The organism is Lactiplantibacillus herbarum (genome assembly GCF_001039045.1).
Classification (GTDB): domain Bacteria; phylum Bacillota; class Bacilli; order Lactobacillales; family Lactobacillaceae; genus Lactiplantibacillus; species Lactiplantibacillus herbarum.
On record NZ_LFEE01000038.1, the window covers coordinates 1 to 57671 of the forward strand.

51 protein-coding genes and 1 pseudogene (1 of these 52 running past the window's edge) are annotated in these 57671 nt (G+C 43.4%); 19 read left to right on the forward strand and 33 right to left on the reverse strand.

Annotated features, from left to right (window positions below; translation table 11 throughout):
* Positions 1 to 144: 144 nt before the first annotated feature.
* The 4 genes and pseudogenes from ACG95_RS14925 to yjeM form a co-directional block, all read right to left on the reverse strand.
* The gene (locus ACG95_RS14925; protein ID WP_272946178.1) at positions 145 to 279 is read right to left on the reverse strand and encodes a hypothetical protein; all 135 of its coding nucleotides are present in this window, start codon (positions 277 to 279) and stop codon (positions 145 to 147) included.
* Positions 276 to 689: a hypothetical protein gene (locus ACG95_RS11670; RefSeq protein ID WP_048000691.1), complete on the reverse strand. Its 414-nt coding sequence runs from the start codon at positions 687 to 689 to the stop codon at positions 276 to 278. Before ACG95_RS11670 ends, ACG95_RS14925 begins: the two co-directional genes overlap by 4 nt.
* Before the next feature lie 177 nt (positions 690 to 866).
* A complete protein-coding gene (locus ACG95_RS11675; protein WP_048000692.1) occupies positions 867 to 1688 on the reverse strand; it encodes a helix-turn-helix domain-containing protein in 822 nt (273 codons plus the stop codon).
* 110 nt (positions 1689 to 1798) lie between these two features.
* Positions 1799 to 3287, reverse strand: a pseudogene (yjeM, locus tag ACG95_RS11680) (glutamate/gamma-aminobutyrate family transporter YjeM).
* 294 nt (positions 3288 to 3581) lie between these two features.
* Here yjeM and ACG95_RS11685 point away from each other — a divergent pair.
* On the forward strand, positions 3582 to 3980 hold the full coding sequence (locus tag ACG95_RS11685; protein WP_048000693.1) for an aggregation-promoting factor C-terminal-like domain-containing protein: 399 nt from the start codon (positions 3582 to 3584) through the stop codon (positions 3978 to 3980).
* Positions 3981 to 4126: 146 nt separating this feature from the next.
* Here ACG95_RS11685 and ACG95_RS11690 read toward each other — a convergent pair whose 3' ends face one another.
* The 6 genes from ACG95_RS11690 to ACG95_RS11715 form a co-directional block, all read right to left on the reverse strand.
* Positions 4127 to 4342, reverse strand: a complete 216-nt coding sequence (locus ACG95_RS11690; protein ID WP_048000694.1) for a hypothetical protein — start codon at positions 4340 to 4342, stop codon at positions 4127 to 4129.
* 85 nt (positions 4343 to 4427) lie between these two features.
* Positions 4428 to 6230, reverse strand: a complete 1803-nt coding sequence (locus ACG95_RS11695; protein WP_048000695.1) for a hypothetical protein — start codon at positions 6228 to 6230, stop codon at positions 4428 to 4430.
* A gap of 184 nt (positions 6231 to 6414) precedes the next feature.
* Entirely contained in the window at positions 6415 to 7536 is a 1122-nt protein-coding gene (locus ACG95_RS11700; RefSeq protein WP_048000696.1) for an NAD(P)-dependent alcohol dehydrogenase, read from the reverse strand.
* A gap of 322 nt (positions 7537 to 7858) precedes the next feature.
* The gene (locus ACG95_RS11705) at positions 7859 to 9187 is read right to left on the reverse strand and encodes a sensor histidine kinase (protein WP_237756511.1); all 1329 of its coding nucleotides are present in this window, start codon (positions 9185 to 9187) and stop codon (positions 7859 to 7861) included.
* A 230-nt stretch (positions 9188 to 9417) separates the two neighbouring features.
* Positions 9418 to 10038, reverse strand: a complete 621-nt coding sequence (locus ACG95_RS11710; RefSeq protein WP_048000697.1) for a GyrI-like domain-containing protein — start codon at positions 10036 to 10038, stop codon at positions 9418 to 9420.
* Positions 10039 to 10191: 153 nt separating this feature from the next.
* Positions 10192 to 10554: a winged helix-turn-helix transcriptional regulator gene (locus ACG95_RS11715; RefSeq protein ID WP_048000698.1), complete on the reverse strand. Its 363-nt coding sequence runs from the start codon at positions 10552 to 10554 to the stop codon at positions 10192 to 10194.
* Between the two features lie 126 nt (positions 10555 to 10680).
* Here ACG95_RS11715 and ACG95_RS11720 point away from each other — a divergent pair, with 126 nt between their 5' ends.
* Positions 10681 to 11886: an MFS transporter gene (locus ACG95_RS11720; protein ID WP_048000699.1), complete on the forward strand. Its 1206-nt coding sequence runs from the start codon at positions 10681 to 10683 to the stop codon at positions 11884 to 11886.
* A gap of 80 nt (positions 11887 to 11966) precedes the next feature.
* Here the strand turns inward: ACG95_RS11720 and ACG95_RS11725 are convergent, their stop codons facing one another.
* From ACG95_RS11725 to ACG95_RS11740, 4 genes are all read right to left on the reverse strand, one after another.
* Positions 11967 to 12482 carry an MFS transporter gene (locus ACG95_RS11725; RefSeq protein WP_237756512.1) on the reverse strand — a complete coding sequence of 172 codons (516 nt, stop codon included), beginning with the start codon at positions 12480 to 12482 and terminating at the stop codon, positions 11967 to 11969.
* A gap of 50 nt (positions 12483 to 12532) precedes the next feature.
* Positions 12533 to 13477 (reverse strand): LacI family DNA-binding transcriptional regulator, encoded by a 945-nt coding sequence (locus tag ACG95_RS11730; RefSeq protein ID WP_048000701.1) that lies wholly within the window; start codon positions 13475 to 13477, stop codon positions 12533 to 12535.
* Positions 13478 to 13487: 10 nt separating this feature from the next.
* Positions 13488 to 14291 (reverse strand): HAD family hydrolase, encoded by an 804-nt coding sequence (locus tag ACG95_RS11735; protein WP_237756513.1) that lies wholly within the window; start codon positions 14289 to 14291, stop codon positions 13488 to 13490.
* A gap of 121 nt (positions 14292 to 14412) precedes the next feature.
* A complete protein-coding gene (locus tag ACG95_RS11740; protein ID WP_048000792.1) occupies positions 14413 to 14721 on the reverse strand; it encodes a winged helix-turn-helix transcriptional regulator in 309 nt (102 codons plus the stop codon).
* Between the two features lie 211 nt (positions 14722 to 14932).
* On the opposite strand from ACG95_RS11740, the gene ACG95_RS11745 reads away from it, so the two are divergent.
* Positions 14933 to 15661, forward strand: coding sequence for an SDR family oxidoreductase (locus tag ACG95_RS11745; RefSeq protein ID WP_048000703.1), 729 nt, complete (start codon positions 14933 to 14935; stop codon positions 15659 to 15661).
* Positions 15662 to 15747: 86 nt separating this feature from the next.
* Here the strand turns inward: ACG95_RS11745 and ACG95_RS11750 are convergent, their stop codons facing one another.
* Positions 15748 to 16311 carry a TetR/AcrR family transcriptional regulator gene (locus tag ACG95_RS11750; RefSeq protein ID WP_048000704.1) on the reverse strand — a complete coding sequence of 188 codons (564 nt, stop codon included), beginning with the start codon at positions 16309 to 16311 and terminating at the stop codon, positions 15748 to 15750.
* A 130-nt stretch (positions 16312 to 16441) separates the two neighbouring features.
* Between ACG95_RS11750 and ACG95_RS11755 the strand changes: the two genes are divergently transcribed.
* Positions 16442 to 17497: an SDR family oxidoreductase gene (locus ACG95_RS11755; RefSeq protein ID WP_048000705.1), complete on the forward strand. Its 1056-nt coding sequence runs from the start codon at positions 16442 to 16444 to the stop codon at positions 17495 to 17497.
* A 121-nt stretch (positions 17498 to 17618) separates the two neighbouring features.
* Here ACG95_RS11755 and ACG95_RS11760 read toward each other — a convergent pair whose 3' ends face one another.
* Both ACG95_RS11760 and ACG95_RS11765 read right to left on the reverse strand, forming a co-directional pair.
* Positions 17619 to 18572: an aldo/keto reductase gene (locus tag ACG95_RS11760; RefSeq protein ID WP_048000706.1), complete on the reverse strand. Its 954-nt coding sequence runs from the start codon at positions 18570 to 18572 to the stop codon at positions 17619 to 17621.
* A gap of 298 nt (positions 18573 to 18870) precedes the next feature.
* On the reverse strand, positions 18871 to 20346 hold the full coding sequence (locus ACG95_RS11765; RefSeq protein ID WP_048000707.1) for an MDR family MFS transporter: 1476 nt from the start codon (positions 20344 to 20346) through the stop codon (positions 18871 to 18873).
* Between the two features lie 121 nt (positions 20347 to 20467).
* Between ACG95_RS11765 and ACG95_RS11770 the strand changes: the two genes are divergently transcribed.
* A complete protein-coding gene (locus ACG95_RS11770) occupies positions 20468 to 21076 on the forward strand; it encodes a TetR/AcrR family transcriptional regulator (RefSeq protein WP_048000708.1) in 609 nt (202 codons plus the stop codon).
* A 132-nt stretch (positions 21077 to 21208) separates the two neighbouring features.
* Here the strand turns inward: ACG95_RS11770 and ACG95_RS11775 are convergent, their stop codons facing one another.
* Positions 21209 to 22102 carry an ABC transporter substrate-binding protein gene (locus ACG95_RS11775; protein WP_082137367.1) on the reverse strand — a complete coding sequence of 298 codons (894 nt, stop codon included), beginning with the start codon at positions 22100 to 22102 and terminating at the stop codon, positions 21209 to 21211.
* 151 nt (positions 22103 to 22253) lie between these two features.
* Here ACG95_RS11775 and ACG95_RS11780 point away from each other — a divergent pair, with 151 nt between their 5' ends.
* From ACG95_RS11780 to ACG95_RS11795, 4 genes are all read left to right on the forward strand, one after another.
* Positions 22254 to 23048, forward strand: coding sequence for an ABC transporter ATP-binding protein (locus ACG95_RS11780; RefSeq protein ID WP_048000710.1), 795 nt, complete (start codon positions 22254 to 22256; stop codon positions 23046 to 23048).
* Complete coding sequence (locus ACG95_RS11785) at positions 23045 to 24043, forward strand: FecCD family ABC transporter permease (protein WP_048000711.1); 999 nt, start codon at positions 23045 to 23047, stop codon at positions 24041 to 24043. Before ACG95_RS11780 ends, ACG95_RS11785 begins: the two co-directional genes overlap by 4 nt.
* Entirely contained in the window at positions 24040 to 25041 is a 1002-nt protein-coding gene (locus ACG95_RS11790) for a FecCD family ABC transporter permease (protein WP_048000712.1), read from the forward strand. Before ACG95_RS11785 ends, ACG95_RS11790 begins: the two co-directional genes overlap by 4 nt.
* A 234-nt stretch (positions 25042 to 25275) precedes the next feature.
* Positions 25276 to 25527 (forward strand): hypothetical protein, encoded by a 252-nt coding sequence (locus ACG95_RS11795; protein ID WP_048000713.1) that lies wholly within the window; start codon positions 25276 to 25278, stop codon positions 25525 to 25527.
* Positions 25528 to 25706: 179 nt separating this feature from the next.
* Here the strand turns inward: ACG95_RS11795 and ACG95_RS11800 are convergent, their stop codons facing one another.
* The 3 genes from ACG95_RS11800 to ACG95_RS11810 all read right to left on the reverse strand — a co-directional run bounded on the left by ACG95_RS11800 (position 25707) and on the right by ACG95_RS11810 (position 27905).
* Positions 25707 to 26453 (reverse strand): SDR family oxidoreductase, encoded by a 747-nt coding sequence (locus ACG95_RS11800; protein WP_048000714.1) that lies wholly within the window; start codon positions 26451 to 26453, stop codon positions 25707 to 25709.
* A 20-nt stretch (positions 26454 to 26473) separates the two neighbouring features.
* Positions 26474 to 26965, reverse strand: a complete 492-nt coding sequence (locus ACG95_RS11805) for a DapH/DapD/GlmU-related protein (RefSeq protein ID WP_048000793.1) — start codon at positions 26963 to 26965, stop codon at positions 26474 to 26476.
* A gap of 274 nt (positions 26966 to 27239) precedes the next feature.
* Positions 27240 to 27905, reverse strand: a complete 666-nt coding sequence (locus ACG95_RS11810; RefSeq protein ID WP_048000715.1) for an MmcQ/YjbR family DNA-binding protein — start codon at positions 27903 to 27905, stop codon at positions 27240 to 27242.
* Positions 27906 to 28096: 191 nt separating this feature from the next.
* Here ACG95_RS11810 and ACG95_RS14270 point away from each other — a divergent pair, with 191 nt between their 5' ends.
* The 3 genes from ACG95_RS14270 (at position 28097) to ACG95_RS11825 (ending at position 31982) form a co-directional block, all read left to right on the forward strand.
* Positions 28097 to 29332: a L,D-transpeptidase family protein gene (locus ACG95_RS14270; RefSeq protein ID WP_237756514.1), complete on the forward strand. Its 1236-nt coding sequence runs from the start codon at positions 28097 to 28099 to the stop codon at positions 29330 to 29332.
* Positions 29333 to 29505: 173 nt separating this feature from the next.
* The gene (locus tag ACG95_RS11820; protein WP_048000716.1) at positions 29506 to 30060 is read left to right on the forward strand and encodes a TetR/AcrR family transcriptional regulator; all 555 of its coding nucleotides are present in this window, start codon (positions 29506 to 29508) and stop codon (positions 30058 to 30060) included.
* 122 nt (positions 30061 to 30182) lie between these two features.
* Positions 30183 to 31982 carry an oleate hydratase gene (locus ACG95_RS11825; protein ID WP_048000717.1) on the forward strand — a complete coding sequence of 600 codons (1800 nt, stop codon included), beginning with the start codon at positions 30183 to 30185 and terminating at the stop codon, positions 31980 to 31982.
* Between the two features lie 178 nt (positions 31983 to 32160).
* Here ACG95_RS11825 and ACG95_RS11830 read toward each other — a convergent pair whose 3' ends face one another.
* Positions 32161 to 37497, reverse strand: a complete 5337-nt coding sequence (locus tag ACG95_RS11830; protein ID WP_048000718.1) for an MBG domain-containing protein — start codon at positions 37495 to 37497, stop codon at positions 32161 to 32163.
* Positions 37498 to 37859: 362 nt separating this feature from the next.
* On the opposite strand from ACG95_RS11830, the gene ACG95_RS11835 reads away from it, so the two are divergent.
* Positions 37860 to 38405, forward strand: a complete 546-nt coding sequence (locus tag ACG95_RS11835) for a MarR family winged helix-turn-helix transcriptional regulator (protein WP_048000719.1) — start codon at positions 37860 to 37862, stop codon at positions 38403 to 38405.
* Positions 38392 to 38754, forward strand: coding sequence for a rhodanese-like domain-containing protein (locus tag ACG95_RS11840; RefSeq protein WP_048000720.1), 363 nt, complete (start codon positions 38392 to 38394; stop codon positions 38752 to 38754). The genes ACG95_RS11835 and ACG95_RS11840 overlap by 14 nt, the downstream gene beginning before the upstream one ends.
* Before the next feature lie 141 nt (positions 38755 to 38895).
* On the opposite strand, the gene ACG95_RS11845 is transcribed toward ACG95_RS11840, so the two are convergent.
* From ACG95_RS11845 to ACG95_RS11865, 5 genes are all read right to left on the reverse strand, one after another.
* Positions 38896 to 39618, reverse strand: coding sequence for a class I SAM-dependent methyltransferase (locus ACG95_RS11845; protein WP_048000721.1), 723 nt, complete (start codon positions 39616 to 39618; stop codon positions 38896 to 38898).
* A 91-nt stretch (positions 39619 to 39709) separates the two neighbouring features.
* On the reverse strand, positions 39710 to 40378 hold the full coding sequence (locus ACG95_RS11850) for a TetR/AcrR family transcriptional regulator (protein ID WP_420324103.1): 669 nt from the start codon (positions 40376 to 40378) through the stop codon (positions 39710 to 39712).
* Positions 40379 to 40597: 219 nt separating this feature from the next.
* A complete protein-coding gene (locus tag ACG95_RS14070; RefSeq protein ID WP_053072807.1) occupies positions 40598 to 45541 on the reverse strand; it encodes a BspA family leucine-rich repeat surface protein in 4944 nt (1647 codons plus the stop codon).
* A 661-nt stretch (positions 45542 to 46202) separates the two neighbouring features.
* Positions 46203 to 46808: a TMEM175 family protein gene (locus tag ACG95_RS11860; protein WP_048000723.1), complete on the reverse strand. Its 606-nt coding sequence runs from the start codon at positions 46806 to 46808 to the stop codon at positions 46203 to 46205.
* A gap of 57 nt (positions 46809 to 46865) precedes the next feature.
* On the reverse strand, positions 46866 to 47735 hold the full coding sequence (locus tag ACG95_RS11865) for a TMEM175 family protein (RefSeq protein WP_237756515.1): 870 nt from the start codon (positions 47733 to 47735) through the stop codon (positions 46866 to 46868).
* Between the two features lie 236 nt (positions 47736 to 47971).
* Between ACG95_RS11865 and ACG95_RS11870 the strand changes: the two genes are divergently transcribed.
* On the forward strand, positions 47972 to 49621 hold the full coding sequence (locus tag ACG95_RS11870; protein ID WP_152668341.1) for a cation-translocating P-type ATPase: 1650 nt from the start codon (positions 47972 to 47974) through the stop codon (positions 49619 to 49621).
* A gap of 103 nt (positions 49622 to 49724) precedes the next feature.
* Here ACG95_RS11870 and nudC read toward each other — a convergent pair whose 3' ends face one another.
* The gene (nudC, locus tag ACG95_RS11875; RefSeq protein ID WP_048000725.1) at positions 49725 to 50549 is read right to left on the reverse strand and encodes an NAD(+) diphosphatase; all 825 of its coding nucleotides are present in this window, start codon (positions 50547 to 50549) and stop codon (positions 49725 to 49727) included.
* Positions 50550 to 50755: 206 nt separating this feature from the next.
* Here nudC and ACG95_RS11880 point away from each other — a divergent pair, with 206 nt between their 5' ends.
* A complete protein-coding gene (locus ACG95_RS11880; protein ID WP_048000726.1) occupies positions 50756 to 51325 on the forward strand; it encodes a GNAT family N-acetyltransferase in 570 nt (189 codons plus the stop codon).
* Between the two features lie 62 nt (positions 51326 to 51387).
* Here ACG95_RS11880 and ACG95_RS11885 read toward each other — a convergent pair whose 3' ends face one another.
* Entirely contained in the window at positions 51388 to 52659 is a 1272-nt protein-coding gene (locus ACG95_RS11885) for a hypothetical protein (protein WP_048000727.1), read from the reverse strand.
* A gap of 176 nt (positions 52660 to 52835) precedes the next feature.
* Positions 52836 to 53930 carry a lipocalin-like domain-containing protein gene (locus ACG95_RS11890; protein WP_048000728.1) on the reverse strand — a complete coding sequence of 365 codons (1095 nt, stop codon included), beginning with the start codon at positions 53928 to 53930 and terminating at the stop codon, positions 52836 to 52838.
* A 152-nt stretch (positions 53931 to 54082) separates the two neighbouring features.
* Here ACG95_RS11890 and ACG95_RS14075 point away from each other — a divergent pair, with 152 nt between their 5' ends.
* Together ACG95_RS14075 and ACG95_RS11900 are read left to right on the forward strand one after the other, a co-directional pair.
* A complete protein-coding gene (locus tag ACG95_RS14075) occupies positions 54083 to 54652 on the forward strand; it encodes a TetR/AcrR family transcriptional regulator (protein WP_053072808.1) in 570 nt (189 codons plus the stop codon).
* 117 nt (positions 54653 to 54769) lie between these two features.
* Positions 54770 to 55324 carry a TMEM175 family protein gene (locus ACG95_RS11900; RefSeq protein ID WP_048000798.1) on the forward strand — a complete coding sequence of 185 codons (555 nt, stop codon included), beginning with the start codon at positions 54770 to 54772 and terminating at the stop codon, positions 55322 to 55324.
* A gap of 90 nt (positions 55325 to 55414) precedes the next feature.
* Here the strand turns inward: ACG95_RS11900 and arsC are convergent, their stop codons facing one another.
* On the reverse strand, positions 55415 to 55816 hold the full coding sequence (arsC, locus tag ACG95_RS11905) for an arsenate reductase (thioredoxin) (protein WP_048000729.1): 402 nt from the start codon (positions 55814 to 55816) through the stop codon (positions 55415 to 55417).
* 76 nt (positions 55817 to 55892) lie between these two features.
* A complete protein-coding gene (locus tag ACG95_RS11910) occupies positions 55893 to 56243 on the reverse strand; it encodes an ArsR/SmtB family transcription factor (RefSeq protein ID WP_048000799.1) in 351 nt (116 codons plus the stop codon).
* Between the two features lie 66 nt (positions 56244 to 56309).
* Here ACG95_RS11910 and ACG95_RS11915 point away from each other — a divergent pair, with 66 nt between their 5' ends.
* Positions 56310 to 56918, forward strand: a complete 609-nt coding sequence (locus ACG95_RS11915; RefSeq protein ID WP_048000730.1) for a cadmium resistance transporter — start codon at positions 56310 to 56312, stop codon at positions 56916 to 56918.
* A gap of 110 nt (positions 56919 to 57028) precedes the next feature.
* On the opposite strand, the gene ACG95_RS11920 is transcribed toward ACG95_RS11915, so the two are convergent.
* A protein-coding gene (locus tag ACG95_RS11920; RefSeq protein WP_048000731.1) for a MucBP domain-containing protein crosses the window boundary here: on the reverse strand, positions 57029 to 57671 show its end. It continues 2555 nt past the right edge of the window; only the last 643 of its 3198 coding nucleotides appear in the window; its start codon lies off the right edge, out of view; the stop codon is at positions 57029 to 57031.

Here is a 57671-nt window from a genome sequence, read left to right on the forward strand (position 1 = left end):
AGCTAGTGCTGACCACCGGAGGCGAAAGTTAGAACTTATTTTATTGCAAATTAGTTATCGCTATTCAAGGCCCAACGAATACTTAGATGAATCAATAAAAAAACACCTCCAAATGATTTACAACAATCACTTGGAGGCCCCTATTCACCGTCGTTCTTTTTTGACAATGCGATACCCAATCAAACCAATCACTAACACTAATCCCGCCCTCAATAACCAGCCGATACTCCACCAAGTTACTAATAACTTGAGCAATACTTCCCAATTAGCCATTGTCATTGTGGCTGTTCCGCTAATACGGCTAGGTGCGCCAGTTCTTGATGGAATGCGTGCTTCGCGATTGGCGCTAATAGCGGTACCGGTAACCAGCTAGGTGATGTCGTTAGGTAAAATGCTTCTTGAATAAGTGTCTGCCCCTCCTGCGTTTTCAGCGTAAACACCACACGATAGTCGACCCGACCATCATAACTCTGATACGTAACCTGGTCATCAGTTGTAGATACGTGCAATCGTTCCTGCGAATTTAGTGCTGCATCCGTCCGTTCTACCAAATAATCATCCGCCACGGCCGTAACTCTTGTGACCTCCGTAGCCCACAATGGTAACTTGGTTGGCGCTAATAGTACCTTGCGCACTGCTGCTTGGTCCGCTTGCGTGACGACCTCGTTAGTAAATAATGCTGCTGTCATCTTGTAACCTCCCTAACACGTTCCACAGACGCTACCGTCAAACTCAGTGACCAACCACACTTTATAGTTTATTTGACAGTTAACTTTTACGTTAGCAGATACGTTCTCTAGTTGATGGTTACAATGTACACGTTCAGCACGCCTAACAATAATCAGAATACTGATCGCTGCTGATTACTATAGTTGCTCATTGATCTGCTCGTGAAAGAGGTCTGTGAGCATTTTTTGTCGTTGACTGGCATCGGCGGCTGCCTCTGATTGGCCCGCGTCCTGTGCAAGTTGTGCCATTAACCGGTAATAATTCGCCAACATGTAATGCGAATCGTGAGCCGTCACAAACGCCATCCCAGTTGTTAAGCGCTGAAACGCCACTGTTGAATCTCCCTGCCGATACGCCACCAGTCCGGCCAGATAAAAGATAATATTAAGATTAGACTCGTAATTAGCCGTCTCAATGTCAGCCAATGACTGGCTCACCAGTGTTGCAACGCTAGCTAGATGTCGTAATTTCACTTTAATCAATGCTAAGGAGATCAAAGCTAAGCGCGTCAAGGTACTTGGCGCTGTCTGTGGCATTGCCAAATCTACGGCCAGTTGCATGTGTCGCTGAGCCTCATCGACACTCAAATCAACATTCAGTTCAGCCACACCCAGATAATAATAGTAAGCCTGCGTCTGTTCATCCGTCTCAACACTTGCTAACGTTTCATCCATCAACAGGAAATCTTTCAATGCTTGATACTGATGTGCATTGCACAGTTGTTGGATTCGCTGATTGAAGTGATTGTCCGTGCTAATATCAAAATTATCTGCCAAACTCAGCGTACTAACCGCAATCCCCAAGCGTTGACAGAGCGCTAGTAACAACCGTGCATTCGGAACATAGCGCTCGTTTTCGATAGCTGATAGCATCGACTGCGCGCAGATTCCAGTGGCAACTTGCCGCTGACTGAGATGCTGTTCAAGCCTAGTTTGTTTTAATGTCTGTCCAAGTGCCATGTGCTCATCCCCTTAGTTATTAATGAGTGTACCAAGCCTAATGACGATAGCAACCAAAAAACACCGCCTTACTCAGTTACTAACTGAATAAGACGGTGTCTATAATTTAATTAATTAACATTTTTTTCGCGTACTTGGTACCAGATGATTCCGGCAGCCCCAAAGACGATTGGGCCGACTAACATCCAGACCGTATTTTGAATCTGGCCGGTTTCCAAGATTGGTTGGATCAACGTAAAGACGTTGGCACCCAACACGACAATGAAAACAACCCAGCTGATAATTCTAGTCCAAGTCAATGACTTGTAAACTTCAAACGGTTTAATAATATTCTTGTTTGCTTTGAATTTAGGGAAAGCATAGAGCAAGAACAAGTATGGTAACGTCATTGAAACGTTGGCCATCAACGTTAAAACGTTATAGAAAGCAGAAGCGTTAGCGGTAGCGAATGACGCTACCAAGATAATCACGATGACGATCACACATTGAATCATCATGGCATAACTAGGCATTCCTGCCTTATTAAGCTTCGTGAACTTCTTTGGCCACAATTCCTTAGGCGTTCCCAAGATCAACGTCTTCAATGGTGAATACGTCAACGTGAAGAAGGCCCCACTATAAGCTAAGAACATCCCTAGACCAGTGTAACGTGCAAACCAGAGACCCATTGTTGTAGCGGCCGCTGTGCTCAATCCCATCGACTGACCTAAAACGTAACCTAAGTTCTGCATCATAACGTAGCTGATGTTCCCCATGTTGGTCGTAGGGTTCGATAAGACTGCCTGCCAGTTCGTGCTAATGCCCCAGCAGAAAATTCCTAAAGCATAGCCAATCGTAATCACAACGGCTGAAATCATAATGGCGCGTGGGAAAGTCTTTTCAGGATTCTTCGTCTTATCGACCATCCCACCAAGTACTTCCAGACCACCGTAAGCAAAGATTGCAAACACCGCGAAACCTAATAGTCCGACTGGATGTTGATAACTAGGATTTGGTGAAGACATCACGTGGTTGTAATGGCTGTGCAAATTGGCCGTGGTTCAAGGCCAGAATGACACCAGAAACAACTAAAAGAATGGCCGTTAAACTCGTTACAGCTATCCCACCAAGACTCGTGATCCGTACGATACTCTTCATCCCTTTGATTGAGACAAAGGTCACTAAGACCATCCATAGGCATGAGAGAATCCCGATAACTTGAGTCGCGTTCAATCCAAACATCGCAAATTTTTGCGTTTGGTCACTCCCAAAGAACATCGTGGTGAATGGAATCCAAACTTTGGCTGACGTTGAAACTAACCAAATAATATAAGATGCAAACCACATAAAGGTACCGACAAACGCAAACTTTGCGTTGACACTGACCTCTAACCATTTGTACATCCCACTACTATCCGACGACTTAATTGCGGCCCCGTATTCCGCCATCATTAACGCAAACGGGATAAAGAATAGTACTGCGGCGGCTAAATAAAACAGGATTGAACTGTATCCCATCAAGTAGTAGGCGACCGTACTATTGGCAAAACCGAAAACCGTGGTGAAAATCATCATGACTAGAGCTACTAGCGTGATTTTCGCATTATCATTTTCTGGCATGATTGCACTCCCTTACTCCTATTTTTGATAAAAATTATGGTTAAACTTTTTCCAATTCTAAGATTACCGTAAGATTGCAATAAACCGCTTTAGTTTTCCTAACAATATTATGATTTTTCTATGTGACGATTGCTCGTTTTATTCATTTAATTAATTATTCAAACATTCTCCAGTAACGTCATTAAAAATCTACTTAATCTCAAAGTAACCTCGCGTTAACATTATTGCAACATTACACGTGTATGCTACAGCAATAGGGTTATGAATTTAAACAAATCGGGGTTATACATAATTATGAAGAATTTTAAGTTAAAATCAGTCTTATTACTGATGCTCTTTGGTTGTGCCATTGGCTTATTCACCAATATTGCTACTAACTTAGTCTCACTCAACACGAACACTGTTGAAGCTGCCACTAGACGCTTATCGCAAGCTCAACAAATCGCTCAAGTTAACGCTAAACTATCCAGCAGCAATAAGAATGCTAAGAACTGGATTGCCTACCGTGAATCTGGCTATAGCTATACAGCACGCAACGGTAAATGTTACGGTCGTTACCAGTTATTGAAGTCATACTTACACGGCGATCTATCACCAGTCAATCAAGAAAAGCGTGCTAACACGTATGTTTCTAGCCGTTACGGCTCATGGGTTAAAGCCAAACAGTTCTGGCAACGGCACCACTGGTATTAAAATTACATCAGCAACGTATTAATAAAAGAAACCACCTCAGAAAATTGATTCTGAGGTGATTTCTTTTGTTCTAGATTATGATCTGATTTTTAAAAACAATTAACTCAAATATAGTCAGTATTTATAGTTAAAGCGTTCCCCGTAGCTTAGCTGAATACCCCGATAGCAATTGCCAAACCACCAAACAAGAACAAAACGCCTAAGACAAAACTACTCCACACGGCTAATAACGCAAAACTAGAAGTTTCCGCATTTCCATGTGTCTGCAACTGATGCAAGTATCTCCGACTTGCCCACAGTTGGTAGCCTCCTAATCCAGCGACAACCATTCCAATCACGATTTGCCAAATAATAGTATTCATTAGCAATCCGCCCCCTTATTATGTCTCACATTATACGCCTAAAATTAAAACTATAAGTGTTTTCTACTGGGCAGAAAATTAATCATTAATTCGTATCAAAATCGTTCTTATTAATACTCAAATTGCGCTTCATGTGCCTTAAACCTTGATATGCAGTAATCAGCAATACCACTATCCAACCAATAACTGAAATCACAATACCCAGTTTGGTCACTAGTCTAGGCTGATAGCTCAATTGAATTTGATTTTTTCCGGCTTTAACGGGTACGATCAACGTCCCCAATCTGGTCTTTTTAATACTATTAGTCGCTACCTTACGACCATTTATTCTAATTTTGGTACTTCCATAAGCAAATACTGGTACTTCTTTCTTTTTCTGATTGGTCCGATTATTCCATGTTACCTGGAGAATACCATTAGGCTTGACGGTGTGTTGATAATTAAATTTATTTTTAATAATTAATTCATTGTATAAGTCGTAGTACGAGACCTTAGTTGAATAATTTGAAACCGGAATATAATCTGGTGTAGTTCGATCGACACTCCGAATCAGATCGCCTAAATGTCTAGTATGAAAAGTCGGTTGAAGATCTGTAAAGCTTTTCAATTGCTTACCCTGGTACGTTTTAGGATGGACATTGGCAGGACTGGTATTCAATCCATTAGCAACCGTCGTTTTGGGATTGTTATCGAATTGAACCTTACCAGTCAAAGATATAGCTAATGACATAACGGCTGCTACGGCCATCATAGCACTTGCAAAACCAATCACTTTGGTAGAAATACCACTATCAGTTTTTCTCAGTGCAATATCAGTAAGTACCAGCAGACAACCCAAAGTTAAGAAGACCATTCCAGAAATTGTAAAACGAAATGGTAGTTGCAAATAATATTGCAAAATCGGGAAATGATTTTCTATAACTTGCCAAGGAATTAAATTAGTACCCAAGATAATATAAACTAAGGCTGAAATATAAAGAACCTTCGCAAAGGTAGAAATGTTTTTCCAAAACCACAATAATCCTGCTAATCCTAGATAGAAAATAATTGAAATAACCGGAACACTTAATGACTCACCGTGGCCGACAAATGGGACAACCACGTTAGCAACACCCGCAACCAAATGTAACGGAACTGGTGGCACCATATAGCTATTCGCATTAATATCCAAATACGGCAAAACTATGTTTAAACTAAGGAGTAATGCTACTATAATTGCTACTATCAAATACCCCAAGCTTCGCCATTTATAACTAGATTTAATCAGTCCATACACAAAAAATGGAATTAATATTGGTAACGATAGCGCCACCGTCAGGATTTGCACTTGAGCAATCAGTCCCACGATTACGCCTAACGATAGCATTGATTTGAGTGACCAATCACCTTCATAAAAGTCGATCATCGGACCAACCAACAACGGTATCAAAGCTGCAGCCATTGACCGCCAGTTGGTACTATAAATAAACCCAACAATGGAGAATGATGTCATATAAATGATTCCAGCAGATACCGATATTTTAAAGTTTAATTTCAAGCGCTGTGCAGCGTGATAAGTCGTCACTCCCGCAACAAGCATTACCAACACACACGAAACAATCTGGAATCTCATCCAGTTGCCCGCAAGTAATAAAACACCACCAAAAAGATAAGCTAACAAAGGACTATACACTTGGTTAACAATTCTTCCTGTTTGCTGAAATGAATATAAATTTAAAAAGCTAAAATTATGATGTCTAAGCTGCATTGCAGCTTCATAGATCCGGTTGTACTGAAAATAACCATCGACCCCTAAGATAGCCGTTCTATTTAAAAGTAATGGTGAAACCACAATCAATGTTGCGAGTAATATGATCCCCCATGCTCGCACCGTTCTGTTAACTTTCATAAAGCTGATCCCCTCTTATTTTCTTCCAGTTGATAAACTGACTTCTCCAAGAACAACTTATCTATTATACAAAATTTTCAAGCTTTCTTCATTAACTTCATGGCGTAATTTAACCCCACGAACTGAACTAACTTCTTTTCCATCAAAAAAGTCTGACTTTTAAGCCAGACTTTTACTATTATTCTTATTTACCTGGTTGATAATCTTCATCGATAATCAGGACAGGTTTGATCGTCTTACCACTACCAGAATCGGCGTTGGCTTCATTAATTTCATCAAACTTGTAGAATTTTTCGGTCTTTTCAAATGGGAACATGCCATGTTGATAGAAGTCGATTAAACGAGGAATATCAACACCTGGAATTGAATCACCCATGTTGACCCCGATGACCCGTTTGTCATCAACACAGAGGTCGTTCCACGAACTGATGGTGATGTTCTTAGACGTTACGGCAATCAAAGCGGCCGTCCCACCTTGAGCTAAGGCGTTAATTGCAGAGATCATTACGGGTTCAACACCGGTAGTATCAACGGTGAAGTCAACCCCATAACCATGTGTTAAACGTTTGATAGCTTCAACAGGATCTTCTTCCTTACTGTTGATTGCGTGGGTTGCGCCTAATTCCTTAGCCAATTCCAAACGAGAATCAACAATATCCACGGCGATAACTTCAGTACAGCCAGAAATCTTACCAGCCATCATTGCAGCCAAACCAACTGCACCAGTACCGAAGACAGCAATCGTTTGGCCTGGACGTGGTTGTAAGCTGTTCAAGACAGTCCCACTACCAGTCACATAACCACAGCCTAGTGGTCCTAAGCGACGCAAGTCAAGGTCTTTAGGGACCTTAACGGCGTTGCGTTGGTCAACAACGGTATGGGTTGTGAATGATGATTGGTCAAACATGTCACTGATATGTTGACCATTTTCTTGGAAATGATCAGAGCCGTCTGGACGAGTCCCACTTAAGTTGTAATCGCCGTAATTCCGGCACTTAGTTGGCATCCCCTTCAAACAGTTGTCACAAGTCCCATCCGCATAGAATGACAAGATAACGTGATCGCCAACTTCAAAGTTAGTTACTTCTGAGCCAACTTCTTCAACGATCCCAGAACCTTCATGACCTAAGATAACTGGGTAACCAAGTGATGCGTCACCTTTTCGAATAGCTTCATCAGAGTGACAGATTCCACTTGCAACCATCTTAATCTGTAAGTCGGTTGGTGTCATTGCTGCCAATTCAATATCATCTTTAATGACAAATGGATCGTTAACCTTATCTACAACTGCTGCTTTAATTTTCATCATGAATGCCTCGCTTTATCAAGTATGTAAAACGCTTACATTTCATATTGTTACATACTACACAAATTGCTTCAAGCTAACTAAAAAACACCTTCATACGCTTATAAACACTTACATACCAACGATAATACGTTTTTAACCTGTGAATGTGATACTAAAGTCCTGTAAATATGTTTGATAAATCAGCGTTTTTTTCATTAACTTGTGACTTTTACACTAGCAGTAGCACATTATCGACTAGTAATATCCTCATTTTAAGTTGTGAGCACCTACAAAAAAAGCAAACCGGCCCACGCCATCGGTTTGCTTACTTCTGATCTTATTAATGCTTCACAACTAATTCAGCAATGAAGCGTCCCTCTTCAATCTGATAGTTAACCTGCAATTGTGTCGTCGTTAACTGTTCGATACTGCTCAATCCATAACCAAGATGCCCCGGCTTAGTTGTAAAGCGACTTTTTTTGATTGCTGCTAGATCAATCGTTTCTTGAGCTGGCACTTGATTCACGATAGTAAAAACCGCTGTTTGCACGTCATAATTGCTGATTGTTACTGCCACTCGTTGATCAGAACGAGCCGCTGCATCAATCGCATTGTCCAATAGATTCCCTAAAATACGTACGACCTTGATCTGCGGAATGTCCGTCAACCGGACAGCTTCTAAGATGGTGACACTCAACTGAACATGTTGCTGCTTTGCCGCTTCGTATTTTGCATAGATCATCCCGCTCACTGTCGGCATATCTAGGCGACTGAGTCCAATTAGTTCAGTCTGTCGATTCAACTGCTCGCTTGCCGGTAGGACTTCATCTTCAAAGTATTGTTTAAGACCAGGCATATCGCTATTTTGAATAAAAGCTGCCATGCTAAGTAGGACGTTTTGATAGTCATGTTTGAATAGATGTAAGTCCTGATTATGCTGACTTAACAGTTCATTATAGTTAGACACTTCTAATAATAACTGCGCATCGTTAAGGTGACTATTTTTATTATTAATTAAATAAACACCAATAATACCAAACGTTATGCTAGCCACAATTGCCATATAAGCTTGACCGTTAATCGACCACTCCATGGCAAAAACGTACGCCAGCACATAGATGCCGAAAAATAATAAAACTAATAGATAGTCACTCAAATCAACCCGGGCACGCTGCAGAAAGTCCGCAGCTGCCACTCGAACTAGCCACCGGTGAGCAGCCATCCCCAGTAAGATAACAATCGGTAACGTCACGATCACTGCAATAAAAAGATTCAGGTCTGCCGTAGCATGTAGTCCCACGGCTTGCCGCAATAGCATTGGTGACGTGGACTTAACCATTAGCTTTGCTAGCACGCCGACTAATGCCCCCAACAAACGCTTAATCGCATTTAAAAAGATAACTACCGGCAACATCAATAGCCACTTGGTATAGAGCAATCGTGAGCTCATCAGCGTATTGATAATCAGTAACGGTATAATCCAGAAAAAGACTAACGGGACTTGGGGCCACTGCACGGTTGCCGCGTTAGCAATAATCGCTTCCAGCACAATCAACGCTACCCAGACAGCACTCAACCGCCAAGTAACGTATTCACGAAAACCAATCAGTAAAAATAGCATTTCATAGCCGCCAGAAATCAGCGACAATCCAAACATCACTGCTGCCACCTCATCACCCCCATTTAGACAGATACTGCATGTTTGTTAATTGAACTTACAATCACTTTGCACTAACCGTTTGTTTCTATTACTCTCTCTATTATACATTGTAGTCATCATCCGGTTCACCGAGAAATTTGAGCCCTTACAAGTTTTTTTGTATTTAATACTAATTATTTCATAGAAAATAAAAACTGAACTAACCACTCCCAACGGGAATAACTCGTCCAGTTTAACTGTTATTCAATTCGGTAACGCAAAATCGTTTTTAATCGTTCTGGGGCAACTCGGCGCGCATCTGATAAGTAAATTTCACGATGAATTTTAGACGATCGTCGTTTACCCTGTTCAGCGACTAATTCGTCAATCTTCGCAAAGCTCGCAGGTTCATCATCATAAGATCCAACGTGCAGAATTTGTCCGACCTGCATTGATTCGAAATGTTTGATTTCAATCCGATCAGTAGGAACTTGTTTCTTTTGTTGAACCGCTGCCAGTGCTGGTTCAATCAGCTCGATCGGCACAAAATCTGGCACCCGAATCATGATGTCATAGCTGAATTCATCCTTATCAAGATGATCTAATTGCTGGCCCTTAGCAGTCAGCGACCAGACCCCTTCCAATGGAAAGACCACATAATCATCGAACGCAACCATTTGTTCCTTAACGGACTGGCGATAAGTGTTTTTGATGCCATAAGCTGCTGGATAAAGCGTCTGCAGTTTTTCTTGAAATGCTGACCCATTAGGATTGCCCACACCATGCAACGAGATGAACGTTTGGGCCGGAATCGTTAAGATCTGCGGTTGCTTCTTCAACGAGTAGGTCGTTTGCTCTTGTTTACGCCATTCATATTTCATGTCGGTGTTCTCCATTCGCTATTTAATACACTTATTATAGCATCGCTTAACTGGGACTACCTACCCATTCGAAATCTAGGCTAAATGGTTGTAACTGTAAATAAATAAAAGGCCAGCGACTTTCTAGTCAGCTGTCCCTTAATTTGTATCATCCTATAAATCATCCCGGTGCAACAGCGAGATAGTCTCTCCTTCTTCACGCCGCCGGTCAATATTCTCTTCACCCCAGACACAGAGTTCGTGTAAAACGCCCGAAAGACTGCGACCATAGTCCGTCAATCCATACTCAACTCGTGGTGGTACTTGTTGATAAACTTTGCGTGCCACAATGTCAGCAGCTTCCAGTTCACGTAATTGTTGCACGAGCATCTTTTGTGAAATCTGTGGAATTGCACGTTCAAGCTCGCTGGTCCGCATCGTTTTCAATCGTAAATGGCAGAGAATAATTGACTTCCATTTACCCCCGATAATCTCCATCGTGGCCTCAACGCCGATATGATAAGTTTTTGTTGGCATTCAAAACGCCCTCCTATTCAACACTTACTTTTTGGTGTGTATAGCACTTTAAAGTCGGTACTTGTCTAATAGTTCCTTGCTAGTATAATCATTATTTATCATATTAGCAACTACAGGAGGATTATTATGACAAAGAAATTTTCACCCACATGGACACTCTTCGCGTTAGCGATCAGTGCCTTCGCAATCGGTTCTACGGAATTTATCAGTGTTGGTTTAATGCCGCTTCTAGTCGACAGTTTCCACATTAACTTGGCACAGGCTGGCTTAACCGTTTCAATCTACGCTATCGGGATTATGTTTGGCGCTCCCGTCATGACCCTACTAACCGGTCGGCTCAATCGACACCGTTTGATGATGTTGATCATGGGACTCTTCATTCTCGGTAACTTACTCGCAGCGTTAGCACCCACTTTCGGCGTCTTACTCGTTGGTCGCATTATTGCAGCATTGGCTCACGGGATCTTCATGACGGTTGCTTCCGTTATCGCAGCGGACGTCGTTGCCCCAGCTAAACGGGCATCCGCCATCGCCATCATGTTCACCGGCCTGACGGTTGCGACCGTTACCGGGGTCCCTTTGGGCACTATGATTGGACAATTAGGCGGATGGCGCTGGTCATTCATCTTCATCAGTATTATTGGTGTCTTAGGCTTATTGGCCGATTATTGGTTGATTCCTCGTAACTTACCGTTGCCTGCCAAAGCAACCGTTCGCGGCATTGGTCGCATTTTAACTAACCCTCAATTGTTATTAGCCTTACTCGTAACGGCCCTTGGTTACGGCGGTACTTTTGTGGCTTACACTTATTTATCACCACTATTGGAACAACGGATGCACTGGTCAGCTAGTGCCGTCGTTATCATCCTCGTTGTTTACGGTTTGATGGTTGCACTCGGCAATACCCTTGGTGGTCGTTGGGCAAACGCCAAACCTTTGACTGCCCTATTCAAAATGTTTACCGGTCTATTAGTAGCACTATTGATTCTAAGCATGACGAGTAGTAGCCACTGGTTAGGACTGCTCACTGTTCTATTAATGGGCGTCTTCGCCTTCATGAACGTTCCCGGATTGCAACTCTACATTGTTCAATTAGCTGAAGAAAACACCCCTCAAGACATTACGATGGCTTCAGCTTTAAACATCGCGGCCTTTAATGTTGGGATCGCCCTCGGTTCTGGAATTGGTGGTCAAGTGACTACCCACTTAGGGCTAGGCTGGACGCCACTATTTGGTGCTGGCATGGTCGCCATCAGTCTTGTATTATTACTCGGCTTAATCTGGTTAGCACGGCCAGCTAAGGCGCCCCTTCGTAATTGCACCGAAAGCTAAACGACTAAAATAGCATCATAAAAAGCGGTAAGCCGTGTCACGTAAAAATGATGCTACTTACCGTTTTTTGATTGCATTAATTAATGTTGGGCTGCTTGAACCAGTTTCTTTTGGAATTGACCAGCCATGCAGATCAATCCTAATAGTAGTGCCAAAACGCCACTGACAACAAACGCGTTGAGCCCCATCCCATCACCCATTTTAGTTAGTGGGTTAACGACCAATAGACTAACAACTCCACCGATTGAATAAATAGCAACGTACACACCTAGCGCCATCGAAACGCTATTCTTGCCAACTGCAATTGAGATTAAATATGGGAATTGCCCCATTGCAATACTCATCGCAGCACCGACAACAAAACTGCCGATAAAAGCCAGCACTAATGAGTGACCAAATCCAATCAAGAGATACGACAAACCGTATAGAATAAAGGCAATTGTAATGGAAGAATACTTGAACCACTTACCGATTAAACCGACTATTAGTCCACATAGCATCCCACCAATCAGCGAGATGGTTGACGTCAGTGCAGCATGCGAAGTTGCACCGAGTTTTTCTTCAACTACGAATAATGAAATATTGTTATTGAGCACGTTATTCAGCAGATTATTGACTGTACTGATTAAATAATCACACAGCCACGCTAGCGCGGCGACAATAAGAAATGACTAGCAATACCTACTTGTCGAAGTTGCTCACTAAACGCTAACTGAAAGGCTTGGGCCCCAACTTCGCCAAAATGATGATCAATCGTTGGTAGATTGATGGCTTCACCGGACATTTGATGTTCCTGACCAACCAGATAAGGTGGCGTCACACCTGCTCGTTGGTAAGCTTGTCGCACCCCAATTGCAATGTCATCTCCATTGGTTAAAATCGCATCTACAGTTGGTTGGAGCTGTATAAAGTAGTCACCCGCCCGCTGGCCATCTTGTGGCGTTGTCACTCCCGTAAAGATATTTGCTGCCGACAGCTCATGTCCAAAGACCGTAGTATAAGCTTGGACCATCGCTTGAGTGGTTGCACTCACTTCAAGTGGGCGGCTAGCTAAAACACCAATTTGACTGGCGCCTCGTTCTTGTAAATGTTGAAACACCTGTACATAGCTTGCTTGCCGTTCCGCATATGCGGCAGGTAACTGCGTCTCATGCGAATTTTCGCAAATAACGATCGTCCCATATTGCTGGTAGTGTACCAATTCAGATAATGGCAATCCGTGTGAGGTGAAAATTAACGCATCATACGCTTTTTGCCGTAGGTCTTCTAAGTAACGCCGCTCTATGTTTGCATCGTACATTGAAGGTAATAGTACCACGTGGTAATTTTCTTTAAAGGCCGCTCTCATAATTCCATGTACCAGTTGCGTAAAGTACGGATGATCCGAGTGCGGTAAGACCACACCAACATTTTGCGTCCGCCCCCGACTGAGATCACGGGCGACCGCATTTGGCACATAGTCTAACTGATCAATGACTTTTTGAATTGCCAACTGGGTTGCCGGTGAAACATAATTTTTCCGATTGATTACGCGCGAAACCATCGACACTGAATAGCCGGAGATGCGTGCAATATCACGAATATTAGTCATTTACATCCCCCTAGAGATAAGTTTTCAAAGCATGTGCAACCCCATCTTCAGCATTTGACTTAGTTACCCACTGCCCCACCCTTTGAATTTCAGGCATTGCGTTAGCCATGACGATTGCGGTTCCAACTGATTCAAACATCGGCAGGTCATTTTCGCCGTCACCAAAAGCTGCGGTCGTCGCAGTTTCTAAATGGTAGTAGTCTTTAATAAAAGCAATCCCACTCGACTTCTGCGCTTGTTTACTAGTTACTTCCAGATAGGTTTGGCCAGACAGTTTGACGCTAATATCTTGATAATCGAGCTGCTTCAAAGCAGTTGCTAATTGACTCAATTTTTCTACATCCAAGCTCATCATCATGATTTTAAAACACGCATTATCCTCATCCGCTAATAATTGTTCATAGCTTGTAATAATTGGGCTTTGCCCAGTCAATGCTTGCTCAGCTAACACGCCTCTGTCTATGCGTTCTGTGTACCAGTTATCTTGCGTATAACAGCTCAAACTAACATCAGAAAAAGTTTCGCTCACAAATGCCAAGAGCATCCGTGCTCGTTGTTGTGCCAACGGATGGATCTGTAACGGCTTGATCACGTTGTCTTCGTAAGTAAAGACTAACCCACCATTAAAAGCAATCTGTGGTCCAGTCAAGTCTAGCGCTTTGATGGGCGCCAACATTTCGATTGGTGCACGTGCTGAAACTAGCGTCATTGGTAGTTCTTTTGCTTTAATAGCTGCTATGTTAGTTTGGCTGACCACGCCGGCCGGATTAAGTAACGTCCCGTCTAAGTCTGAAAAAAGATAGTTAATCATCATCTGTCACTCCTAATTTAATTATCTTTAGTATAACGGGTCGAACGCGTTCGAGGGCAAGAAAAAAACAAAGTATCTAGTATTAAAATAATCCTAATACTGAATACTTTATTTTTTTGTGGTACTATTCATCACACAACGAACGTTCAATCAACGCCGGATCAATATGCTGATCGCCCCAAGTGCAGATAGCATCCAGAATAGGGATCAAGCTCTGCCCCTTAGCCGTCAGTTCGTACTCAACGTGCGGCTGAGCCGTCTTAAAGTCGTGGCGCTCGATCAATTCATCGCGTTCTAATTCTCGTAATTGACTGGTTAAAGTCTTGTGGGAGACGTCTTTAATATGATGTTGCAAGTCAGCAAAGCGACTGACCTTAACTTCCGCTAATTCAAATAAAATCACGATTTTCCACTTGCCACGGATCAGTTGCATGGTGGCATCGAATTCGTTTCGATAACGTGGTTGGGCAGCAATGACATCTTTCAACACGGGACTTCACTCGCTTTCATTTGGTAGTTACCTAAAGGTGCGTACTTGTTTCTATAAGTACCTCTTAGTATACTGAAATTCGTCAAGAATCCAACCGATCGCTTTTATTAAAATTTCTATTACTAACCGCAATTACCATGGAGGTAACTTAAATATGAAACCATTAGTTGTTATTACTGGTGCCAGCTCCGGTTTCGGTGCTGAAATCGCCAAATTATTCGCCGCAGACGGCTTCCCAATGTTATTACTCGGTCGCCGCAAAGAAAAGCTCGCTGCTCTAGCTCAAAACTTCGACAACGTGATGATCGATTCAGTCGACGTGACCGACTACCAACAATTTGAAACGGCGATTCGTAAAGCCGAAGACAAGTACGGCAAAACCGACTTACTCGTCAACAATGCCGGCTTAATGTTGCTTGGCAACGTCCAAAATCAAGACCCTCAAGAATGGCAAACGATGCTCAACACCAATATCATGGGTGTGTTGAACGGCACCCAAATCGTCCTCAACGACATGCGCGCACGCGAACATGGGACGATCCTAAACATGTCATCATTAGCTGGTAAAAAGACGTTCGTTAACCACGCTGCTTACGTTGCTTCTAAGTTCGGCGTTCACGGTTTATCCGAAACGTTGCGTGAAGAAAACTCCGGAAAGAACGTCCGCGTGATGATGGTTGCCCCCGGCGCAGCTGAAACTGAATTATTAACTCACGTCACTAGTGATTCTGCCTTGTCAGATTATGAAGCATGGAAAGAAACCATGGGTGGTTTAACGCTTGATCCTAAGCACGTAGCCGCTACCGTCAAGTTCATGTACGACATGCCCCAAGAAGTTAACATCCGCGAAGTAGACATCGCTGCTACGGCCCAAGACGCTTAAGTTGAATTCAAAATAACATAAATTAAAGTACCATCAATTAGCAATCTTATGCTAAATTGATGGTGCTTTTTTAGTACTACCAATAACTACCGTCGCTGAATCAGCGCCTGCGTTGTAGCATTTTGGAACGTAGCAATCAGATCATGGATGGTCGTTAACGACTCTGTTTGACCTGTCAGTAACCATTCGCGCCAAATCGTATAAACGCCGGCACTCATAAATTTCGTCCAGTATTTCAACTGAACGGGTGCTAAGCCAGTATCACTCATCGTGGCACGATAAAAATCCGCCATATTTTCATTGAAGATCTGTCGGATCACAAATTCAAACCCACGTTGTTCAGCCAATTGCATCGTGGGGGCAAAATCAGCAAAAAAGCCCCCAATAGCGGTTAACTTCTGGTCCGCATCAACATGTTCCAGGACTTCTTGAAACCGCGCATGAATCGCTGGCTCAAAATAGGCCGTCAGCAATTCTTCAAGACTGTTGAAGTTGCGATAAAATGCCATCCGACTGACACCTGCTCGTTTAACAACCTGCGTCACCGTAATCGTATTGAGATCGTGCGTTGCTAATAATTGCAGTAACGCTGTGGTGAGGTAAGTCTGTGAATCCCTTTTGATCGACTGTGCATGATTAGTCGCTGCCATAACAATTCCTCCATTCTGTCACAGATGCTACGTTACCGCTTGTATCTGATATACGCCCATTGTAAGATACTGGTACAGACGTTACAAGTGTAACAGAAAAAATAATCAACATTTATGGAGGTTCATTGTTATGAAAAACACAGCAAAACAATTGGTCGTCGTCACCGGTGGTAGTGGCTTTATTGCCATTCATATCATCTTACAGTTATTACAACAAGGCTACGCTGTTCGAGCAACCGTCCGTTCTACGGATAAAGCCGCTGTTATTAAAGAAATGCTGACTAACGGTGGTATCACTGATTTTAGTGATTTTGACGTGATGGTCGCAGATTTAGCTGCAGATGATAACTGGGCCAACGTCATGTCCGGCGCCACTTACACAATCGACGTGGCCTCACCTACGCCTAAACTCAACTTTAAGAACAAGGCCGAGATGATCCGTCCCGCTGTCGAGGGCGTTCGCCGTGTCCTGACTGCTAGCCGCGATGCTGGCGTTAAACGAGTGGTGCTAACTTCAGCTTACGGTGCCGTTTTTGCGGGTCATGCCAATCGCACCACCCCGTACACGGAAGAAGACTGGTCTGACCTCAATTGGAAAGCCATCCACCCTTATCAAGAATCGAAGACCCGTGCAGAATTAGCCGCTTGGGATTTCATCAAAAATGAAGGAAATGGGTTAGAAATGGCGGCCGTTAATCCAGTTGCCGTTATGGGACCCGTATTATCTGCCAAATATTCGCATTCCAACGTCCAAATTCAACAATTCTTACAAGGTGATGTCAAGGCGGTACCAAAAGTAGATTCTGGTTACGTGGATGTCCGTGACGTTGCCAGCCTACACCTCTTAGCCATGACATCGCCAAAGGCTAATGGTCAACGATTCTTAGCAACTACCGGTGAAACTTTATCAATGCTAGACGTGGCCGATGTTCTTCGTCAAAACTTCCCAGCATTTGCCAGCAAACTACCCACCAAAACGTTGCCGAATGCCGTGGTTAAATTAGCAGCCAAAACACAACCACAATTACGAATGGTCGCTTCATTAGTAGGCACTTACGCAGAGACTAGCAACCAAAAGGCCCAATCATTATTAGATTGGCATCCGCGCTCAGCAGCCGATTCGATTATCTCAACAGCTCAATCTATGATTGGCTTGGGCCTTGTCACAACACCAGAACACGCCTAGTTTTATCGTAGCCAAGACTTTCAATAATTGTAATGAAACCGCAAATAAATACCGTGTTACCCAGAGTGAGATTTCACTTTTGGTAACACGGTATTTTGCTGTTTATTCATGGTGCCTGTCATTAAGGTAAATCATTCCCAGCTGCAAAGTAAACGTCGTACCATTCTTGCCGTGTCAATGTCACACCAGCTCCTGCAATGCTCTCCGTTAAATGTTGTGGATTCATTGAACCCAGAATGACTTGCATGCGTGCTGGATGACGTAAGATCCACGCCGTTGCGATCGCATTCTTAGTCACTTGATACTTATCCGCTAATTTTTGTAGCTCTGCGTTGAGCTTTGGAAACTTCGGATTATCGATAAAGGTCCCTGCAAACATACCATATTGGTATGGTGACCACGTTTGGATGGTCATGTGCTGCCGCCGTGAGTATTCAATAACTTCGCCATCGCGGTTCAGGCTAGCATCATCCTGCATATTGGTGTGCATACCGAACTGAATAGGCCCCGTATGCATCACGCCAAATTGCAATTGATTGATCATCAGTTTCTGACTGACCGCATCCTGCAACATGCTGACCTGCATTGGGTTGAAGTTGGAAACGCCAAAGTGACGCACCTTACCCGCAGTTTGAAGTTCATCAAACGCAGCGGCGACTTCCCCTAAGTCCATCAAAGGATCCGGACGATGTAGTAGAAACGTATCCAAATAATCGATCTGCATCCGTTCAAGAATCTTGTCAACCGTCGTCAGCAGATGCTGCTTAGAAAAGTCGTAGCGTTTACCAAAGACAAGGTCACCGGAACTCCGCTGCGGATCTAACACAATGCCGCCCTTAGACTGAATATAAAAGTCATCGCGTTTCAAACTAGACTGTTTGAGCGCCTGTCCGAAGATTCGTTCTGACTCACCATTACCATAGATATCTGCTGAATCTATATAGTTAACGCCTTGATCATGCACCGTTTCCAATACATTGGCTGCGGCCTTAGAATCAAGTCGAACCATCCGCATAATCCCTAACGCCACCGCGGACGCTTTTAACTGGCTATTGCCTAACTGAATCGTTTGCATCACTGATCGCACTCCTTAAAAATTGCTATTGAGACTGCTTACCAACATTACTATAGGCGCTAACGTTAATGATTAGTTAAAGCACCCCTTGAACGCTGCCGGCACACAAACATTTGACCTTCCTTTAACAGGCTAATACCAAGATTTCGGCCAGTTTGATCAGTGACTATCCCATCCCCTTTTTCCAGCCACTGGTGCTCATTAATTCACGCTCCATATTGATCAATAGTTCAATCTATCAAAAAACGCACCGTAACGGGGTAATCATCCTCGTTACAGCGCGTTTATTATTAAACAATTATTTATTAGCTTTCATCTTATTAGTTAACAGTAACGTTGGCAGAATAATAATCAGTGCCGCAACCGAAACCATCAGAAAGCCTTGCTGGAACGCCGCGGTCCGAATTGCTTCCAGATGCGTCGTCGTAAAGGCTTGCAAGTGTGCCGCACTGACGTTAAAGTGACCAGCCTTTAGTTGCTGTTCAAATATCTTCACCTGTTGATTCGAGTACGCCGTCACGGCCGTGGTAATTAGTGCTGAACCGAAAGCACTCCCGATATTTTGAATAATTCGTGTGCCAATCGTGGCTGCCGGAATTTGATTTGATCGCATACCCGTATAAGCGTCAGCCATCAGTGGCATCAAGATTCCACCGGCACCGATACCACGTACGAATAGAATCACGCCAATCAGCCAGTATGACGTGTGCTGATCAAACCAAAAGAACGGAATCGTCCCAATGAAGGTAATTAGAACACTGACTAGTACCACGTATTTAGCACCGATACGGTCAGTTAACTTTCCTGTCTGTGACCGTGAAACCAGCATTCCTAACCCTTGTGGCAACAGGGCCAAGGCTGACGTGATGACGCTCATACTACGGACATTTTGGAAATATAATGGTAGCAACAGCATCGCCCCATTGAGGACCGTTCCAGCAATGAATAGTCCCAAACCGGCCCCATCGAATGAAGCAAACTTAAACAAGCTTGGTGGCAAGACGGCCTTTTCACGTCTTAATAAAGCCCAGCCGATGTAAGCAATCAGAGCCACAACCCCTAAGACAATCGTCACAATACTCGTCTGATTATTGAAGCTATCACTGTGAGCAGCGTTGACCATCCCATAAATAATGCTGCTTGAAGATATGATCAATAACAGAATCCCCACGTAATCCATCTTAGCCTTACGATCTTGAGCTGGATAATGCGGCATTTTCCACATGATTAAAATAATTGAAATCAGAACAACGGGTACGTTGATCCAGAAGATCCAGTGCCACGATGCAAATTTGATGATAATCCCACCAATCACGGGTCCCACTAATGGCCCTAGAATCATCGGTAGACCAACCGTTGCCATCATTTGACCCATTACTTCGGCACCAGCCGTTTGAACTAATAACGTTGTTAGCAATGGCATAATCAAGCCACCAGCAAATCCTTGAACCAACCGCGCTACGATCAACATTTGAATACTAGTCGACATAGCCGCAAAAACTGATCCGATACCGAAGAGCACCTCACCAGCTAAGAAGACGTACTTACCGTCGAACTTATTGAGTAACCAACTAGAGAACGGCACGGCTACCCCAGTCGCTAATAAGTAACAAGTGACGGTCCACTGAACGGTCGTCACACTACTGTGAAAGCTCGACACCAAGTTATTGATGGCGATGTTGATCATTGTTGAATCCAGTAACGGTGCCATGGCACCGAAGACAACCACCCAAGCAATTGTCATCGTTGATTTAGATATTTTGTTCGTTTGCATATTATCCTCCCATTTAAGAAACCAAAAGTATCTTATTTACATAACTGGTATAATACGCTATATCAGGATAAAGTCAATAAGAAACTTAAAGTATCTTATTTTTTTAAAGGAGTTCTTTTTTATGACCAAAACGCGACGCCGGGGGGCAGAATTAGAAGCTGCTATTTATCAGGCAACCCGTGATATTTTATCTCAAGATGGTTTAACTCAATTAACGTTTGCTAACGTCGCTGAACTAGCTGGCACTAGTAAACCCGTTATTTATCGCCGGTGGAACTCCCCACTTGAACTAGCAATGATGGCGATTCAGGATAAGATCAAAATGGATAACCACGGACAATTAGACCAACTGGAATTAACCGGAAAGAGCTTAAGCGAAGATCTTTTTCAAACTTTCAAACGTCTCACTGTTAGTATCAATACGTTCAATCAAACGTTTATGGTCACGTGGATGCATAACTTGACCGCTACCGACAGTGAAAATGTCCAGAACGTCTTAAAGGCCGCTAAAAAAATCGACATTAATGCAATTAATCGAGCTGTTCAACGGGCACAAGAGCGCGGTGAGCTTGGAGCAGGAGATCTTCCAATTGACCTGAAATTAATGCCGTTCGACTGGCTGCGTTACCGGGTCTTCGCCAACGAACAAGTTGACGATGCGATGATCAACACCCTCGTCGATGGTTTACTGGTACCCGCCTATCAGCACGCACTCCCAACAACTAATTAACTTAATAGAAACGGCTGTCAAAAAGCAGTCCATAAAAATCCCCACCCAAGTAATCAAATTCAATCACTTGGGTGGGGATATGCAGTTCATCTAAAACATTAAAATCATTATCGTTATGTGGTTATATAAATGCTATTTTACTAAGTCCTTTTGAACCATGTCGATCATCTGCGTGTAGGCAATTGGTCCTGAATACTGCCAACTGCTAGTATCACCATATTGGTAGAGGTGCTTGTTCTTAACCGCTTTGATGTTGGTCCACAGTGAGTTCTTGAAGAGGTCGGCCCCTTTTTGACTGTTTACTAGGAAAATATCATCCGCATCTAACTTAGCTAGTTTTTCGAGGGAAACGGCTGACCAATCGGCCGTCGCTGATTTTGAAACTTCTTTAACTAAGCTGGGTTCGCCTAATTGCAAGTCGTTATAGAGTAATGACCCACTCGCTGAATGGTCATTGACCATGTACGCCGTATTGTTGGTTACCCATAGTACGGCAACTTTAGGTTGGCCCACTTTTTTCAACTGACGACGTGCTTTCTTGACCTTTTTATCGTACTTAACTAAGACGCGTTTACCCTTAGCCGTCTTGTTAACGGCCTTAGCAACGTCTAAGAAAGTCGTCCGCCAGCTAACATTCGTTCCGTTTTTAACCACATATGTAGGCGCAATCTTGTTATATTGGGCATACTTTCCGTTAGCAACCGCACTATTCGTCCCCATTAAGATCAAATCTGGTTTAGCCTTAGTGACCGCTTCGTAAGGTAACGAGTAATCGATCAATGGAACCCCTTTGAGCTGCTTTTTCAGGTAAGATTGGGTACCGCTTCCATTTTTTACCGACCATTGAACGACTGGCTTAATGCCTAACGCAACCAAATCATCTTCCAGATAACTCCCAATCACCCGTTTTGGATGTTCAGGAAGCTTAACTTGATGTTTCATCTGATCGGTCCGCATCACCGTCGTACTCGTCTTCTTGGTTCCACACGCACCTAATAGTAGCGTACATGCTAATCCAATCACCATTCCAGTTCTCACTACTTGCCAATGTTTCACAATCTGTTGCCTCCACTTTCTCAATGTCTCTATATAAGATTATTGTCAGCGACCCTATCAATTGTCAATGAAAACATTTAAGATAGAAATATTACATCATTTATAGAAAGGACCATTTCGCGTGAATCTCATTGAAACCCAAGCTGTCAGCATTGGTTACGCTGACAAAACGATCATCGATAACCTCTCCATTAACATTCCACAAGGGCAGATCACGACCCTAATTGGTCCTAGTGGGAGCGGCAAGTCGACCCTCATCCGGGCACTTGCGCACCTATTAAAACCGACAACCGGTGTCATTTTACTCGATCAAGAAAACATTCAAGCAATCAAAACTAAAACGTTAGCTAAGAAGATGGCCGTCCTACCACAGACGAACCAAACTGCTAATGACCTGAGTGTTGAAGAACTAGTTAGTTTTGGCCGCTTACCTTACCGGCGCCCCTTAGCTGGCTTAACGACTACCGACCACGAAAAGATTGAGTGGGCTTTGACGCAGGCAAGTTTGCAAGCGCTTCGCCACCGTACCCTCAGCACGCTTTCCGGTGGACAACGGCAACGCGCCTGGATTGCGATGGCAATTGCTCAGGATACCGAAACGATTATCTTAGACGAACCAACCACCTACTTAGATTTGACGCATCAGTTAGACGTGATGCTACTGGTCAAACGTTTGAACGAACAGTCGCACCGCACAATTATTATGGCATTGCATGATTTGAACCATGCCGCGCGTTTTTCAGATCACTTAATTGCCATTAAAAAGGGCCAAGTTAAAGCCCAAGGCAGCGTCAAAGACGTGATGACAGCGGAAAATCTAAAGGCCATCTTCAACATCAACGCAACACTGGTTGACTATCAAGGAACACCGTTGATCTTGACCTATGATCACTACCAAGAGGATCAGCAGTCATGAAAAATACCACTAAATTCACGAGTGCCTTGTTGTGCTGCAGTATCTTGCTGATTTTCGTTATGTTACTTAGTTTACGTTTTGGGGCCGACCACATCGCTACGGCAACGGTCTGGAGCGCCCTCACTAATCCCCACGCTAGCGGGCTAGACCAACAGATCATCCGCAGCATTCGGCTACCACGGGTCCTAGGTGCAGCGCTGATTGGTGCCGCTTTAGCTGGTAGTGGTGCCTTGATGCAAGGCGTCACCCGTAATCCCTTGGCTGACTCTGGGCTCTTAGGGATTAACGCGGGTGCTGGATTAATGCTGACACTTTGCCTAGCCTTTTTCCCAAAACTCACCACTGTTCAAACAACGTGGTGGGCCGTAGTCGGGGCTGCTATCAGTGCCTGTCTGATTTTCTGTATCAGTACAGCTCGCAACGTCCAGTTGAATCCTAGTACCCTAGTCTTAGCCGGAATTGCTATCAGTACACTGTTTACAGCCCTCAGTGAAGGCTTAGCGCTGGTCTTACAGTTGAAACAGGACTTGGCTTTTTGGTGCTTTGGCGGTCTCGGGGCCGTTAGCTGGTCTCAACTGAAATACTTGGGGCCCGCCCTGATTATTGGACTAGTACTGACACTATTATTATCATCACAATTAAATCTCGCTTACTTAACCGATGACAACGCGAAGAGTCTCGGCAAGAGTTTGCCTTTATTACGTGGCCTGGCTTTAGGCTGTGTCATCATTCTTTCAGGGATTTCAGTTGCGTTGGTTGGAACCATCACCTTCGTTGGTTTGATGATTCCCCACATGTCCCGTTGGATCGTGGGTTCTGATTACCGTCGCAGTCTCCCAGTGACACTGTTATTAGGGGCCACGTTGACGGTCAGTGCTGATTTAATTGCACGACTCGTCAATCCACCACATGAAACCCCATTTGGGATTATTATTTCGCTAATCGGAGTTCCATGCTTTATCTACCTTGCCCGAAAGGAGTCGACGCACGCATGACAAAAACGACTCGTTTCAACAGTTGGCTACTCGGACTAGGTGCCATATTAGTTGTATTAGCAATGATTAATCTAAACACCGGAACCATGGCACTTGGCCCCGCCGCTGTCTGGCAGTGGCTTACTGGTCGGGGAACCGCCACGCAGACACTAGTCTTACTTAATTTCCGTTTACCACGGATTGTTTTAGCTATCATTGTTGGCTGGGCTTTGGCGCTGGCGGGCAATGTCCTTCAAACGGTCACCCACAATCCCATCGCTGATCCTAGCTTGATTGGAATCAATACTGGCGCGGGGTTAGCCGTCATGTTACTGATTATCTACGCTGGCACGAGCACTTCGTTAGGACTCGCAATGCCGCTAGTTGCATTGGGAGGCGCGTGGGTCAGCACTGGCTTAATCTTCGCGTTATCCTACCATCCGCAACGCGGCCTGTTGACTAACCGTTTACTCTTGATTGGGGTTGCGCTATCCGGCTGTTTCTCAGCTTTGATGGTATTGATGACCCTAAAATTGTCGCCTGACAATTACCAATTCGTGATGAATTGGTTAGCTGGAAGCCTCTGGGGGACGGATTGGTCGTATATCGGCTGGGCGCTCCCCTGGTTGCTGGTCGGTAGTGGCATTATTCTATTCCGGATACCAGTGCTCGCCGCCTTTACTTTAGGCGATTCGGCGGCTCAGTCACTAGGTGTTAATCTCAAACGGCAACAGCTACTGTTAGTCAGTGTCGCCGCAATGTTAGCCGGTGTGAGCGTCGCCATCAGTGGCGGAATTAGCTTTGTTGGATTGATTACACCTAACTTGGCCCGCCGTTTAGTGGGGTCACGCCCACGTTATCAACTACCGTTAGCGGGTGTGCTGGGTAGTTGTTTACTGCTCGCAGCGGATACACTGGGCAAACTGATTACGACTACCACCGAATTACCGGTCGGTGTGCTCGTGGCTTTGATTGGGGCACCTTACTTTATTTACTTATTAATTCATGGCACAGACTGACCAAGAGTGGGACAAAAGGCGGGTTGCTACCGAGCATAGCCTAGGAATACGAATGATTGTGCATTTTCAATCGTTTGTATTCCGTAGCTAAACGGAGGGAGCTGCCTTTTGTTCCACGTTTCGACTGTAAATATTTGAAGATAAAAGAAATCAGTCCTATAAGCGTATGGTTTGAACCACCTCATAAAATTGGTTATATTAAGGGTACTTAAAATCATAGGAGGACAACTGATCATGAAAAAAATTATCCTTGGATTAACGGCACTTTTGGCAGCTGCAGGTGGCTTTTGGCTTTGGCGCAATAAGGAACGTTTGGAAAATGAAGCCCATCAACACGGGATGGATGATCAGTTGCGTGGGAAGGCCATGCAATTCAAAGGTGACTTGACTGGTGATACAAAAACCAAACTTAAAGGTGATCTATTAAATGGCCGTGGCGACATTAAAGCAAAATTAATGGCAGCTAAAGAGAAATTGACGGAGTAAGATTGACTAATTCTAGTCGTATAAGAATGCGTTGGGCTGTTGGCTCAGCGCATTTTTTATTTACCTATTCAATCAGCTTAACTATCGTTGTACTAAAAAACACCTAGTTATTTACAACAACTAGGTGTCTCCTTAACAAGTTAGCCCTTTTTTAAAGTTAGAACAGCTTGAAAACTTGCCTAAACTTCCTGTTGCGCTGGCCGCACCAACACTTCACTGATTGCAACGTGCTTAGGCTGGTCGATGGCAAACAACACGGCGTTAGCTATGTCTTCTGGATCAAGCGCTAAGCCCTTTTGTTCATCGGCATCCATCAGCTGACTGACGCTTGCCTGAATCTGGGTATTGCCAATCGTATTCACTAGTTCTGTCCGCACAGCACCAGGTGACACGATGGTTGACCGAATACCATTGCCCTTTTCTTCTTGACGTAAACCTTCCATAATCGCACGTACGGCGTATTTCGTTCCGTTGTAGACTGCTGAAGCGGGATAAACCACGTGTCCAGCCACGGAATCCGTCGTAATAATCAGGCCGTCATGCTGTTTTTTCATAATTGGTAAAGCTTCACCGATACCGTGTAAGACACCCATGACGTTAACATCTAGCATCATCTGCCATTTGCCGTATTCACGATCACTCAGATTGCCTTGTGGCATCGTCCCCGCATTATTGTAGAGAACATCTATACGACCATACGTTGTAACGGCTAACTGCAATAAATCGTGAACTTGCTGCTGGTCAGCTACATCGGTTACCTGATAAATTGCATTAGCCCCAATCTCTTTGACCAATTCTTGTAACCGGTCTTCACGCCGAGCACCTAGAACAACTTTGGCACCCTTAGATGCTAGCAATCGTGCGGTTGCCGCACCGATTCCACTTGAAGCACCCGTAATCACAACAACTTTATTTTCAATACTCATCTTATCAACAATCCCTTCAGTTAATCCTTAGTTTCAATCGTCTTAATCACTCTAGCGGGTACACCCGCAACCACCGTATTGGCCGGTACTGACTTGGTAACCACCGCGCCAGCAGCCACTACAGCATTGGCCCCCACAGTTACGCCGGGTAAAATCTTAGCTCCCGCACCAACCCAAGCATTCTGTTCAATCCGGACTGGTTGGACCTCGACTGAATGGCGGTCAGCCGGATTAAGCGGATGATTAACTGAAATCAGCATCGCACCCGGACCAATCAGAACATCGTCTTCGAGGACAATCCCACCTAGGTCAACAAACAAAACGTTGCCGTTAACAAAGACGTTTTGACCAAACTGGATATTAGTGCCAGTATCCGTTAGAAATGGTAAGCGAATTTCCACAGATTCATCAACTTGCTGGCCCGTAATTTCAGTAACTAGCTGGCGAACTTCACTAGCTGTATGTGGAGCCGTATTCAACTGCTGTACAAGTCGTTGATTGCAATCAATCATCGGTTGTAAAGCCTGTAACTCTGCTTGATCTAAGTGTTTTGCTTCAATAATCAATCACCCCTTCATAAGTTAAGACTAGTATACGGGCGCCCAATCTATATGTAAAAGACCTATGATGTATGGATCATCATAGTAAATAAGCATAGCTGTTATTAATGAATTCTCTGACAAAAAGTCGTACTTATTTGTAACAGCTTAATCCAAACAAAAAACGTTTTATCCACATAATCCCATTCAGGAATATGTGGATAAAACGCCTATCATTATAACTAATTTACGCTTTAACCAGCTCATAGCTAGCCTGCAACCGCCGACAAATTTCGTCCGTCGAAACGGTGTCATCCAAAACGATTGAATACCAATTGCGCTTATTCATATGGTAGCCAGGAAAGTAACGCTCACCGTCAACGAGTTCCGCCACTTCATCAGGCGTTTCCCGTAGGTCAATCACGGTGACCAATTCATCACCCGTTAACCCTAACTTATTCTTGGCAACCGTTAACAGTGCACCATACCATTTGCGATTATCTTTTCGCCGCCACACGGCATTCTTAGGAAATTTGGGCCACAGGAATTCTAACTCATCCGCATACGTCCGCTGTACAAATTGAATCAGTGCGCGGGCCTGCTCCGTTGCAAAGACGTCGTCGGTAAAACAAGCTGCTTCGATCCGTTGCAACACGTCTTGATAGGCCGCACTAACTTGACCTACGAATTCACCACTCGCTTGGGCTGACAAGTGCAGGACGTACTCCTCGTCAGTCGCCGTATCCATTAATCGGGTAGTCATCCGTCCCGAAGTTGCAATCGTTACGGTTAAAGTAAACTGGTGATCCATAATAGTTGTCTGATATTGATACTGATCATCATTCAGCTCAAATCCAAATGGAACTAGCTGATCAAAATTAATTTTTTTGTTTTCAAAAACAACGTCTGCCATCGAAGTACCCCTCCGTTTGATTTATTACTTCTATCATACACACTATTCGATTTTAATTGTTAACAACATATTAATTAATCGTTTGTTATTCATAAAGATAAGATTGATTAATACCATAATTTATATTACCTTATAAATAGGCTGATACATACAACGGTTACCAGTCAAATACTTTGGTGGGGTGTAATCAATTGATTAGTTTTCATAAAGGGGCAAAACAAGTTGCTTTTTCAGCATTAGCACTACTTTCCTTAGGGTCAGCAATGCTAGTTGCTCAACCAGCTCAGGCCAGTGTCACTCTGACGAACAGGAACGGGCACACGTATCTCTATAATTCCCAGACAAAGAAGTATATGACTGGGCAGCAACATTTCAATAACAAGTGGTACCTATTTGCACAGAATTCGGGGATTATGCAAACTGGGCTCCAACGCATCAGTAATCAAAACAAGACTGTTTACTACGCTGGAAACGGTCAAATGCAATATGGGCAACAACACGTCAATGGCAAATGGTATCTGTTCAAAACAGGTACTGGTGCCATGCAGACGGGACTTCAGCGCATCAGCAATCAAAATAAGACCGTTTATTATAAAGGTAACGGCCAGATGCAATATGGTCAACAATATATTAATGGTAAGTGGTACCTATTCAACACGGGTAACGGTGCTATGAAGACGGGGTTTCAGACCATCAGTAACCAACACAAGACGGTTTACTATAACGGTAATGGTCAAATGTTATACGGTTGGCAACAGATCAACGGTCAACGTTACTACTTCAATACTAAGACGGGGAACAAGGAGCAAACCGCTCCAATCACCAATTCCGAATCTAGTCTCGTAACTAATTCTAAAACCGCTAAAAAAGCGCAACAAATCGTAACGGTCATTCAAAATGGTTCTTCAACCGCTACACTTCGTTTGTGGCAAAAGAACGGTAACGCTTGGCAAAATAAGATGACTGTAAGCAGTCGCCTTGGTGCCAGTGGTATCGGCTACTCGAGTGAAGGCAGTAGTAAAACGCCAATCGGTGCTTATCATCTGAGCTTTGCTTTTGGTAAAGCTGGTAGTGTCCGCACTGGTGGTATGAATTACCGACAGATCACATCCAACACTTACTGGATTGAAGATCAGAATGATAAACAATATAACAGTTGGCAAAGTCGTAGCTGGGCCAACAATAAGAATGAACACCTAATCGATTACACTAAGGCCGCACCACACAACCAATATCAATTAGCGGTTGTCATGGACAATCACGGTCAACGTAACGGTTCCGGATTCTTCATTCACGTCAGAAACCAATGGGCAACTGAAGGCTGTGTTGCCATCAGCTACAATGATTTACAAACGTTGGTTGGCAAACTTGGCAAGAACGCGTACGTCATTAACGTTCAAAACTTAAACCAACTTAAAAATTATTAACTCACTAAAATATCTGTTGTTGGCAATCAAGAATACTTGATTGTCGGCAACAGATATTTTTTCTTGCTGGTAATTATGCCTAGCGTAAATTAGCTTCCCTCAAAACTTTTACCAATCAAGTAAATCATTGTATAATAAATTCCAGCTAATCTTGTAGGAGGTACCGCCGATTCATGTCTATCACCACTGAAGAACGCCTATCCGCTGCCCTAATCCGTGAGTTGCAACAAACGCCAGTCGATAAGATCACGATTCAAACGATTGCTGACGATTGCGACCTGACGCGCCAAACGTTTTATAACCACTTCGCCGACATCTATGAACTGGTGGAATGGACCGCCAAACAATCCACCGCTAAGTCACTTGCTAACGTGGCCGACTATGACAACTGGCAACAGGGCTTTCTCAACGTCATGCTTGCCATCCAAGAGAATCAATACTTAGTCATCAACACCTATCAGTCTGCGTACCGTGACCTATTAGAAAAATACATCTATCTGGTACTCGACAACTACATCATCGCCGTGGTTGAACGCCAAGCTCAAGGAATGAACGTCGCCCAAAAACATAAGGACTTCATCGCTCATTTCTACAGTCTAGCCTTCATTGCGTTGATCTTTGATTGGGTCAAAGACGACCTCAAAGCTGATCCCCACGACATCGTTGAACAGACCGGCGTCTTAATTCAGGGCGATTTCCAGAAGGCCCTCCAACGTTATACCAAATAGATTTTACAATTTTTGTGAACTGTCAAAATTTTGACAGTTCACTTTTTTTGTCAATTGTTCTAAGTCGATCCACGGCCTATTGTTAGGACAAGCAAGAAATCCAATTGAAGAAGGTCTTCATTATGAACATCTATCAAACCATGTATCGTCCTTTAAAACCAGCTGGAATCGACGACCGCCGCGCTAATATCGTTGGTGGCGGGATTGCCGGCCTAGCAACCGCCGTCTTCCTGATTGACGACGCCCAGATGCCCGCCCGCAACGTGACTATTTATGAAAAGAAACCCGTTGTCGGTGGCTCTATGGATGGGACTAAGCAGAACAGCGGTTACCTCTGCCGCGCCGAACGCGAACTCGAACCCTACATGGAATGCCTGTGGTATCTGTGTAGCAAGATTCCGTCGTTAGAGAATCCTGGTCGAACCGTATTGGACGACGTGGTCGACTTCAACCGTGACGATCCAATCCACAGTGAAGCCCGCGTCATCATCAACCAAGGTGAGATCGACAGTCACTACCACGACTACAAATTGGAACCCCGCTACGCTGAAGCAATGCGCCAGATCATCAGTTCATCGGAGGAAGAACTCGCTAACCGCAGTCTCGATGAATTCTTTGACAAAGGCTTCTTCAAGACAAACTTCTGGACCTGTTTCCACAGTCAGTTAGCCTTCAAACACTATCACAGTGTCATTGAATGTCGTCGTTACTGGCAACGGTTCACTTTCATTACGCGCCACGAATACTTGGAAGGCTTCATTCATACCAAGTACAACGAATACGACGCCATCATCTTACCAATCGAACGTTGGCTGTCTGACAAAGGCGTTACTTTCGTCAACAACTTCACCGTCACTGATTTGCAACTGGACGATGCCAATAACACCGTCAATACTATTTTGGCTACTCAAGACGGTATCAAAGCTGACGTGGCGATTGCGCCTCAAGATTTAGTCTTCGTCACGACCGGCTCCATCAGCGAAAACAGCACTTTCGGTGACAACCACACCGTCGCTGAAACCAACCGCGACACGACTGACATGGGAACCTTCACCATTTGGAAGAACCTCGCTAACAAGGACGCCAAGTTCGGCCATCCCGAGAAATTCCTTGGCCAAATCGACAAGACCAAGTGGATCTCATTCTTCCCAACTGTTAAAGGTTATCCCGAATTCTTCAAACGCATCGAAACGATGTCTGGTAGCCCAGCCGGTACTGGTGGCTTAATGACGTTTAAGGATTCCAACTGGGATATCTCGTTTGAAATCCATCACAAACCATTCTTCCCATACCAAGCAGAAGATGAAGAAGTTGGCTGGGGTTACGGCCTGTATGGCGAAAACACTGGGAACTACATCAAGAAACGGATGTGGGACTGTACCGGTGATGAAATTATGACTGAATTACTCTACCATCTCGGCATGTTAGATATTAAGGACGAGGTTCTCGCCCACACTTACATGTCAACCGCCATGATGCCATACTGTACCGCCCAGTTCATGCCACGTGAACTCGGTGACCGGCCAAACGTCATCCCAGACGGCTGCACCAACTTAGCCTTACTTGGACAATTCGTTGAAATTGACGATGACGTGGTCTTCACCGTTGAAACGTCAGTACGGACTGGCCTAGAAGCCGTCTATGGATTACTTCACTTTGATAAAGCGGTGCTCGAAGTTAACCCTTCACGTTACGACGTGCGCTACCTGTTAGAACGGGTTAAACGCTTTGCAGGTATTCACGGTGACGTGACCGCCGCGGATCTCCCAGCCCTCGATCCAGCTAAGCTCCCAGAATTACAAGCAACTCTCTTGAAGATGGTCAACGATGTACCACCGTTCTATCAGATGTACCTGGGTCGTGATCAAACGATTCCACAAAAAACTGCCGTGTTGCACCCCCAAGCGCCACGCAGCAAGTAATTAGGTCCTAACGTCTTTATCATTTTTCCAAAATTATAACCAACCATAAACACGCTACCTCATTGCAAAATCGTAATGGGATAGCGTGTTTTTAGTTATCAAAGCAAAAAACTGTCATCAGCAACCGCGGCTTACCCCGATTACTGGTGACAGTTTTTATTATTACCTCAATTGTTCATTAATCTAAATCACGTTTGCGTCGCCGACCTAGACCAATCCCTACACCACCGCTCAGTACCATTAAGGCTAAGCCTAATAGTGCTAATTGCTGATCTGATTGTTCATCAGTCTGTGGCAAAGTTGCCGCTTTATCAGTTGAAGAACCCGATGTTGCCGTGGCCTTAGTTGTTGACTTAACCACAGTAGCATTCACTTTTATCGATGATTCAGTTACCTGACCAGACGTTGTCCCCTGATTTGCACTTGAACTATCGCCAGTTTCTGATTGAATTTCATCAGGACTAACTACCGTTTCAGTATCAGTTGATGTGTCTGGTTTTGCCGGTGTTTCAGGTTCCGTTGACTTAACTGGCTTAGTATCTGGCTCACTCGGTTCGCTTGGATAAACAGTCTTCACTTGTTGATACGTAATAACCGTATCTTCGGTCACAGACGTTGGCGTTGGGTAGTAGTACCCTTTGCTTAAATCATTAGCGTCAACCGGCGTCAAGTCCTTGCCATTTGCTTGTGGCGTATAGTCTTTAACATATGGCACCGTTGAATCTGCTGGCGTCGTCACTTTGGTTGGATCAGTCGTATCGTTAGGATAAGTTACTGAACTCTTATCCCCACTTGGATTAGTAATCTGATAACTACCAACCTTCGTGTACACGATGTTTACAACTTGGGCAGTCGTCCCGTCACTATAAGTGATTATTGTTGTGGTGCCATCCTTAGTTAACACATAGCCATTAACTAGCTTATCACTAGTCGTGATGGTGCTGAAGTCAGCAGTCGCACCAGTTGTCCCAGTTACCACATATGAGCTCTGACCAGCGGCGTTCTTCACCGGATTGCCGTTTTTATCAACTAGGTTAACCGTAATCGTTTGCTTATTGGCCGTGTAACTAATCGCCGTATCTTCAGTTGCTGAGACTGGCGTTGGGTAATAGTAACCCTTGCTTAAATCATTAACATCGACTGGCGTCAAATTCTGACCATTCGATTGTGGTGTATAGCCAGCCACGTATGGCACGGTTGAATCTGTTGGCGTCATCACCTTCGTTGGATCAGTCGTGTCATTTGGATAACCGACTGAACTCGTGCTGCCCTTAGGATCCGTAATCTGATAACTACCAACCGGCGTGTACACAATATTCACAACTTGTGCAGTTGTCCCGTCACCATATGTGATCGTAATGGTCGTGCCATCCTGGGTTAAAACATAGCCATTAACGAGTTTGTCGCTAGTCGTGATACCACTGAAATCAGCAGTTGCACCCGTCGTCCCAGTCACCGTATACGAACTCTGACCAGCAGCATTCTTCACCGCATTACCGTTTTTATCGACTAAATTAACCGTAATTGTCTGCTTATTAGCCGTATAACTAATCAACGTATCTTCAGTTGCCGATGTTGGCGTTGGGTAATAATAGCCCTTACTCAAATCAGTCGCATCAACTGGTGTCAGTTTCTGACCATTAACTTGTGGCGTGTAACCGGCCACGTATGGCACCGTCGTATCCGCTGGCGTCGGGATTTTAGTTGGATCAGTCGCATCGTTAGGATATTGTAACGAACTAGTTGTCCCATCAGGGCTAGTCGTCTGGTAACTACCGACCGGCGTATACACGATGTTTACTATTTGTGCAATCGTGCCGTCACCATAAGTGATCGTGGTGGTCGTGCCATCCTTGGTTAAAACGTAACCTTTAACTAGTTTATCGCTAGTCGTGATGCCACTGAAATCAGCAGTATCGTCCGTCTTACCAGTAACGGTATACGTGCTCTGACCAGCCGTGTTCTTCACTGCATTACCATTTTTATCAACCAAGTTAACCGTAATCGTTTGCGTATTAGCCTGATAACTAATCGCGGTATCGGTCCCCGGATCAACCGGCGTTGGGTAATTGTAGCCCTTACTCAAATCAGTCGCATCAACGGGGGTTAAATCTTTGCCATTAACTTGTGGTGTATAACCAGCCACATACGGTACTGTCGAATCAGTTGGTGTCACAATCTTAGCTGGGTCATCAGGATCATTCACATATTGAATCGTCGTGGTTGAACCATCCTTACCCGTAATGACATAAGAACCGAGTTTACGATAACTATAAGTTACTGAAACGTCGCCAGTATTGATGCTAGTTACATCACTTGGCAAGGTCGTAAACGTCCCGTTGGCATTGCTTGGTGTGGTTACTAGGTAATACCCCTTAATCACAGACGCATTGGTCGTATAACTATCATTATAGTTATGTCCACCAGTCGTAACCGCCGTCTTGATCACATTGCCGTTCTCATCAACATAGTTAATCGTCAGTTGATAATCATTCGAGGTGATATCCAGCGTCCCATCAACCACGGTAACGTCATAATTATCGTTAGCCGTGTAGGTTGCCGACATATCATACGTACCAATAGCCGTTTGACCAGCACTAAGCGTGTAATCTAAACTGTCGCCATCAGCTAAACCGCTGACTGTTCCCGTCGCACCATGGTTCTTGCCATCGTACTTATAAGTGCCACCCGTCACCGTGATCGTAGCAGGTCGCTTGGTAATCGTGAAAGTCCCACCGACGTTAACGTCTTGCGCAATCAGTAAACCATCGTTGGCAGCTGCTAAGTCAGCCATACCGTCTGCATTTAAAGTAACTTGATAGCTGCCCGCGTTCTGATTGATTGCTGACGTGTCGATGTACTTAGCGGCCACTTTGTACGCCGTTGAACCACTGATAACTGGCACAGAACTATCCACAGTCCAATCAGCTGGCGCTGTGTATTCACTTGGCAAATAAACCGTGTAGTACGCCGGATCAGTAGCTGAATTATTATCATAGACTTTCTGCTGATTAGCGATAGTAATCACCGCCGTCGCATCCGTTGTAGCTTCCACATATTTTTCATAGTAAGCAACGTAGGTTTGACCAGCAACCACACTACCTTCCGTCACCGAACTAGTAATCTGATCATAAGTTTGCGTTGTTGGGACCGCACTAGTACGCAAATAATAAGTCACACCATCTTTAACAATGGTTGATGGTAACTTAGTTAGTGGATTGTAAGTTGTCCCACTATTACCTGTAAAAGTTACATTATCTGCAAGTATATCGCCATTGGTTGAGACCAATTGATACGTATCTTCAACCTGAGCAGTAAATAACTGGAAGTGATAAATATAGGCATAATATTGTGAGAGACCTGTAACGGCATCGCTAATCCCCAGTGCATCAGCTACTTGTGGCACATTCGCATAACCATATAAGTTAAACGTATAACTCCCACCATTGACACTCGCATCATCCGTCGCATACAATACCGCAGAATCCTGGCTAGCAGCATCCGTTCCGATAGCGCCGCTAGTAATACCTGATCCATACGTTGCAATAATTGGCGTTTCCGTATAGTAAGTCGTGTTATATAGTGTATTGTAGGTCGGCGCGTATGCAAATTGAATGGCAAACGTCTGCCGACCATTATAGTCGGCTAGCTTTGTTACCGTCACATCACCATAAGTAGTCCCCGTGGCTGCTAACATGCTTTCAATCTCTGCTTTGAGTGTAGCGGTAGGGTCAGTTGAAGTTGAATAAGTCCCATCCGCATTTTTAGTTGCAACCGCAAAACCAGCTGGAATAATGACATAGTCTGAAATATTATTAACGACTGTCCCGACCTGAGTCGTCTGTGCGAAGTTTAATAACCGTAACTGTAAGAATAGCGTTGAACCATAAGCAACCTTCAACGTTGACGTATAATTACTAGGGCTATTACTGGTATAACCGGCCTTGATACCAACAGTTGCGTAAAAGTTACTAGGGGTTGCTACTGTCCCTGACGTCTTCGCCACAATTTGAATTGCACCTGCACTAATATCGCTACTATCAAACGTTACTGTCGGGTTAGCGGCAGCCAAAGTTTCAATGGCTGCATCCGTTAACATCACACTATAGTTGCCAATCGTATAGCGATCAACGTTAGTGATATCAATATAGCTACGGGGTACCGTATACACAATTGAAGATTGGGCTGTATTGTTATAAAAAACTGTCCAATCACTTGGAACGACATAATTACTAGCTACCGAAATCGTAATATTTGATGGTAGTCCCGCTGCCACAACCGACGTCGCAGTACCAATCGTAACGATTGCATGTGACTTGATCATTAACTGGCCGCTATTAACTGAGCTACTATTAATCGCATAATTAGGATTAGCTGCCTGCAATTTGCTAAGACCTTGTGCCGTCAAACTCAGCGTATAAGTTCCCGCTGCCGTATTTGTCATCGGTGTCAAATCGCCCGTATTACTGGCAATCGTATAGATTTTGGTTAGCCCATCGCTAGATGTACTCTTATAAGTCCAATCACTCGGTACTGCATAAGTCACCGGAACATCTACCGTATAACTCGCTGGTAAATCATCACCGTAATTCACACTTGTTGATTCAACAGTAATTGAGCCAGTTGGCACTGGTGCCTTTCCAATCGTCAGTGTTCCAGTCACGACATTAGCCGCTGTCAAATCAGTACCAGTATTGGCCTTATTCAACTTGGCCAGTCCTGAACTAGATAATGCAATCGTATAAGTCCCAACGCCCGCACTGAACTGAGTGGTATCAATATCCGTTATATCAGTAACCGTATAGACATTAGCTACTGACGTTGAAGCCCACCCTGATGCTGCTTTAGTCCCAGCAGCTAAGGTCACCGTATACTTATTAGGGGTACTAGTCGTCCCATCATAGGTCTTTGATGTTGAATTGACGGTGACTATCGTACTCGTAGTTGCTGCACTAACTGCTCGTGACAGTTTAGTGACACTTTTAGTAGCAGTTGCCGTCTGCTTACTTGAACTAGCACTCGTTGCAGCACTTTTTGAACTTGCTGAAGAAGCAGTGGCCGCTTCACTAGTTTCGCTTTGTTTAGCAGTCTTAGATACAGAGCTCGTCGAAACAGTCGAACTTGATTCACTGGACGAGCTGGCAGCACTTTCTGAACTTGATGAACTTGCCGCACTCGTTGAGCTACTGCTAGAACTGGTTGAACTAGCCGTCGAACTGCTGCTTGTCTTATCAGTTGTCGAGTCACTACTACTCGTTGTACTGGTAGTTGCAATAGCTGACGTCTTTAGTGTCACAGCCTTAGCCGTGGAACTAGTGGCCGTGCTACTACTATCCGTACTTGTCGAACTAGTTGCAGCGCTCGTTGTCTCACTGGCCTGAGCCCGTAAGCCACCCATCCCGATCGTAAATGTACTAATACCGGCAATTATCCAGATTCGACCCTTTTTATACATTTTGTAGGTCCGTTTCTCGGACATTTCAGCTGTTTTTAAGTTGCGGCGACGCTTCCACATATCTAATTCACTCCTACAATTCAAACTATAATTATTTTTATTTATATATTCGTTTATAAAATCTTACATATCACTTATTAGTATACCTCATATATCAATAAGCCCGAGAATTATTTACAAAGTTTCAAAGTTTTATCACATTTAGATTGAACACCTATCACCGCACTTTCAAGTTCAACTTATTATCCACCAAAAGCGCTGACTTAATAGGTTTTCCAGCTTCCAAGATTACGTTCATCCTTTATCTAATCTTGGTCATCACTCCTATCATTCCTAAAGTCTAAATAGTTGCTTTTTACGATTTATGCGTGTATAGTTCTAAATATAGTTAGCTAGCTAACTATATTTAGAAGGAGGCTTATATGGACGACTTTAAATTCAACGACCGTCCCAACACCGGGCGGCTTGGCCAAACGATTAGTGAATACGCGACTGCCGACACTAATGTTGACGCCGCTGCACTATTCCTAGATTTACAATGGACCTATCGCGAGATGCAAAAGGCCTACGATGATGTCCTTGCAGAATATGACTTAACGGAAACGCGCTTCATCATTCTAATGTTTCTCTTCCGGGCAGATCAGCAACAGTTGGCTCCTTCGGAAATTGCAACCAAACTGGGCGCTACTCGACCAACCGTGACGAAGATTCTCAACAAACTGGTCGTCAACGGTTGGGTCACCAAGGTCAGCGCGGTTAACGATAAGCGTTCCGTGATGATTGAACTAACCACAACTGGCACACTTGTCTTGGAAAAGTTCCTACCACATAACTTCGAAGCTGTACAAGTCATCATGTCAGAATTGTCACAAGATGAGATCACCACCCTTTCAACACTGCTCCACAAAGTAACCATCGGTACTAACAAACTCAACGAAAAGAAGGAAACTAATCATGGAAACCACTAAAATCGATTTTTTGAAAACGTACTTAAGCCTATACATTGACCACCAAACCGTTGTCGCTGATGCTCAAAAAGATAATCCTGAATACGTCATCTTAGACGTTCGTAACGCCCCAGCTCAGATTAAGAAGGACCAGATCAAGGGTGCTATCGCCATGCCTGCTAAGGACTTAGCCAACCGTTTGTCAGAACTAGATCCATCCAAAACTTACGTTGTCTACGACTGGACTGCTGGCACGACTCTTGGCAAAGTCGCTCTATTAACCTTGTTATCCGCCGACTTCAAAGCCTTCGAATTATCCTGTGCACTAGAAGGCTGGAAGGGCATGCACCTGCCAATCGAAACAATCTAACAATCGATTCACTTAGCATTCTCAATATAGAAAAATAGCATTAAGAAAATGGCGTGCTTCGCTGAGATCAGGAAGAAATTCCAATCTCAGCGATGCACGCCATTCGTTTATATTAGTTTAATTAGTCTTCATATTGTCGCACTACTGCTTCACGCCACGAACTAGATAACTTCCCATCCACGGTCCTGACCACCAACCGTTAATGCCTAGTTTTTTGGATTCAGTAATCTGAACGTGATTAGCTAAAAAGACATCTTGATACTGCATTGAACAATGCCCGGTATCAATAATTGCAATCGTACCACCCGGCTTAAGTACCCGAATAGCTTCCTCGACCGCCTGATTACGTCGCTTAAAACGTTTAATATTATGAAACGCAAAGCTGGTCGTCACAACGTCGAACTGATTGTCATCAAACGGCAACTCCGCCATATCTCCGGTCACCAGCTCAGTACGATCAGCGACGTTTAAATCATCCAAATTCCGCTGCGCCTGCTTCACCCCATTATTAGACTGGTCACGTGAACGCCACAGGTCAATCCCCGTCACTTTACCAGGCTTAACTAGTTGTTGAGCAACTCGTGTTAGCAACGCTCCGCGACCACACCCGACATCTAAAACTTGGGCGTGTGGATCAATAGCTAACTGCTGAATCAATTGGTCAAATAGCCGGTACTTACCGCGCATCGTTGTGTGTAAAGCGATTCCTGCGCCGATAACCATCATGGCACCAAGAACCATTTCAACAACCACACTGTAATTCATCCGGTTCAAATAACCGTAGATAAGTAACCAAACTCCCCCAACTAAGTAAACTAGTGGTAACAGTGGTGCGTCAATGCCAAAACGCTTAACATTCATCATTATTCCCCCAAAATCATTCCAGTAAGTATCAGAATCCCGCTGATACCTCTGCTGTTATCAAATAAGTCCCTTCCTACTTGCAATTAAGCCGCTACTGTTCCGTTAGTGCTGGGCTAAACGTCTTCGTTAACAGCTGCACAACAAAGTCCAGTTGTCGCTGCGTCTCAGTTCCTGGCAACTCCAACGTGGTTCGTGCAAAATAGCCAACTAATAGTGACAACATGGTCTGAATAATCAAGTCATTAGGCCAATCAACCATTAAATGACGCGCTTTTAAATCATCCAACGTCGCCATCATCTGTTGCACAACACCAGGGGCCACGTGAGCCATCACAGCTTGACGGCCATCCGAAGTGAAGAATACCATCTCCATCAGCACTTTTAATTCTTGCAAGTTATCATTAACGAAGCTGAACCGGTCTGAAAATACTGCTCTGAAAAAATCTTCCAGCCGCTCGTACTTGGTCTGCAATTCATCCCGCGAAAAATCCGCCGCTAAGGAAGGAAAGATATGGTCAATGATAGGCGCAATCACAGCTTCCCGTAAGGCTTCCTTAGTTTTATAACGGCGATACACCGTTCCCTCAGCCACACCAGCCTTTTGCGCAATATCACTTGTACTCGTGTGATCAAACCCCTGTTCAGCGAACAATTCCAAACTAGCTTGTAAGATAGCCCGTTGCTTGTCTGTCAGTGTCTGATCAGCGGCGACGGTTTGTTCAAAGTAGTCCCGAATACCCTTTTGTTCCAAAAATGACACCTTCCGATACTGTCCTAATAATAAGGTTATTTATGCTTAATATTACCATAGATCCAAATACGATTAGTGCGGCATAATCAATATTTAGTGCTTAATTAGGTCTCTTGGCACCGCCACGCTCAAAAGTAAACCCAGTTAAATAGCTAAAAGCCCCAACTCCATTACGAGTTGAGGCTTCTAGTGGTTTAACTAATGATTAAACCGTCCAGTAATATTTAATTATTTATCTGTCCGACGACGCTTTACACCTGCTAGAGCTAACAAGCTAGTGAATCCTAACATTGCTAGTCCCATAACGCCTGCTGATGATTTAGTCGTTTCGTCAGTTTGTGGCAAGTTGCCCTTAGCAATCTGATCAACCGCAGTACCCTTAGTCTTGGCACCTAACTTAACCGTCTTAGCCTTAGTCGTGCTAGTTTGGTAACCAGCATTGACCGTTGAACCAGTCTTGTTAGTCGTAGTATTGGTATTAACCGTATTGCCAGTAGTCGTATTGCCAGTGTTGGTGTTGCTATCAGTATTGATCGTATCACCATCGGTAGTCGTTTCAGTATCGCCATTACCGTTATTATCAGTATCGGTGCCACCATTGTTGTCGCCGTTACCGTTGCTATCGGTATCAGTGCCGCCATTGTTGTCGCTGTCACCGTTATCACCAGTATCGGTACCACCATTACCATTATTGTCGCCACTGCCGGTATCAGTATCCTTGGCAGTTACAGTGACCGTAATTGTTTGCGAAACTTCGTTACCGTACTTATCAGTGTAAGTGTACTTCACATTGTAAGTACCAGCCTTGCTGGTATCAACCGTATCGCCGCTAACCTTAACATCGTCAAAGCTAATCGCATTGCCGTCAGCATCCGTACCACTTACGAAGCCTGCTTCGGCGTTCCAAGTATCACCTTGCGTAACCGTCGTATCTTTAGCATTTACAGTTGCTTTACTGTCTGCCGCCATTACAGTAACAGTAATCGTTTGTGACACTGAGTTACCATACTTATCAGTATAAGTGTAGATGACATTGTAAGATCCTGGCTTACTAGTATTAACCGTGTCGCCTGAAACCTTGACGTCAGCAAAACTAATTGCGTTACCATCCGCATCCGTACCACTTACAAAGCCAGTACTTGGATCCCAAGTTGAGTCTTGTGTAACCGTCATATCCTTGGCATTTACAGTAGCTTTACTGTCCGCCGCAGTTACAGTTACAGTAATGGTTTGTGACACTGAGTTACCATAAGCATCTTCGTAAGTGTAGATAACGTTGTAAGATCCTGGCTTGCTAGTATTAACCGTATCACCAGTTACTTTAACACCATCTGCAAAGCTAATTGTATTTCCATCTGCGTCAGTACCAGTTACAAAGCCAGTACTTGGATCCCAAGTTGTACCTTGAGTAACCGTTGTATCTTTGGCAGTCACACTAGCTTTACTATCAGAAACTGTCACTGTAATTGTCTTCTCAACTACATTTCCTTCTGCATCAGTGTAAGTGTAAATAACATTGTAAGTACCAGTCTTGCCAGTATCTACCTTGTCACCACTAACAACTACTTTACTGAAATCAATGGCATTGCCGTCAAAGTCAGTTCCGGCCGTGAAACCTGCTTCAGCGTCCCAAGTTTCGTTTTGAGTTAAGGTCTGATCTTCAACATCAAGACTTTCTTGACTGGCAACAACTGTAATTGTAACGGTCTTCGTGTAGACATTGCCTTCTGCATCAGTGTAACTGTAAATGACTTCATAATCGCCTGGCACACTCGTATCAACGTTACCAGTGACCGTTACGACCGTACCCGTGCTATCTGCCTTGGTAGCAGCTTCACCGTTAACATACGTTACATTGGTTAAATCAATGGTGTTACCCTTATCGTCAGTTAACCCAGTCAAGTTATCACTTGGTTTCCAAGTGTTTGAAGGTTGTTGATTGATACTTGAATCATCAGCATCAATTCCAGCTTGACTGGCAACAACCGTTACTCTAACTAGCTTACTGATGACGTTACCATTTGAATCAGTGTAACTATAGACAATGTCATAGATTCCGGCCTTATTAGTATTAACCGTACCTGAGACAGTCATGTCAGAATAGCTCTTAGTACTACCGTCAGCATCAGTCGCGCTAACAAAGTAATCACTAGCATCCCAAGTCGTCTTTGGTCCGGCAATCAAATCAACCGTACTATCGCTAGTTTCTAGTGTGGCTGAAGCATCAACTCGTTGCCAAACATACGTATCAGCGGCCACACCAGCCATTAATTCTGCTGAAGTATAGGTTTTACCAGAGTTAACACCAACCCATTTGCCAGTGTAGGTGCTGGAAGCAGTCAAGGCTGGTAAGTTAACCGTGTTAGTTCCTAGAATCAATTCACTATTGTCACCTAATACTAACGTCTGAATCTTGGCAGCGTTCCCTAGCATATTGACTAGTGCCGTGACATTACTCATATCCCAGCCACTTAAATCCAGTGCTAATAAGCTAGTATCACCATAAAAAGTCTTAGAAGCCAGCTTCAAACTACTAGTGTTCCAGTTGCTGACGTTCAACACCTTCACACTAGAAAGTCCGTAGAAAGTATTGACCATTGTTGTGACTTTGCTAGTGTCCCAATTGGAAACATCTAATACCGTTAGCTTACTGTCGTTAGTGAACATGTATGCCATCTCAGTAACCTTACTAGTATCAAAGTTTGAAACATCTAATGCTGTAATGGCAGGCATGTTATAGAACATCCCATGCATGTTGGTTACATTACTGGTGTCAAAATTGGAAACATCTAGCGTGGCTAGACTTTTGTCACTTTCAAACATGGATGTCATGTCAGTAACGTTACCAGTATCAAAGTTTGAAACATCTAATGACGTAAGCAGAAGCATACCATCAAACATCTTACTCATGTCAGTAACCTTGCTAGTGTCCCATTTTGAAACATCCAAACTAGTCATCGAAACCTGATTAAGAAACATACTACTCATGTCGGTAACGTTGCTGGTGTCCCAGTTCGCAATATTCAAGGTTACTAAATGTGCTGGATTACTTGCAGCATCTGCACCAAACATGTCTTTCATAGTGGTAACGTTACTGGTATCCCAACCAGATAAATCTAAAGTGGCTAACTTCATCACCGCATTAAACATATAACTCATATTGGTTACTTTGCTAGTATTCCAATTTGAAATGTCTCCAAAGGTGGTAATTACATTGTTCCCACCAAACATTCCTTGCATAGTCGTTACATTACCTGTATCCCAATTCGATAAATCAAGTGATGTCAGTCTAGTTAAATTAGAAAACATAAAGCTCATATCGGTTGCAGAACTCGTATTCCACTTCGAAACATCTAGCGTGGTTATAACTGAGACAGTCGCTGAGCTATCAGTATCTTTGCCAAACATCCAACTGAAGTTCGTAACCTTACTGGTATCCCAATCCGCAACATTTAAACTAGTTAATTTATTTGTATTCGCAAACATGGCATACATGTTAGTAACACTACTAGTATCAAAATTAGAAGCATCTAAGCTGGTTAAACTACGATCAGCATAGAACATCGCTTGCATAGTAGTAACCTGACTGGTATTAAAGCTGGAAACATCTAAACTTGTTAGACTGTAGTCGTTATGAAACATGAACGCCATCGTTGTAGCTGAACTCGTATTCCAGTTCGAGACATCTAAATTAGTTAAACTCGTTAACCCACTGAAAGTTGAATAGAAGGTCGTCACCTTACCCGTCTTAAAGTTCGAAACATCTAGACTAGTAAGACTGCTATCACCCATGAACATCCAGCTCATATCAGTCGCACTGCTCGTATTAAAGTTCGAAACATCCAATGAAGTTAAGCTAGACATGTTATAAAATGTCGCCTGAAAATACACGACATTACTGGTATCCCAGTTTGAAACATCTAGAGTAGTTAAGCTAGAAACACCCCAGAACATGTAGCCCATATCAGTGACCTTACTGGTATCCCAGTTTGAAACATCAATACTAGTTAAAGCAGTATCACCATTAAACATAGAATAGAAGTTCGTTACTTTACTTGTATCAAATTGATTAGCATTCGTAACAGTCGTTAATTTTGTTAAATCTCTAAACAAACCTGCGCTACTAGAACTACCCACAACTTTGCCATCAAAGCTGATTGAAGTAATACTATCCGCATAAGCAGCCCATGGATTGGTACCATTTGAATCAACAAACGTCCCAGCACCTAAATGCAAGACACCCGCACTATCAATATTCCAAGCACTTGTCCCGTAAGTTCCACTAGCAATATCAGCAGATTTAGTTGCTGCACGTGCTAATGACGCACGCTTGTTAGTCACTTGTTGGTCATTAGTTGTGGTGCTAGGCGTTGCAACTGTTGTCTTGGTATCAGTTGCAGCTGAAGTAGCTGCATCAGTCGTCAAGTTATCAGTGGTCGTATCATCAGTAACCGTACCGGCCGTTGTGACATCAGCAGCATCGCTAACCGTGGCACCGTCTGAAGCACTGTTATCTGCAGTTGAGGCAGCACTCTGATCAGTCGTTGCAGCATCGCTACCAGTAGTCGCCATATTAGTATCCGTCGTCACCGTAGTATCAGTGGTGACATCATCAGTAGCTACTTGGTTCGTTGTCGTATCAGTTGTTGTAGCCGTACTATCACTAGTTGCTGTGGTAGTTGTATCACTACTTGTCTTAGCGGCGCTGCTAGTAGCTGAACTTTCACTACTAGTACTCGTTGAGCTAGCAGAACTAGTTGCACTTGCAGACGTTGCTGAACTAGTTGCACTGCTAGTTACTGCAGAAGTAGCAGTCGTTGTACTAGTAGCTGTTGATGAGGCGCTGGTTGCACTTGATGATGTTGCAGTGGACTCACTCGCAGTCGTGCTTGTAGCAGCGGCACTTGTACTATCCTCGGTAGTGGTGGTAGCAGTTGTTGTTGCTTTGCTGCTTAACGTTACCGTGTTACTATCCGAGCTAGTCGTGCTGTTAACTGTAGCAATGTTATCGTTACTGCTGCTGTCAGCCGTTGTATCGGCATTAGCGTTTATGTAGTTAACTTGCCAGCTTAGAACCATTACACCAGCGAATAGCCAGTTCCGACCTTTTTTATACATCTTATAGTGTTCTTTGCTTGTTGCTTCTGCATTGCGCTTATTATTAGCACCCATGTTGTAAGTCCCCTTTGATTAAATTATTAATTATTTTCAAACTGTCCAAGTAAGTTTGCTTCGTAAAAAAAACGCACTCACCTGCGATATTCATGTACGTCAATACTATACCTAGTAAACTAATTAAACGCAAGTATATCAACGTTCCTAGACGTGAAAACGGGTACATATATTCATTTTTCGATAAATATACATCTGGTATATGCGTGGTACGCGGTGTGTAAAGGTCATTGCTTAATCCTTATAAATTTTATTTTCTTATTATAAATACTTATCAATTTTTCAATAAGATTATGAGAAATGCTAGGCTAGATTTTTTACTAAGCGGCCCATTTAACTTACACAATCAGTTTATTGAGGAACTTACTCATTTAGTTATAATTAAATATGATAAATTTTATTTATACTGTTTATTTACGTTCTGTATGTTTTTAGTTACTAAGGTAATGATTAAGCGTGTTGATTAATTTTTTCTGAAGTTTTTTTGAATTTTTTTATAATTTCCATCTAAATTAGTGCTATTTCATGACTATTTATGCTTATTTTACGTAAGCAACAGCCACATTCACAGCAATCAAGGATCTTGATTACTCTGAATATCCTATCAAAAAAAGACGGTTGAATCTCAAAAATAAGATTCAACCGTCTCAACGTTATTAAACTATTGATTTTGCATCAAATGATCACTATCTGGTGTGGTCTTAATCGCCATGATAATTAATTCAATTACGGTGAATACCAGTGACAGTGGTGGCCACACAAAGAGAATCAGTAACCCGATAACCACGCTCAGCGCCCAGAACCACCAGTGCGTATGCACTCGATAGACTGGCATCCGTCGAATCTTATTTGCCACATCCGTATGGCCCTCACGCTGATTATCCTGAACAATCGCATACGATAATACTGCATAAGCTAAGGCCCACAACAAGAAAATAATGAAATAAAACAGTTCTGGTTGTGGCTGGTCGATAAACTTCCCCGCCCAAGCCGTCGCAATCGGTAATAGCGACATCGACAATATCCACAGGTTATTCAACCAGTAGACCCGCTTACTGATTCGTTTCGTCAGCGTCAACATATAATGGTGGTTATACCATGCTACCCCGATAAACAGGAAACTGATTAAGTATGCAATCAAGTAACTCCCATTTTCCGCTAGAGCCGCAAAAGTTGGCTCAGATGGTACCTCAAATTCTAACACCATGATGGTCATCACAATTGCGACCACCGCATCGGTAAATGCCTCTACTCGTCCCTTATTCATTTAACTCCCCCTACTTAATATTATCTGATTATTTTTTCTACATTAATATGCTACAACTTAATGGTGGTCTCGTTTATCCCGACGTGCACTATCGTGGTTTACCTTGTTCATCCACTTACCTAACGTTTGGTCAGACACGTGAAACTCATCCTTGGCTGTCTGCGCAAATTCCGCCCACGCCTGCTCCTGACCAGCTTGATCATCACGCATCCGGCGCGCATGACTGAAGTAATGTTGTAATAATTGACGGAAACGACGTTGTTCCTTGATCGACAATGCTAGGAATTCGCGTTTGTCAGCATCATCCATCTTCTCTAATTCACTCAATTCCGCATTATCTCTGGCGTGGCTAATGAATGACCGCACCGGAATAATGATAAGTAGGATTAACACCACTTTAGGATAGAAGTAGCCTAGCACAATCAGTACAATGTACATCGCACCTGAATCTAAGTAACCCGATCCATAAATCACATTATATAATTGGCGCATATCCGCCTTATCCGTGTACTTATCATGAATAACTGTTTTCGAGATTCGCCTGAAGACATGTGAAATAATCAAGCACAATGCTGCGTACAGCATCACATTAATATTAGTCGTTTCTGACGTCATCATCCGTGTAAAGGTCGGAATTAGTGACATCGAGAATAGAAAGACTAAGTCGAGTACAATAATCGCATTCGGTACAGTCTCCGCTTCATTGAAGATCACTGCGTGTTGATACCACAGATTCGCAATGAAACAGAAACTCACCGCATAGATGCCAATCGATTTGAATAATTGGGCATAATCGACCACACCACTGTGTAACGTAATCGGTAACTCGAGCACCATTATCGTAATCAAAATCGCGATAATAGCGTCGCTGAACATGTCTAGTCGTTCTTTGAGCTTACTCTGCATTTCTTCACCGCTTTTCATCATTTTTACATTCTATATCTTAGCACTTTACTTGGTCTTATAATATTTCAGTCAACATTATTTTAATCACATCTTCATGAGCTTAGTAAACCGACTTCAGCCGTCTTAACAGTGCATGTTTAAGGCGTATACACAAGCTACTGGTTGGCTTGCGTTTCATTGCCTTTTAGCATAAAATTCAAGCTATGTGCTAATTTTAGGAGTATGGCAATATAGGACTTAAAAACGGGGATGGTCACATGCAAATAAAGCGTTATATTCAAAACAGTCGTAAACATCCATATTTTATTAGTGGGTTACTAATAATTATTATTTTTGGATTTCTACTAATACATAAGTTAGGAGACATTCCAAACTTATTTGTCGATGAAGCAACTTATATGAACGAAATCCGTTCAATAGCACGCCACGGTACGGACATGCATGGATTACATTGGCCGTTATATTTTGCCGGTATCTTTGGCAACGGTCAGTCTGTAGAATATGCTTATCTTGCCGCACCATTGATTAAACTATTTGGCTTTTCAATTACTTTAGCTCGATTGCCAATGGTCCTGTTCACTCTACTAACCATGATTCTCATCTTGTACATGGTACAGTCACAATCAAAACCAAATAGCTTAGGATTTTGGCTAATACTTTCCCTAGCGACATCACCATGGATCTTCATTTCTGCTCGCTGGATTCTAGATTGTAATATTGCGCCACTGACATTATTACTCGGAGTACTAGCACTTATTCAAAGTTGGCACGTTCAACAACAACGTTGGAGCACCATTTGGACAATCCTATCAGTCTTTTTAATTGCTGCCTCACTTTATGGCTACATGGCAGGATGGCTATATATTCCAATCATGCTATTATTGATTGCTATTTACGTTCTACGACAGCACAAGATGACATTAGTTAATCTGATATCCTATGCTATTATTTTAGGTCTCTTAGCAATGCCATTGATTATTTTTGCCTATCACTTTATTTTACTAAAGGACTCGACTCCTGGTAAGTTTCTGTGGTTCTCATATCCAGCAATGCCCGTTGCTCGTATGGGATCATTCATTGACTTTAAAGCCCCACATCTAATTCACACCATGCTACTGAACTTTGTTGCAGGACTTCAAAAGTATTCTAGCGGTAGTGATGGGTGGCCTTGGAATTCTGTCAGCGGCTACGGAACTATTTTCCCATTTCTACTTGGGTTCAGTGTTCTTGGTATCTTAACACCACGTCGGTTCTTAACGAATAAAGCTTATGATATTAAACTAGTTATTAGCTTATCGCTGTTAGCTTTCTTACCATTAATGTTTATTATCACGCCAAACTTTAACCATTGGAACTTCATCAATTGGTTATTAGCCATACTGGCTGGTTATGGTCTGTACCTGGTCCATACTTTACTTGGGCGGAGATTCTTATTGAGCTTCACACCAATATTGGTTCTAATGATGACTTGCTTTATTTCGTTAGGTTATTATGGTCGTCTAAGCCCTAATGAAACGTACTTCACCAGTGGCGATGTCAGTTACCATGATCTTCAAAAGATTTCAACCCTAATGGGATCTAAGCATCGGCTATTCACTATCGATCAACGTGTCAAAACCTTACAAGGATACGCCATGCTCAGTGACAAGTCTGCTAAAAGTAATCAACAGATCCTATCCCTTTCAGATAATAAGAAGAACTTCGATCTTAATAATATGAGTTCTCATCATAGATATGGTCGCATTTACGATAAGACAAAACTAAACAAATTCTACCGTCGTGGTGATTTACTATTAGTTAATAGTAATAATCACCAATTCACAACTGGAAAGAACGCCGGTAAATATCGCGTGGCCTATCAATTGAACTTTATGAATCATCCGTACCAAGTGCTAGTAGAAAAATAGTTCTTCAACAACTCATACCACACTAAAAAGTCACGCAAAGCTGAAAAATCAGTCTTGCGTGACTTTTTTAGGCATCTTTACTTATTAAATAAAAACACCTTGATCAAATTTTCTGATTCCTGAATGCTTCAATCATCGTCCACGTCAAACTGTCAGTCGTATCGCCCTTTGGAATCTGATCACGCGTAAACCACTGAGCTTTCGCCAACTCATCAGTCTCCAGCTCAATCGCAATATCCTTATCCAAGTCGGCAAAGTAGCCCGCCAACAAGGTATGCGACGGTGCCCACGGTTGACTACCATAGTAGCGAATATTATGAACCTGTAGGCCAACCTCTTCCATAATTTCTCGTCTAACCGTATCTTCAAAGGTCTCACCGATCTCCGTGTACCCTGAAATCAAGGCATACCGATCATAGCCACCTAAGAATTTAGTCATCAATAACTTGTCGCCGTGAGTAACGCCAACGATGATGGCTGGCATAATGGTTGGGTAAATCGTCTGACCACACGCCTCGCAGACTAGTGACCGTTCCGTCGTTCCCTCTTGCAATGGTTGCCCACAATGGCCACAGAAACGGCTAGTGTCATACCACCAAGCAAGATGGGCCGCTGTAGAACTCCCAAAAGCTAACCAGTCTGGCGTTAAGTTGCGGAAACTTCGGGCAGCACCAACTTGATAGTCCGCCTTTTCAGTAGCGTCAACATCAACCCAGTAAAAGGCAATATCATCAATTGCTAACAAGTAGCGGTACTGTGCTTCATCAAACGCCCAGTCTTTTGCCACCATTTCATATAGCGGTAGGGTTCCTGTGGTCGTTAACACAACCTGTTGCTTGCGACCAATCAGCACGTAATCCCCCTTATGAGGCGCACGCCGCTTATCGTTCTGATTATTTAACACGTGTGGTGCGATGTCTTGAAACATGTTGACCCTGCTTTCTTAATCATCATTTGTTTTATTAATGTTCTTATTATAGTTGAAGTCGTTCGTTTGTGGCGATATAAAGTTTCGTCACACTCGTTATAGCTGACTCACCTTATGTAAGCGCTAACTAAAGTTTCACTTATTCACGTTATAGTATCCGTATCATCATATACCTAACACTACTTCAGAAGAAAGGATGTTAACTAATGAATAATGTCTATCAGAAATGCCCACAATTCACTAATGAACATTACTGTTTAAGATTAGTTACCAAGGATGACTGGGCTGATTTACTGCAAGTCTACTCAGACCAACAAGCTGTCGCACGGTTCAATAGTGACAACTGTGGCGGTGATGATTTTCATTACACCACTCAGGAACGAATACAGACTGCAATTGACTACTGGTTATCCATGTACACACAACAAGGTTTCGTTCGTTGGGCAATTATCGATCAGCAAACGACTACTGCGGTTGGAACTATCGAGTTATTTCATCGTGATGCGGCGGACTACTTTGACAAGTGTGGCGTGTTACGTCTAGATTTGCGTGCAGATTACGAACATACCAACACAATCGAACAACTATTATCTCCGCTCATGACAGTTGCCTTTGACTTATTTAATTGTGAGAAGATTGCTATCAAAATTATCAGCACAACTGCAGAACGTGCCCAAGCCTTCACAAATCTAGGTTTCACCCCCACTAATGAAGCATTGATCGGTCATGATGGCACCAAATATCATGATTACTGGATCAAGACTATCAACTCCTAAAAACACAAAAATCCCCATCAAGACTGGTTATTCACCAATCTTGATGGGGATTATTAGTTTATTTACCTATTGATCAAGCCTTTACCGAAGCGCCAGAGCAAAACAATCAACGTCACAATAATTGCCAAGATCATCCATGCAACGAACATAAGTAGAATGCTAACACCAATCAATATCCACTTGTTACTGTATTCACCGGCCAACGCTAATGCTGGTAAGTGCCCTGGCGAAACCATTGCCCACATGATGATACGAAAGACAATGAACACAGCAGCGTACGACATCCCAACTTTCCAAGCTGGCTTAACTTCTTCACCGTCTGCTTCCTCTTCATCTTCGTCGTCATAATCATCGTCGTAGTCATCGTCAGCAGCTTCTTCATCGTGACGATTTTCATAATCACTTTCGTCATCATCTTCATACTCGTCTTCGTCGGATTCATCATCGTCCTCAAAAGTCGCATCCGCAGCTTCATCATCAGGATCAAGAATATTCACTGACCAGCTTTCGACTGTTGCAATATCAGCAGCGTCCCAGTGACGCCAAGCATCTTCCCAATTAGCGACCGTTTCAGGATTTAAATTACCATCTAATCCGCGTTGTGTGAGTTTATTCTGTAAAGTAGCCTTAATAGCAAGGTCGCCGCCCCATTCAACTGAGTTAAAAAAGGTTAAGGCGATCACTAACCCTTGTTCCAGGGTAACTAGCTTGCCGTCAGTATCAGCACCGGCAATGGTAGTCTGCCACTTAGCATCGAGATCTTCATCGGGTTCTGTCTGCCAAGCCTCAAGTTCAGGCAACAGATCATCGATGTCAAAAGGATCACCGGCAATACTGTATTTGGCAAAAAAGACCCAGACAACCGCTTTGAGCTGGTCAATCGTCAATGTTTCCGGTGCTGCTTCAGGATTCATGCTTTTGTGATGCGCTTGCCACAATTCCCAAGCTGCCCCTTCAGACTGCGTTGCAACACGTTGCCCCAGTCGCTGCAAGTTAGGTTCATCTCGTTGTTGTAGAAAGATTGCCAGCGACGTGTACGCTGTCATCTCGCTCAACAACATTGGTGATTGAACTGCTGTTGGTAATACCAGCTTGGCTTGACCACCCTCTTGATTAGTCGGCACCGTCATGACAGCTTGACGCCAAGCTTGCCACGTCTGATCATCCCCCTGAGGTTTGGCCTTTGCAGCGGGTTGCATCTGGTTCAACAATAACCGTACCGGATCAGCCACTCCTGCTGTCCCCACCTCATCCTCTAATCCTAGATACTCATCTTTGAGCCAGCTACTAGCCAGCCAGTAATACGCTGTTAAATAAGCTTCTTGTTCATTCATAATGTTCCTCCAATTATTCGCTTATTTATTATAGCGAAGGCAAAAGGAAAACACCATTATTATTTAAAGGGCTGTATTAATATCAATGATAAATGTTGCTGTTAAGACAATCACAAAAAATAGTAATCTAAGGTCTAACAGCGCTTAAATTACTATTTTTATATCAATATATTAAATTAATGCTCCATCATTGGCCGGTATTCTTTACCAACGTACACAAACTCATAAATCATATCACCACTTCGTTTAACCAATTGTCCGCCCTGTTCAAAGGTCAGCGTCCCAGTCGCAAATTCACGCGCGTAGGTCGGTTTGATATTCATCTGATCGAACTGCTTCTTAGCTGGCGCTGGTGCTGAACTATACAGGTCTTCAATACTCAGTTCTTCCTTTACAGATAGCTCATACTCAATCTTTTTACCATGGTCATCGAAAGTATATCTCGACTTCTTAGGATACGACTTACCGGTACTCTCTTGCACATATTCACTGAGTACTTGATACTTAGTATTTTTAATATCATAGTTCTGATAAATAATCTCGCCATCCGCATCCTGAATGAAAGTCAGCGGCATATGTTTGTACCCGTAGGTATCGCGAGCCACGAAATCAAATACAACGATAGCGTAGTCGTCAAAATTCTGGCGGGCCCACAACCAGTTATTCCAAGCCATGACGTGATGGATATTGCCCCACTGATGATCGTGATAGCCACGACCAGTAACCGCTACTGTTTGCCCATTATACGTTAAGGTCCCGGTGATTTCACCCCGTGGTACGACGCATAACCAAGTGAAGTAATTGTCGTTGCCAAAGTCAAAATAACCATTACCCGCTCGCCATGGTGTGCTAGTACTCGTTAACGTTAAATCCGCACCAATACCGTTAACTGGTTCAACGTGAATCTGATACGTTTTTAAGTCACCAGCAACGTGATGTGGTCCAATTCTAACGTCACACCGTTGCTTTGAATATTGGAACTCATCAGCGGTATACTTAGTAAGATCAGTGTACTTCTTACCGTCTGGATCAGTAATCGTAATCATCACTTGGGGTTGCGCACCATCTAACTGTGTATTTTGATTGCCCTTCGTATTGAAAGGAATCACTACTTTAGAGCCATCATCCAAGACAGCGTCAAAGTACCACCATTCAAATGCGCCAGCACGGTCATCATCGCGCTTGCCATCTTCCCATACAGCGACATGTTGTGGTTCAGTACCGCTGTTCTTAAAATCTGCTGGTTGATCCATAATTCTTACATTTGCCATTATAATCGACTCCCTACCTGACTGATTTATTTATTTGAATGGCCTTAATATAGCCAAATACTTGCCAGTCAACAAGGGACAGAAGTCTCTAAAACACTCATTAATTGACGAAAAGCTGCGTTTCACTACGCATTTTGATAGGAGCTAACTTGATGAAATCACATCGTTCAGATCTTCGCACTCAGAAAACCTATACCGCACTGTTTACCGCCTTTAATCAGTTGATTCAACAGAAGAACTTTTCTGAAATTACGGTCACCGAGCTCTGCCGGGTAGCGCAGACACGGACGGCTACCTTTTATAATCATTTTGATGATAAGTATGATTTTTTCGCCTTTATGATTAAAGCACTTCAACAAGAACAACTCGAACAGGCCGAATTCACCAGTACAGCTACTGATTCTATGACATATTTGAATGAACTATTAGCCCTTGGATTCGACCTCATTGAGAGCCACCTCGCTATGATTGAGCACATTCAAGCTGACTCGTTGCTCGTAACGATTATTCAAACTAACTCTGAATATTTGGCCGCTCAAATTCAGAAACATCTACCAGTCAACAAAGATCCCCAAGTCGACGAAAAATTACAAACGCAAATCATTGTTGGCGCGCTGTTCCAAGCATCTCGTTGGTGGCTCAGCCATCGCAGTACGGTTTCTAAGGAGCAGATTCAAACTCAATTATCACTAGTTCTGCAACGACTGTATCAGTTCGATTGATTATATCTATTAGTATCTCAGGATAAAATTCATGATATGCTTTATACTACTGACTACTTGCTCAGTCCGGAACTGAGTGACAATATCTTATACATCTATGCAAAGGATGGATTACTATTGAATAAAGAACGCATGGCGGCCTTCACTGACGCAGTGTTGGCTATTATTATGACAATTCTGGTCTTGGAGCTAGAAAAACCAGCAACTATGACCTTGGCGGGGCTCTGGGACTTACGGGCTAACTTTTTCGCCTACGCCCTATCATTCTTCTGGCTGGGCTTGATGTGGTTGACACATCATAACAACTGGGAAAAAATTACCAGGGTCAATAATCAAGCGGCCATCTTTACACTATTGATGCTATTTTTCGCTTCACTATTTCCTTATACAACCGGCCTCGTGGCAACTAATTTTGATAACTCGATTGCTCAGAGTTTCTACGGTATCGTCGTATTGGCAGTATCTTTTAGTAATATGGGACTCTCACGTTCTATCAATAAGGCTAATGACAACGTTCAATTGGGGTTACTGTACACCTTACCTGACTGGATGGTCATTTTGGATATTGCCATTAAGGTAATCGGGCTAATTCTAGCCATCACTGTTTACCCACCAGCAATGATGTACTCGATTTTCATCTCCATGTTCGTGATTGGCTTGGGGCATCTCTAATCACATAACCTATCAATAATTTATCCATGCTAAAACGGCCTACATTTTAAAAATGTGGGCCGTTTTTATCTTTATTCTATTCTAATTTTGTTATTTCAAATCCTGAATATGCTGCTTAATCTGATCCCGCACTTCCCGAAATGCAGCTAATTGTTCTGCTTCACTCCCCGCTGCCAAAGCAGGATCAGGTAAGGGCCAATGTAGCTTTTGAACACTGGCAGGCGTCATTGGACACTTATCCCGCGCATCGCCACACAGCGTTACAACTAAGTCACACTGTTGCAGATAGTCTTGATCAATCAACTTGGATGTTTGCTGTGAAATGTCGATACCAACTTCTGCCATTACTTTGACCGCTTTGGCATTCAGCCCATGGACTTCCACTCCAGCACTCGCAACTTCCCAATCTGGCGCCAATAAGTCACGACCGAACCCTTCTGCCATTTGACTCCGACAGGAATTACCCGTACATAAAAAGTAAACTTTTTTCATTTCATTCGCTCCTAAGTCATCATATTAAGTTTAAGTGCTTGTTATTGAGCCCTTTAGATTATAGTAAAAAATCTATCTAATGGCCATGCGTTTCTCCACGTACCACATGATCGGCATGCTCGAGCATCTCATTAACGATATCTAAAATATGCGGATCATCCAAACGATAATAACTGAGTTTACCGTCTTTGCGGGCACTCACTAACTGGTGTTGCCGCAATAAAGCTAATTGATGAGAGACGACTGACTGTTCAATAGCTAACAGTTCGCCCAGTTCACCGACATTTAACTCGCGTTGCTCTAGGACATATAGGAGTTGCAAGCGAATCGGGTTGCTCAGTAACTTAAAGATTCGTTTGGATTCTTGTAGCTTGTGTTCATCAATTAATTGTAATGATTCGGATACGACTGATTCTTCTTTCAACATGTCACTCCATTCATATGTTAAAATCAACATGAATAAAAATTACACCCTTTACAGGAGGAACTAACCTTGCAAACGGCCATCTTCACAGGTATTACTGCTTATATTTCAACTAGTATTGATTACTTAATCATTTTAATGGTTATTTTTGGTTCAATCAATCATAAAGATCGTTGGCTAGTCTACTGGGGCGACCTTTTGGGAACCGCCGTCCTGGTTATTGCCAGTCTAATTATGGCCTTCGTCTTAGGGTTTGTACCTCAGGAATGGTTATTAGGTCTACTGGGACTCATCCCGATCTTTATGGGGATTCGCTTGCTGATTGTTGGTGAGAGCGACGATGACGAAATCGTTGAAGATCAGATCAAGAAACGGCGCAACTTAATTATCAACGTTGCCGTAATTACCATTGCCACTTGTGGTGCTGACAACATTGGTATCTACGTCCCAATCTTTACTCAAGCCACTACCAGTTCATTAATCATTATTCTGTTGACCTTCCTAGTCATGTTAACGCTCTTCTGTTACATCGGCTACCTACTCATCAAGATTCCGAAAGTCGCTGACATTCTGGAACGCTACGGCATGTACATCACCGCCATCGTTTACATTGGCCTAGGGGGCTACATTATATGGGAAAGCGGAACCTTTCAACAATTGCTGCGGCTGATTTTCTGACACTTTGTTCACACCATGCAACTATCACTAAATACGTCCATACTTCATTTCCCATAATAAAAGGTGCTGATAAGTGAAAATATCAGCATCTTTTATAGGTTCTACAAGACTTAATCTTGTTTTTTACGTTGCCACCAACCAGCTAAGCCTAATAAACTACCTAATAGCGCTAAGCCCCACAGTGGTGAAACTGTCTGGTCGTCAGTTTGTGGCAAATTGATTGCCGCTGTTGCTGCTTTCACCGTGTGATCCGTTGGTGTTGCAGCGGCACTTGTGCTTGTAGACTTTGGCTCAGAAACTACAGCCTGTGTCATTCCTGAATCAGTGGTAACTTTCACTGGCGTCTTACCCGTTACCTTATCAGGTATCGTTGGTGTTGGCCGTTGTGAATCCTCAACTGGATCTGGATTGATTTCATCGCCGTCACTAGTCTCCGTAGCCTGTTCATAGACATAACTAATCTCTATATCATTAGCTCCAAAGGTTCCGGTAGCATTAGTTGGTACTGTCACAACTTGGTACCCATCAATCGTCACTGGTTTGGTCGTATATTGCTCGCCAAGCTTTCCTGTAAATATCTGGTCCGCTGCAACCTGCTCACCATTAGTCGTGACATGATGAACCGTCACTGTCGTCGTCTGATCAGGCGTTGTTACCGGTGGCGTCACAGCATTAGCTTGATAGACAAAAGTCACTTCTGATGGTTTTTCACCATACATACCTGTAGCGATTCCCTGTGTTGATTGATACTTA

What these genes read in the sequence shown, in the direction of transcription:
- ACG95_RS14925 (WP_272946178.1), bottom strand. Translation starts at nt 279, where the DNA reads ATGACAATGGCTAATTGGGAAGTATTGCTCAAGTTATTAGTAACTTGG.
- ACG95_RS11670 (WP_048000691.1), bottom strand. Translation starts at nt 689, where the DNA reads ATGACAGCAGCATTATTTACTAACGAGGTCGTCACGCAAGCGGACCAA.
- ACG95_RS11675 (WP_048000692.1), bottom strand. Translation starts at nt 1,688, where the DNA reads ATGGCACTTGGACAGACATTAAAACAAACTAGGCTTGAACAGCATCTC.
- ACG95_RS11685 (WP_048000693.1), top strand. Translation starts at nt 3,582, where the DNA reads ATGAAGAATTTTAAGTTAAAATCAGTCTTATTACTGATGCTCTTTGGT.
- ACG95_RS11690 (WP_048000694.1), bottom strand. Translation starts at nt 4,342, where the DNA reads ATGAATACTATTATTTGGCAAATCGTGATTGGAATGGTTGTCGCTGGA.
- ACG95_RS11695 (WP_048000695.1), bottom strand. Translation starts at nt 6,230, where the DNA reads ATGAAAGTTAACAGAACGGTGCGAGCATGGGGGATCATATTACTCGCA.
- ACG95_RS11700 (WP_048000696.1), bottom strand. Translation starts at nt 7,536, where the DNA reads ATGAAAATTAAAGCAGCAGTTGTAGATAAGGTTAACGATCCATTTGTC.
- ACG95_RS11710 (WP_048000697.1), bottom strand. Translation starts at nt 10,038, where the DNA reads ATGAAATATGAATGGCGTAAACAAGAGCAAACGACCTACTCGTTGAAG.
- ACG95_RS11715 (WP_048000698.1), bottom strand. Translation starts at nt 10,554, where the DNA reads ATGCCAACAAAAACTTATCATATCGGCGTTGAGGCCACGATGGAGATT.
- ACG95_RS11720 (WP_048000699.1), top strand. Translation starts at nt 10,681, where the DNA reads ATGACAAAGAAATTTTCACCCACATGGACACTCTTCGCGTTAGCGATC.
- ACG95_RS11730 (WP_048000701.1), bottom strand. Translation starts at nt 13,477, where the DNA reads ATGACTAATATTCGTGATATTGCACGCATCTCCGGCTATTCAGTGTCG.
- ACG95_RS11735 (WP_237756513.1), bottom strand. Translation starts at nt 14,291, where the DNA reads ATGATGATTAACTATCTTTTTTCAGACTTAGACGGGACGTTACTTAAT.
- ACG95_RS11740 (WP_048000792.1), bottom strand. Translation starts at nt 14,721, where the DNA reads ATGCAACTGATCCGTGGCAAGTGGAAAATCGTGATTTTATTTGAATTA.
- ACG95_RS11745 (WP_048000703.1), top strand. Translation starts at nt 14,933, where the DNA reads ATGAAACCATTAGTTGTTATTACTGGTGCCAGCTCCGGTTTCGGTGCT.
- ACG95_RS11750 (WP_048000704.1), bottom strand. Translation starts at nt 16,311, where the DNA reads ATGGCAGCGACTAATCATGCACAGTCGATCAAAAGGGATTCACAGACT.
- ACG95_RS11755 (WP_048000705.1), top strand. Translation starts at nt 16,442, where the DNA reads ATGAAAAACACAGCAAAACAATTGGTCGTCGTCACCGGTGGTAGTGGC.
- ACG95_RS11760 (WP_048000706.1), bottom strand. Translation starts at nt 18,572, where the DNA reads ATGCAAACGATTCAGTTAGGCAATAGCCAGTTAAAAGCGTCCGCGGTG.
- ACG95_RS11765 (WP_048000707.1), bottom strand. Translation starts at nt 20,346, where the DNA reads ATGCAAACGAACAAAATATCTAAATCAACGATGACAATTGCTTGGGTG.
- ACG95_RS11770 (WP_048000708.1), top strand. Translation starts at nt 20,468, where the DNA reads ATGACCAAAACGCGACGCCGGGGGGCAGAATTAGAAGCTGCTATTTAT.
- ACG95_RS11775 (WP_082137367.1), bottom strand. Translation starts at nt 22,102, where the DNA reads ATGGTGATTGGATTAGCATGTACGCTACTATTAGGTGCGTGTGGAACC.
- ACG95_RS11785 (WP_048000711.1), top strand. Translation starts at nt 23,045, where the DNA reads ATGAAAAATACCACTAAATTCACGAGTGCCTTGTTGTGCTGCAGTATC.
- ACG95_RS11790 (WP_048000712.1), top strand. Translation starts at nt 24,040, where the DNA reads ATGACAAAAACGACTCGTTTCAACAGTTGGCTACTCGGACTAGGTGCC.
- ACG95_RS11795 (WP_048000713.1), top strand. Translation starts at nt 25,276, where the DNA reads ATGAAAAAAATTATCCTTGGATTAACGGCACTTTTGGCAGCTGCAGGT.
- ACG95_RS11800 (WP_048000714.1), bottom strand. Translation starts at nt 26,453, where the DNA reads ATGAGTATTGAAAATAAAGTTGTTGTGATTACGGGTGCTTCAAGTGGA.
- ACG95_RS11805 (WP_048000793.1), bottom strand. Translation starts at nt 26,965, where the DNA reads ATGATTGATTGCAATCAACGACTTGTACAGCAGTTGAATACGGCTCCA.
- ACG95_RS11810 (WP_048000715.1), bottom strand. Translation starts at nt 27,905, where the DNA reads ATGGCAGACGTTGTTTTTGAAAACAAAAAAATTAATTTTGATCAGCTA.
- ACG95_RS11820 (WP_048000716.1), top strand. Translation starts at nt 29,506, where the DNA reads ATGTCTATCACCACTGAAGAACGCCTATCCGCTGCCCTAATCCGTGAG.
- ACG95_RS11825 (WP_048000717.1), top strand. Translation starts at nt 30,183, where the DNA reads ATGAACATCTATCAAACCATGTATCGTCCTTTAAAACCAGCTGGAATC.
- ACG95_RS11830 (WP_048000718.1), bottom strand. Translation starts at nt 37,497, where the DNA reads ATGTGGAAGCGTCGCCGCAACTTAAAAACAGCTGAAATGTCCGAGAAA.
- ACG95_RS11835 (WP_048000719.1), top strand. Translation starts at nt 37,860, where the DNA reads ATGGACGACTTTAAATTCAACGACCGTCCCAACACCGGGCGGCTTGGC.
- ACG95_RS11840 (WP_048000720.1), top strand. Translation starts at nt 38,392, where the DNA reads ATGGAAACCACTAAAATCGATTTTTTGAAAACGTACTTAAGCCTATAC.
- ACG95_RS11845 (WP_048000721.1), bottom strand. Translation starts at nt 39,618, where the DNA reads ATGATGAATGTTAAGCGTTTTGGCATTGACGCACCACTGTTACCACTA.
- ACG95_RS14070 (WP_053072807.1), bottom strand. Translation starts at nt 45,541, where the DNA reads ATGGGTGCTAATAATAAGCGCAATGCAGAAGCAACAAGCAAAGAACAC.
- ACG95_RS11860 (WP_048000723.1), bottom strand. Translation starts at nt 46,808, where the DNA reads ATGAATAAGGGACGAGTAGAGGCATTTACCGATGCGGTGGTCGCAATT.
- ACG95_RS11865 (WP_237756515.1), bottom strand. Translation starts at nt 47,735, where the DNA reads ATGATGAAAAGCGGTGAAGAAATGCAGAGTAAGCTCAAAGAACGACTA.
- ACG95_RS11870 (WP_152668341.1), top strand. Translation starts at nt 47,972, where the DNA reads ATGCAAATAAAGCGTTATATTCAAAACAGTCGTAAACATCCATATTTT.
- nudC (WP_048000725.1), bottom strand. Translation starts at nt 50,549, where the DNA reads ATGTTTCAAGACATCGCACCACACGTGTTAAATAATCAGAACGATAAG.
- ACG95_RS11880 (WP_048000726.1), top strand. Translation starts at nt 50,756, where the DNA reads ATGAATAATGTCTATCAGAAATGCCCACAATTCACTAATGAACATTAC.
- ACG95_RS11885 (WP_048000727.1), bottom strand. Translation starts at nt 52,659, where the DNA reads ATGAATGAACAAGAAGCTTATTTAACAGCGTATTACTGGCTGGCTAGT.
- ACG95_RS11890 (WP_048000728.1), bottom strand. Translation starts at nt 53,930, where the DNA reads ATGGCAAATGTAAGAATTATGGATCAACCAGCAGATTTTAAGAACAGC.
- ACG95_RS14075 (WP_053072808.1), top strand. Translation starts at nt 54,083, where the DNA reads ATGAAATCACATCGTTCAGATCTTCGCACTCAGAAAACCTATACCGCA.
- arsC (WP_048000729.1), bottom strand. Translation starts at nt 55,816, where the DNA reads ATGAAAAAAGTTTACTTTTTATGTACGGGTAATTCCTGTCGGAGTCAA.
- ACG95_RS11910 (WP_048000799.1), bottom strand. Translation starts at nt 56,243, where the DNA reads ATGTTGAAAGAAGAATCAGTCGTATCCGAATCATTACAATTAATTGAT.